This window comes from Onishia niordana, assembly GCF_004798965.1.
GTDB lineage: Bacteria > Pseudomonadota > Gammaproteobacteria > Pseudomonadales > Halomonadaceae > Onishia > Onishia niordana.
Map to the genome: position 1 here is coordinate 170326 of NZ_SDSD01000005.1, position 55539 is coordinate 225864.

60 protein-coding genes, 1 tRNA gene and 1 pseudogene (2 of these 62 cut by a window edge) are annotated in these 55539 nt (G+C 60.1%); 35 read left to right on the plus strand and 27 right to left on the minus strand.

The features are described 5' to 3' along the window. From ETC27_RS11175 to ETC27_RS11185, 4 genes and pseudogenes are all read left to right on the plus strand, one after another. Positions 1-747: the 3' portion of an AI-2E family transporter gene (locus tag ETC27_RS11175; RefSeq protein ID WP_136255075.1), read on the plus strand. 330 nt of this gene lie to the left of the window's left edge; the window shows 747 of its 1077 coding nt (coding positions 331-1077); its start codon lies beyond the left edge, outside the window; it ends in the stop codon at positions 745-747. Beyond that, positions 744-1445, plus strand: coding sequence for a DnaA regulatory inactivator Hda (gene hda, locus ETC27_RS11180; protein WP_136255076.1), 702 nt, complete (start codon positions 744-746; stop codon positions 1443-1445). Before ETC27_RS11175 ends, hda begins: the two co-directional genes overlap by 4 nt. 152 nt (positions 1446-1597) lie before the next feature. Continuing rightward, positions 1598-1705: pseudogene (locus ETC27_RS17715) on the plus strand (SEC-C metal-binding domain-containing protein); the annotation flags it as partial. 39 nt (positions 1706-1744) lie between these two features. After that, positions 1745-2113, plus strand: a complete 369-nt coding sequence (locus tag ETC27_RS11185) for a YchJ family protein (RefSeq protein ID WP_306462167.1) — start codon at positions 1745-1747, stop codon at positions 2111-2113. A 14-nt stretch (positions 2114-2127) separates the two neighbouring features. On the opposite strand, the gene ETC27_RS11190 is transcribed toward ETC27_RS11185, so the two are convergent. Together ETC27_RS11190 and ETC27_RS11195 are read right to left on the minus strand one after the other, a co-directional pair. Beyond that, entirely contained in the window at positions 2128-2628 is a 501-nt protein-coding gene (locus ETC27_RS11190) for a hypothetical protein (RefSeq protein ID WP_136255078.1), read from the minus strand. A gap of 343 nt (positions 2629-2971) precedes the next feature. Next, positions 2972-3340: a phasin family protein gene (locus tag ETC27_RS11195; protein WP_240724890.1), complete on the minus strand. Its 369-nt coding sequence runs from the start codon at positions 3338-3340 to the stop codon at positions 2972-2974. Between the two features lie 306 nt (positions 3341-3646). Here ETC27_RS11195 and ETC27_RS11200 point away from each other — a divergent pair, with 306 nt between their 5' ends. Then, a complete protein-coding gene (locus ETC27_RS11200; protein WP_136255079.1) occupies positions 3647-5026 on the plus strand; it encodes a class II fumarate hydratase in 1380 nt (459 codons plus the stop codon). A 217-nt stretch (positions 5027-5243) separates the two neighbouring features. Here the strand turns inward: ETC27_RS11200 and phnE (ETC27_RS11205) are convergent, their stop codons facing one another. From phnE (ETC27_RS11205) to phnD, 4 genes are all read right to left on the minus strand, one after another. Continuing rightward, the gene (phnE, locus tag ETC27_RS11205; protein WP_136255080.1) at positions 5244-6053 is read right to left on the minus strand and encodes a phosphonate ABC transporter, permease protein PhnE; all 810 of its coding nucleotides are present in this window, start codon (positions 6051-6053) and stop codon (positions 5244-5246) included. Next, positions 6047-6862, minus strand: a complete 816-nt coding sequence (phnE, locus tag ETC27_RS11210; RefSeq protein WP_136255081.1) for a phosphonate ABC transporter, permease protein PhnE — start codon at positions 6860-6862, stop codon at positions 6047-6049. Before phnE (ETC27_RS11210) ends, phnE (ETC27_RS11205) begins: the two co-directional genes overlap by 7 nt. After that, complete coding sequence (gene phnC / locus ETC27_RS11215; RefSeq protein WP_136255082.1) at positions 6849-7643, minus strand: phosphonate ABC transporter ATP-binding protein; 795 nt, start codon at positions 7641-7643, stop codon at positions 6849-6851. Before phnC ends, phnE (ETC27_RS11210) begins: the two co-directional genes overlap by 14 nt. Before the next feature lie 79 nt (positions 7644-7722). Continuing rightward, complete coding sequence (phnD, locus tag ETC27_RS11220; RefSeq protein ID WP_136255083.1) at positions 7723-8718, minus strand: phosphate/phosphite/phosphonate ABC transporter substrate-binding protein; 996 nt, start codon at positions 8716-8718, stop codon at positions 7723-7725. 121 nt (positions 8719-8839) lie between these two features. On the opposite strand from phnD, the gene ETC27_RS11225 reads away from it, so the two are divergent. Next, positions 8840-9427: a histidine phosphatase family protein gene (locus tag ETC27_RS11225; protein ID WP_136255084.1), complete on the plus strand. Its 588-nt coding sequence runs from the start codon at positions 8840-8842 to the stop codon at positions 9425-9427. A 55-nt stretch (positions 9428-9482) separates the two neighbouring features. On the opposite strand, the gene glpD is transcribed toward ETC27_RS11225, so the two are convergent. Both glpD and ETC27_RS11235 read right to left on the minus strand, forming a co-directional pair. Further along, positions 9483-10988 (minus strand): glycerol-3-phosphate dehydrogenase, encoded by a 1506-nt coding sequence (glpD, locus tag ETC27_RS11230; RefSeq protein WP_136255085.1) that lies wholly within the window; start codon positions 10986-10988, stop codon positions 9483-9485. A gap of 436 nt (positions 10989-11424) precedes the next feature. Next, positions 11425-12201: a DeoR/GlpR family transcriptional regulator gene (locus ETC27_RS11235; RefSeq protein WP_136255086.1), complete on the minus strand. Its 777-nt coding sequence runs from the start codon at positions 12199-12201 to the stop codon at positions 11425-11427. Between the two features lie 254 nt (positions 12202-12455). On the opposite strand from ETC27_RS11235, the gene glpK reads away from it, so the two are divergent. Continuing rightward, on the plus strand, positions 12456-13973 hold the full coding sequence (gene glpK / locus ETC27_RS11240; protein ID WP_136255087.1) for a glycerol kinase GlpK: 1518 nt from the start codon (positions 12456-12458) through the stop codon (positions 13971-13973). Between the two features lie 133 nt (positions 13974-14106). Further along, positions 14107-14183: transfer RNA gene (locus ETC27_RS11245), tRNA-Val, on the plus strand. Positions 14184-14265: 82 nt separating this feature from the next. Here the strand turns inward: ETC27_RS11245 and ETC27_RS11250 are convergent. The 4 genes from ETC27_RS11250 to ETC27_RS11265 all read right to left on the minus strand — a co-directional run bounded on the left by ETC27_RS11250 (position 14266) and on the right by ETC27_RS11265 (position 17518). After that, the gene (locus ETC27_RS11250) at positions 14266-14754 is read right to left on the minus strand and encodes a free L-methionine (R)-S-oxide reductase MsrC (RefSeq protein ID WP_136255088.1); all 489 of its coding nucleotides are present in this window, start codon (positions 14752-14754) and stop codon (positions 14266-14268) included. 133 nt (positions 14755-14887) lie between these two features. Beyond that, complete coding sequence (locus ETC27_RS11255; RefSeq protein ID WP_136255089.1) at positions 14888-15709, minus strand: MetQ/NlpA family ABC transporter substrate-binding protein; 822 nt, start codon at positions 15707-15709, stop codon at positions 14888-14890. Positions 15710-15840: 131 nt separating this feature from the next. Beyond that, complete coding sequence (locus ETC27_RS11260) at positions 15841-16494, minus strand: methionine ABC transporter permease (protein WP_136255090.1); 654 nt, start codon at positions 16492-16494, stop codon at positions 15841-15843. Then, positions 16475-17518 carry a methionine ABC transporter ATP-binding protein gene (locus ETC27_RS11265; RefSeq protein ID WP_136255091.1) on the minus strand — a complete coding sequence of 348 codons (1044 nt, stop codon included), beginning with the start codon at positions 17516-17518 and terminating at the stop codon, positions 16475-16477. Before ETC27_RS11265 ends, ETC27_RS11260 begins: the two co-directional genes overlap by 20 nt. Before the next feature lie 503 nt (positions 17519-18021). On the opposite strand from ETC27_RS11265, the gene ETC27_RS11270 reads away from it, so the two are divergent. The 7 genes from ETC27_RS11270 (at position 18022) to ETC27_RS11300 (ending at position 24191) form a co-directional block, all read left to right on the plus strand. After that, the gene (locus ETC27_RS11270; protein WP_136255092.1) at positions 18022-18648 is read left to right on the plus strand and encodes a riboflavin synthase subunit alpha; all 627 of its coding nucleotides are present in this window, start codon (positions 18022-18024) and stop codon (positions 18646-18648) included. A gap of 277 nt (positions 18649-18925) precedes the next feature. Beyond that, a complete protein-coding gene (locus tag ETC27_RS11275) occupies positions 18926-20230 on the plus strand; it encodes an NCS2 family permease (protein WP_136255201.1) in 1305 nt (434 codons plus the stop codon). Positions 20231-20249: 19 nt separating this feature from the next. After that, on the plus strand, positions 20250-20795 hold the full coding sequence (locus tag ETC27_RS11280) for an adenine phosphoribosyltransferase (protein ID WP_136255093.1): 546 nt from the start codon (positions 20250-20252) through the stop codon (positions 20793-20795). A gap of 36 nt (positions 20796-20831) precedes the next feature. Next, positions 20832-21335, plus strand: coding sequence for a xanthine phosphoribosyltransferase (gene gpt, locus ETC27_RS11285; RefSeq protein ID WP_136255094.1), 504 nt, complete (start codon positions 20832-20834; stop codon positions 21333-21335). Positions 21336-21375: 40 nt separating this feature from the next. After that, positions 21376-22059 (plus strand): uracil-DNA glycosylase, encoded by a 684-nt coding sequence (ung, locus tag ETC27_RS11290; RefSeq protein WP_136255095.1) that lies wholly within the window; start codon positions 21376-21378, stop codon positions 22057-22059. Between the two features lie 102 nt (positions 22060-22161). Continuing rightward, complete coding sequence (gene upp, locus ETC27_RS11295) at positions 22162-22791, plus strand: uracil phosphoribosyltransferase (protein WP_136255096.1); 630 nt, start codon at positions 22162-22164, stop codon at positions 22789-22791. A 158-nt stretch (positions 22792-22949) separates the two neighbouring features. Next, positions 22950-24191, plus strand: coding sequence for a uracil-xanthine permease family protein (locus ETC27_RS11300; protein WP_136255097.1), 1242 nt, complete (start codon positions 22950-22952; stop codon positions 24189-24191). A 17-nt stretch (positions 24192-24208) separates the two neighbouring features. Here the strand turns inward: ETC27_RS11300 and ETC27_RS11305 are convergent, their stop codons facing one another. Then, positions 24209-24790, minus strand: coding sequence for a cupin domain-containing protein (locus ETC27_RS11305; protein WP_136255098.1), 582 nt, complete (start codon positions 24788-24790; stop codon positions 24209-24211). Between the two features lie 188 nt (positions 24791-24978). Between ETC27_RS11305 and mobA the strand changes: the two genes are divergently transcribed. From mobA to ETC27_RS11340, 7 genes are all read left to right on the plus strand, one after another. Continuing rightward, positions 24979-25575: a molybdenum cofactor guanylyltransferase MobA gene (gene mobA / locus ETC27_RS11310; protein WP_136255099.1), complete on the plus strand. Its 597-nt coding sequence runs from the start codon at positions 24979-24981 to the stop codon at positions 25573-25575. 38 nt (positions 25576-25613) lie between these two features. After that, entirely contained in the window at positions 25614-26222 is a 609-nt protein-coding gene (mobB, locus tag ETC27_RS11315) for a molybdopterin-guanine dinucleotide biosynthesis protein B (protein ID WP_136255100.1), read from the plus strand. Beyond that, positions 26219-27514 (plus strand): molybdopterin molybdotransferase MoeA, encoded by a 1296-nt coding sequence (gene moeA / locus ETC27_RS11320; protein WP_136255101.1) that lies wholly within the window; start codon positions 26219-26221, stop codon positions 27512-27514. The genes mobB and moeA overlap by 4 nt, the downstream gene beginning before the upstream one ends. A gap of 50 nt (positions 27515-27564) precedes the next feature. Next, positions 27565-28362 carry a cyclic pyranopterin monophosphate synthase MoaC gene (gene moaC / locus ETC27_RS11325; RefSeq protein ID WP_136255102.1) on the plus strand — a complete coding sequence of 266 codons (798 nt, stop codon included), beginning with the start codon at positions 27565-27567 and terminating at the stop codon, positions 28360-28362. A 2-nt stretch (positions 28363-28364) separates the two neighbouring features. Continuing rightward, complete coding sequence (gene moaE, locus ETC27_RS11330) at positions 28365-28826, plus strand: molybdopterin synthase catalytic subunit MoaE (RefSeq protein WP_136255202.1); 462 nt, start codon at positions 28365-28367, stop codon at positions 28824-28826. Then, positions 28814-29803 (plus strand): GTP 3',8-cyclase MoaA, encoded by a 990-nt coding sequence (gene moaA, locus ETC27_RS11335; protein WP_136255103.1) that lies wholly within the window; start codon positions 28814-28816, stop codon positions 29801-29803. The genes moaE and moaA overlap by 13 nt, the downstream gene beginning before the upstream one ends. A 178-nt stretch (positions 29804-29981) precedes the next feature. Continuing rightward, on the plus strand, positions 29982-30266 hold the full coding sequence (locus tag ETC27_RS11340) for an H-NS family histone-like protein (protein WP_136255104.1): 285 nt from the start codon (positions 29982-29984) through the stop codon (positions 30264-30266). Between the two features lie 125 nt (positions 30267-30391). Here the strand turns inward: ETC27_RS11340 and ETC27_RS11345 are convergent, their stop codons facing one another. Beyond that, the gene (locus tag ETC27_RS11345; protein WP_136255203.1) at positions 30392-31999 is read right to left on the minus strand and encodes a ribonuclease J; all 1608 of its coding nucleotides are present in this window, start codon (positions 31997-31999) and stop codon (positions 30392-30394) included. 272 nt (positions 32000-32271) lie between these two features. On the opposite strand from ETC27_RS11345, the gene purU reads away from it, so the two are divergent. From purU to ETC27_RS11360, 3 genes are all read left to right on the plus strand, one after another. After that, entirely contained in the window at positions 32272-33126 is an 855-nt protein-coding gene (purU, locus tag ETC27_RS11350; RefSeq protein ID WP_136255105.1) for a formyltetrahydrofolate deformylase, read from the plus strand. A 62-nt stretch (positions 33127-33188) separates the two neighbouring features. Next, positions 33189-33860 (plus strand): energy-coupling factor ABC transporter permease, encoded by a 672-nt coding sequence (locus ETC27_RS11355; RefSeq protein WP_136255106.1) that lies wholly within the window; start codon positions 33189-33191, stop codon positions 33858-33860. A 420-nt stretch (positions 33861-34280) separates the two neighbouring features. Beyond that, on the plus strand, positions 34281-34865 hold the full coding sequence (locus tag ETC27_RS11360; RefSeq protein WP_136255107.1) for a TMEM165/GDT1 family protein: 585 nt from the start codon (positions 34281-34283) through the stop codon (positions 34863-34865). Here the strand turns inward: ETC27_RS11360 and dinB are convergent. Together dinB and lexA are read right to left on the minus strand one after the other, a co-directional pair. Further along, positions 34862-35995 carry a DNA polymerase IV gene (gene dinB, locus ETC27_RS11365; RefSeq protein WP_136255108.1) on the minus strand — a complete coding sequence of 378 codons (1134 nt, stop codon included), beginning with the start codon at positions 35993-35995 and terminating at the stop codon, positions 34862-34864. The genes ETC27_RS11360 and dinB overlap by 4 nt on opposite strands. Before the next feature lie 47 nt (positions 35996-36042). Next, a complete protein-coding gene (gene lexA / locus ETC27_RS11370) occupies positions 36043-36714 on the minus strand; it encodes a transcriptional repressor LexA (RefSeq protein WP_136255109.1) in 672 nt (223 codons plus the stop codon). 285 nt (positions 36715-36999) lie between these two features. Between lexA and ETC27_RS11375 the strand changes: the two genes are divergently transcribed. The 5 genes from ETC27_RS11375 to ETC27_RS11395 all read left to right on the plus strand — a co-directional run bounded on the left by ETC27_RS11375 (position 37000) and on the right by ETC27_RS11395 (position 40685). Further along, positions 37000-37668 carry a TetR/AcrR family transcriptional regulator gene (locus tag ETC27_RS11375; RefSeq protein ID WP_136255204.1) on the plus strand — a complete coding sequence of 223 codons (669 nt, stop codon included), beginning with the start codon at positions 37000-37002 and terminating at the stop codon, positions 37666-37668. 3 nt (positions 37669-37671) lie between these two features. Continuing rightward, positions 37672-38190: a L,D-transpeptidase gene (locus ETC27_RS11380; RefSeq protein WP_136255110.1), complete on the plus strand. Its 519-nt coding sequence runs from the start codon at positions 37672-37674 to the stop codon at positions 38188-38190. 64 nt (positions 38191-38254) lie between these two features. Further along, positions 38255-39298 carry a beta-N-acetylhexosaminidase gene (gene nagZ, locus ETC27_RS11385; RefSeq protein WP_136255111.1) on the plus strand — a complete coding sequence of 348 codons (1044 nt, stop codon included), beginning with the start codon at positions 38255-38257 and terminating at the stop codon, positions 39296-39298. A 4-nt stretch (positions 39299-39302) separates the two neighbouring features. Continuing rightward, positions 39303-39881 (plus strand): hypoxanthine-guanine phosphoribosyltransferase, encoded by a 579-nt coding sequence (locus ETC27_RS11390; RefSeq protein WP_136255112.1) that lies wholly within the window; start codon positions 39303-39305, stop codon positions 39879-39881. Between the two features lie 69 nt (positions 39882-39950). Continuing rightward, positions 39951-40685 carry an S-methyl-5'-thioinosine phosphorylase gene (locus ETC27_RS11395; RefSeq protein ID WP_136255113.1) on the plus strand — a complete coding sequence of 245 codons (735 nt, stop codon included), beginning with the start codon at positions 39951-39953 and terminating at the stop codon, positions 40683-40685. Positions 40686-40752: 67 nt separating this feature from the next. Here the strand turns inward: ETC27_RS11395 and ETC27_RS11400 are convergent, their stop codons facing one another. Next, entirely contained in the window at positions 40753-41610 is an 858-nt protein-coding gene (locus tag ETC27_RS11400; protein ID WP_136255114.1) for a PhzF family phenazine biosynthesis protein, read from the minus strand. 100 nt (positions 41611-41710) lie between these two features. Here ETC27_RS11400 and ETC27_RS11405 point away from each other — a divergent pair, with 100 nt between their 5' ends. Then, entirely contained in the window at positions 41711-42637 is a 927-nt protein-coding gene (locus tag ETC27_RS11405; protein WP_136255115.1) for a LysR substrate-binding domain-containing protein, read from the plus strand. Here ETC27_RS11405 and ETC27_RS11410 read toward each other — a convergent pair. Beyond that, on the minus strand, positions 42634-43569 hold the full coding sequence (locus ETC27_RS11410; protein WP_136255116.1) for a cupin domain-containing protein: 936 nt from the start codon (positions 43567-43569) through the stop codon (positions 42634-42636). The genes ETC27_RS11405 and ETC27_RS11410 overlap by 4 nt on opposite strands. A 122-nt stretch (positions 43570-43691) precedes the next feature. On the opposite strand from ETC27_RS11410, the gene ETC27_RS11415 reads away from it, so the two are divergent. Continuing rightward, entirely contained in the window at positions 43692-44576 is an 885-nt protein-coding gene (locus ETC27_RS11415) for an NmrA family NAD(P)-binding protein (RefSeq protein WP_136255117.1), read from the plus strand. A gap of 259 nt (positions 44577-44835) precedes the next feature. On the opposite strand, the gene ETC27_RS11420 is transcribed toward ETC27_RS11415, so the two are convergent. The 9 genes from ETC27_RS11420 to ETC27_RS11460 form a co-directional block, all read right to left on the minus strand. Continuing rightward, positions 44836-45222, minus strand: a complete 387-nt coding sequence (locus tag ETC27_RS11420; RefSeq protein ID WP_136255118.1) for a tautomerase family protein — start codon at positions 45220-45222, stop codon at positions 44836-44838. A 69-nt stretch (positions 45223-45291) separates the two neighbouring features. After that, entirely contained in the window at positions 45292-45996 is a 705-nt protein-coding gene (locus ETC27_RS11425; RefSeq protein WP_136255119.1) for a DUF4336 domain-containing protein, read from the minus strand. A 31-nt stretch (positions 45997-46027) separates the two neighbouring features. Further along, positions 46028-46525 carry a DUF3291 domain-containing protein gene (locus ETC27_RS11430; RefSeq protein ID WP_136255120.1) on the minus strand — a complete coding sequence of 166 codons (498 nt, stop codon included), beginning with the start codon at positions 46523-46525 and terminating at the stop codon, positions 46028-46030. A 28-nt stretch (positions 46526-46553) separates the two neighbouring features. Further along, entirely contained in the window at positions 46554-47507 is a 954-nt protein-coding gene (locus tag ETC27_RS11435; protein ID WP_136255121.1) for an FRG domain-containing protein, read from the minus strand. An 87-nt stretch (positions 47508-47594) separates the two neighbouring features. Then, entirely contained in the window at positions 47595-48230 is a 636-nt protein-coding gene (locus ETC27_RS11440) for a hypothetical protein (protein ID WP_136255122.1), read from the minus strand. Positions 48231-48348: 118 nt separating this feature from the next. After that, positions 48349-48657, minus strand: a complete 309-nt coding sequence (locus tag ETC27_RS11445) for a hypothetical protein (RefSeq protein WP_136255123.1) — start codon at positions 48655-48657, stop codon at positions 48349-48351. 578 nt (positions 48658-49235) lie between these two features. After that, positions 49236-49814, minus strand: coding sequence for a hypothetical protein (locus ETC27_RS11450; protein WP_136255124.1), 579 nt, complete (start codon positions 49812-49814; stop codon positions 49236-49238). Between the two features lie 612 nt (positions 49815-50426). Continuing rightward, positions 50427-52148, minus strand: a complete 1722-nt coding sequence (locus tag ETC27_RS11455) for an AMP-binding protein (protein ID WP_136255125.1) — start codon at positions 52146-52148, stop codon at positions 50427-50429. Positions 52149-52227: 79 nt separating this feature from the next. Then, positions 52228-52677 carry a MerR family transcriptional regulator gene (locus ETC27_RS11460; protein ID WP_136255126.1) on the minus strand — a complete coding sequence of 150 codons (450 nt, stop codon included), beginning with the start codon at positions 52675-52677 and terminating at the stop codon, positions 52228-52230. A 336-nt stretch (positions 52678-53013) separates the two neighbouring features. Between ETC27_RS11460 and ETC27_RS11465 the strand changes: the two genes are divergently transcribed. The 3 genes from ETC27_RS11465 to mmsB form a co-directional block, all read left to right on the plus strand. Continuing rightward, positions 53014-54180, plus strand: a complete 1167-nt coding sequence (locus ETC27_RS11465) for an acyl-CoA dehydrogenase family protein (RefSeq protein ID WP_136255127.1) — start codon at positions 53014-53016, stop codon at positions 54178-54180. 87 nt (positions 54181-54267) lie between these two features. Further along, positions 54268-55383, plus strand: coding sequence for an enoyl-CoA hydratase/isomerase family protein (locus ETC27_RS11470; protein WP_136255128.1), 1116 nt, complete (start codon positions 54268-54270; stop codon positions 55381-55383). 27 nt (positions 55384-55410) lie between these two features. Further along, positions 55411-55539, plus strand: partial view of a 3-hydroxyisobutyrate dehydrogenase gene (gene mmsB / locus ETC27_RS11475; RefSeq protein WP_340162681.1) — the start only. It continues 861 nt past the right edge of the window; only the first 129 of its 990 coding nucleotides appear in the window; the start codon lies at positions 55411-55413; its stop codon lies beyond the right edge, outside the window.

A 55539-nucleotide genomic window follows, 5' to 3' on the forward strand; every position in this document is an offset into this window, starting at 1 on the left:
GACCTGTCCACGGATATCGATGCCTTGCGCAAGGCCGTGGTAGATAACTGGAAAGAGACCGGCACCTTCGCCGCTACGCTGCTGGCACAAGTCTCGCGCTCGGGACTGGCGCTAGTTGCCTGGGTCGGGAATCTCGCCCTGATTCCGGTGGTGACCTTCTACCTGCTACTCGACTGGGATCGGCTTACCGCCAAGCTGCATGGCGCCTTGCCACGCCAATGGGAGCCGGCGGTGGTGCGCCTGGCAGGGGAATGCGACGAAGTGTTGTCGTCTTTTCTGCGGGGCCAGCTGATCGTGATGCTGTGCCTGGGTGTCATCTATGCGTTGGGCCTGACCTTTCTGGGCCTACGCTTTGCGTTGCTGATCGGCCTGCTGTCGGGTCTGGTCAGCATTGTGCCGTATCTGGGTGTCATCGTGGGTATCTCGGTGGCCGGTATAGTGGCTATCTTTCAGTTTGATAGCTGGCTTCCCCTGTTGGGGGTTGGCGCGGTGTTTGCCACCGGTCAACTGGTCGAAACCCTGGTGCTGCAGCCCAAGCTTCTTGGCGACAAGATTGGCCTGCACCCGGTAGCGGTCATCTTTGCCGTGTTGGCCGGGGGGCAGCTGTTCGGTTTTACCGGCGTGCTTTTAGCCCTGCCGGTGGCCGCGGTAATAATGGTACTGTTGCGCTATCTTAACGAACACTATAAAAACAGCACCTTATATGATGCTCATGGCATCAAACGCCAGGATGAGGAGGCTTCATGAAGCCCGGTGCAGCGCAGCTTCCGCTCGGCGTGGGTATGCGCGACGATGCAACGTTTGCCAACTTCCAGCAAAGCGGCAATGAGACGCTTGTGGGCACACTGCGCGCACAGCTCGATGATGCGGGCGAGCCTTTCCTTTTTCTATGGGGTGGAGAGGGGGTGGGCTGCAGTCACCTGCTGCAGGCGGCCTGCCACGAAGCCAGTGATCGCGACAAGCGTGCGCTGTATCTGCCCTTAGATGAGATTGGTCACTTTCCGCCGCATATGCTTGAAGACAGCGAGCGCCTGGACCTGGTGGCCATTGACGACCTACATCGGGTGCTTGGTCGCAAGCGTTGGGAGGAGGCGCTGTTTCATTGCTTCAATCGCCTTCGTGATGCGGGCAAGCGGCTGGTCATTGCCGCTCCCGCCGCGCCTCGACAGCTCGACATCGCCTTGCCGGATCTGGCGTCGAGGCTCACCTGGGGCATGACCTTTCATGTCAAGCCACTGGATGATGCCGGTCGCTTCGAGGCGCTGAAGCTACGTGCACGAGTTCGTGGCATGCAGCTACCTGATGAGGTCGCGCGCTATATCCTGCACCGGGGGCCGCGTCGCCTGGGGGATCTGTTGGGCGTGTTGGAGACTCTCGATCAGGCGTCACTTTCGGCCCAACGCAAATTGACTATCCCCTTCGTCAAACAGGCGTTGGACTGGTAGACACTGTCCATAGCCTCCATTGGCAAACGGTGGCTGGCAAAGGGGTGACTGGCAAAGGACTGCTAGCAAGGACTACCAGCAAAGCGCTACCGGTTTGGCGCTAGTCACCGACCCTTCATATTGACTTCCCCGAAGACGAGCCCTCTAGTCCCATGAGCACGATCTCGAAAGACCTTTCACCCGATTCGTCACCAGGCTATAGGCCTGGCGCCGCTTGTCCCTGTGGCCGCGGCGTCTCTTACGCTGAGTGTTGTGCGCCACTCCATCGAGGCGCGCCCGCCGAGAGTGTCGAAGCGCTGATGCGCTCACGCTTCACGGCCTTTGTGTTGCATCAGGAAGATTATCTGCGCTGGACCTGGCATCCCGACACCTGCCCGGTAGAGATGGGGCTTGCCGATGCGACTGACTGGAAGCGACTTGAGGTGTTGGATGACGGCCAACAGCAAGGCGAAGGGGAAAGGCCGTTGAGTGGCTGGGTGCACTTTCGCGCGACCTTCAAGGAGCGTGGGCGCTGGCAGTGTCTCGAAGAGGTGTCAAACTTCACGCTTCTGAATGGCCGGTGGGTATACGTGGACGGTGATGCACAGGTGATGTCATTGAAGCCCGGTCGTAATGATGCCTGCCCCTGCGGTAGCGGACGCAAGCTTAAGAAGTGTTGCGCCCAGTAAGGGAGTGTTGAGGGCTATTTGTCCGCAGACGAAGGCCTGGATGCAGGAAGCGGTAGCATTTCCAGGTGTTCTAGCAAGAGTTGATGCTCAGCCCGCTTCTGAGTGCAGCCTTCATTGAGAAATGTCTGAAGCGATAGCGTGACGCTGGATTCGCACATGGACTCGTAGACGTATAGCGCACGTTTTGCCGCGGCAATCGCTTGGCTAAATTGTCGGCGGGCAACGGTGGCAGGCTCATCGTCGTGGGCGAGCGACACCAGGCTGAAATGGCCTTGCTCATGAGCGATGTCGGTCATGTCCATGTCATGCGTAAAGGGGGCTAGTCTGGCTAATCGTGCCTCGCACTCCGTCCCTAGCAGAGCCAGCAGTCGACTGGTGGTCGGGTCGAGCATCAGGAAATGAAAGGCGGCGCTCCGGTAGCGCTGCTTTTCCGCTTGTTCATGTGCCCAGAGCTGCTGAATCTGTAGCTCTGGACGTGGACTGAGGGCTAGGCGCGGCTTGACCTTGTCGATCATGATGGCCTCCTTGTCGCGTTGACGGCGAATAAGCGGATGATACCCAGCGCACATCATAAGGCCCTTAGTAAAGCTTCATATTGATGCGCGTCAGCCATGCGAATGATCAGTGCTCGGTAATAACCTCCGACGAATCGCTAGGCTGGCTTAGCGACTTGCCGATGAGGTTATCCATTAGTTTAGACGACTGGCAAGAGGACAGCGCTAACGGATTGGGGCTCCGCCTGGTGTTATTCTCGTGTCAGGCATCGCCTGGGCCAGACATGCAAAAGGCCGCCGATCAATGATCGGCGGCCTTTTTGTAGGCGTCATCGTGGTGTTGGTAACACCCGACGCTCTAGCCTTACTTGGCGGCTTGAGATGCGCTTTTCACGCTGCTCTCGACCAGCTTCTGGCTCTGCTGAGCGAAGTCTTGGTTGAGGGCAACCACCTTCTCGGCATCGTTCTTAACGCGCTCGCCCAGGTCCTTGGCAGTATTCTGCTGGCCTTCGATGTAGCTGCGCAGACCTTCGGCATCCTTGATGTCCATAGCGGCACGCGCCTGACTCAGGCTAGCGTCGCTGTAGGCCTTGAAGGCATCCAGCTGAGCGCCGACGAGCTTCTCGCTATAGTCCAGGCTCATCGCCGCGTAAGCGCGGGCCGGGCCGAAGAAGAATGTCTCGAGCTGTTCAGTGGTCTTGCCAAAATTGATGTTGTTCATGAAATCGTTCATTGCACACCTCCGTAGACTGACTGGATACGAAGGATGTTGACCTTCGTTGCAGTGCACAATAGCAGGCCGCTTGTTGCAGTGCAACATGCCTGTGTCGCCACCGCGAGTATTAGACGCTTGCCACGGGCATTCGCTATCCCACGGCGAGCTTGGCATGATGAGGAAAACAACCGCAGGCGCTGCATTGCTCGAACATGCCGACCAGGTCATGTATAGGAACAAGGCTGCGGGGGTATCATGTTCTCCTGTGCAGTGTGTATGCGAAGGTAGCCAGCTGATTTTTTCCTAAGGAAGAAGGACAGCCAGATGAACGATACTCGCATTGAGCGTGACAGCATGGGGGAGCTGGAAGTGCCTGCTGGCGCCCTCTACGGTGCCCAGACCCAGCGTGCCGTCAATAATTTCCCCGTCAGCGGCCAGCCGATGCCAGTGGCCTTCATTCATGCCATCGCGCGCATCAAGGCAGCGGCGGCGAAGGTCAATGCCGATCTGGGCCTGCTGGATAAACCGCGGGCTGAGGCAATTGACCAGGCGGCAAGGGCGATCATCGAAGGCGAGCATGACGATCAATTCCCCATTGATGTTTACCAGACCGGGTCGGGGACCTCGAGCAACATGAACGTCAATGAGGTGATTGCTCACCTGGCTTCCCGTGATGAGTTGCCGGTAGGGCCAAACGATCACGTCAACATGGGGCAATCCAGCAACGACGTCATTCCTACGGCGATTCATGTGTCGGCGGCTCTGGCGGTGAAGGACGCGCTTCTGCCGGCACTGTCGCACCTGCAATCTCGTATCGATGCCAAGGCCAATGAACTCGATGGCGTGATCAAGACCGGGCGTACACATCTGATGGACGCCATGCCGATACGCATGAGTCAGGAGTTGAGGGGCTGGTCGAGCCAGGTATCCCAGGCCATCGAGCGTTTCGAGGACGGTCAGGTGCGGCTGGGGCGTCTGGCACAGGGCGGTACCGCCGTCGGCACTGGCGTCAATGCTCACCCTGAGTTCGCCGAGCGCATGGCCATGGTCTTGAGTGATCAGACGGGCCTGGCGCTGATGCCCAACGACAGTGCCTTCGCCAGCCTTGCCGGCCAGGATGCGGCCGTTGAGCTCTCGGGGCACCTCAAGACCTATGCCTGTGCGGTGATGAAGATCGCCAACGATCTGCGCTGGATGAATTCCGGTCCATTGGCCGGTCTTGGGGAGATCGAGCTGCAAGCTCTGCAGCCCGGTAGCTCCATCATGCCGGGCAAGGTCAATCCGGTGATTCCGGAATCCGCGGCCCAGACGGCGGCTCAGGTCATCGGGTTGGATGCTGCTGTAGCGGTGGCCGGGCAGAGCGGCAACTTTCAGCTCAACGTCATGCTGCCGCTGATCGCGCACAACCTGCATAGCGCGCTTACCTTGATGACCAACGCAAGCATGTTGCTGGCCGATCGCGCCATCGCGACCTTTACCGTGCGTGAGGACAACATCCAGGCGCCCCTGTCGCGCAATCCGATTCTGGTGACCGCCCTGAATTCCGTGATCGGCTATAACGCCGCGGCCGCCATCGCCAAGAAGGCATACCAGGCGGGTCGGCCGATTCTCGATGTCGCTGAGGAAGAGACCGACCTTGGTCGTGACGAGCTGGAAAAGCTGCTGGATCCCGAGGCGTTGACCCGCGGGGGCATCCCGAAATAACGCCTGCGTCCAGCACCTGGCAGAAGCCCGCCGGGCCATCGCCAGGTGCTGGACGACGAGGTGCTGCTCTCCATGCCGCATGAGAGCGTCGGGCCGTTCTGGAGCATTCCCGGGAGCGGCCCTCAAGATCCCTAGGATAGCCGCCGGATGAGGAAAGACGCCTGAAGCCCGCAGGCCCAGACGTGTTCCCCCTCGCGGCTTGCATCTTTAGTGCGCGTCACAGCACCTTGCGGCGTAAAAGGCCAGTAATGGCTTCGCCGACCAGCACCAGCGCGATGATGGCGATCAGGATCGTCGCCACGGTTGGCCAGGCGAAGGTATCGATGGAGCCCTGCAGGATCACCCCGATGCCGCCGGCGCCCACCAGTCCCAGCACGGTGGACTCGCGGATGTTGATGTCCCAGCGTAGGATGACGATGGCGAAGAACGCCGGCATCACCTGTGGCACCACCGCGTAGGCGATCACCTTGGCCTTGGAGGCGCCGGTGGCCTCCATGGCCTCCACCGGGCGGCGGTCGATCTCCTCGATGGCCTCGCCCATCAACTTGCCGATGAAGCCCACCGAGCGGAACATGATGGCGAGTATCCCCGCCAGCACGCCGGGGCCGAAGATCGCCACGAACAGCAGCGCCCAGATGATGGTGTTCACCGAGCGGCTGGAGACCAGGATGAAGCGCCCCAGCCACAGGCAGGCGCGGTTGGGGGTGGTGTTCTGGGCGGCGATGTAGGAGACCGGCAGGGCGATGAAGATGGTCAGCATCGTCGCCAGGGTGGCGATGTGCACCGTCTCGATCATGGCATCGACGATCTCGCCGAGCCGGCTCGGATCCGGCGGCCACATGCGTGCCCCCAGGCTCGAGATCTGGTTGGGTGCGTCCCACACCCAGGGCCAGAAGATGTCGATGTCGCGCACCGCCCAGACGACCACCATCAGGGTCAGCAGCATCACGCCATAGCGGATCAGCTGCTGCTTGGGGTTGTGCCGTCGCCAGACGCGATCGGCCAACAGGTCGGCATCATCTACCATATCTTCTTCCTCACCCAGCCGCTTACGCCTTCACTGGCCAGGATCACTGCGATGATCACCAGTAGGATGGCGAAGGCAAAGTCATAGTCGTAGCGCCCGAAGGCGTTCATCAGCGTGCTGCCGATGCCGCCGGCGCCCACGATGCCCACCACCGCGGATGCTCGCAGGTTGCTGTCGAGCTGATACATGGAGAGCCCCACCTGGCGTGGCAGGATCTGCGGAAAGACGGCGTAGTACAGCGTCGCCAGGTAGCCGGCGCCGGTGGAGCGCATGGCCTCCACCTGCCCCCAGTCGATCTCCTCGATCTCCTCGGCGAGCAGCTTGCCGACGAAGCCGATGGAGTAGAGGGTCAGCGTCAGGATCCCCGCCAGCGGGCCGAAGCCTACCGCTGCCACGAACAGGATGGCGACGATCACCGGGTGGAAGCTGCGCGAGATGATGATCACCGCGCGCCCCAGCAGATAGATCGGCAGCGGCGCGATGTTGCGCGCCGCCATTACCGCGAAGGGCACCGACAGCAGTACGCCGAGCAGGGTGGCCATGATGGCGATCTGCAGGCTCTCGGTGAAGCCGGTGAGCAGTAGGTCGAAGCGCGACAGGGTGGGGGGGAAGCCGCCACCGAAGATGCGCGCTGCCCGCGGCAACCCCTCGCTGATCCGCTCCCAGTTGAACGGCAGGCTGCCGAACGCCCAGATCAGGTAGGCCACCAGCACTACCAGCAGGCCGTAGCGCACCAGTGGGTTGGCGATGAAAGGTGGCTTGCGCCAGGTGCGCGGAATAGCGGACTCCTCGTGCTCAGGCGTGGCCATCGTGCACCTCCTCGGCCGGTGGAGCCGGTTCGTCCTCTGGTGCCTCGATGCCGCCATAGATGGCGTCCAAGGCGTCCTTGTCGAAGTCCGAAGGGATGCCATCGAAGATCATCGTGCCGTGGCGGAGCCCGACGATGCGGTCGGTGTAGGTCCTTGCCTGAGCCACGTTGTGGATATTGATGAGCACTGGCAGCGATAACTCGCTCGCCAGGCTCTGCAGCAGCACCATGATCTGCTCGGAGGTGCGCGGGTCCAGCGAGGCCGTGGGCTCATCGGCGAGCAGTACCTCGGGCTCCTGCATCAGTGCCCGCACCACGCCGACACGCTGGCGCTCGCCGCCGGAAAGTTCGTCGGCGCGCTTGTTGGCATAGTGGGCGATGCCTACGCGCTCCATCAGCACGAAGGCTCGTTCGATGTCCGCGGCCGGATAGCGGCGAGTGATGGCCTGAAACAGGTTGACGTAGCCGAGTCGTCCGGCCAGCACGTTCTCCATCACGGTGAGACGATCGATCAGGTTGAAGCCCTGGAAGACCATTCCGATCTTGCGTCGGGCACGGCGCAACTCGGCATGGCGCAGCGTGACTAGTTCGGTGCCGTTGAGCTTGATCGAGCCGGAGGTGGGCTCCACCAGGCGGTTTATGCAGCGCAGCATCGTGCTCTTGCCGGCGCCGGAGGCGCCCACGATCGAGACGACGCTGTTGCCTTCCACGGTCAGGTCGAGCCCCTTGAGTACCGGCTCATCTCGGCCGTAGCGCTTGATCAGGTTGGATATCTCTAGCATGGAGGGGTCCGTCGAGAAAGGATCGCCAAGACGACGGCGCCGGCCTTCCGGGAAGGCCGGCGCTGCTGACTCGCGAAGGTTACTGGAGGTTGTCGGGCGTGTACTCGACGCCGTTGGCATTCTGGATGGTGCGGATGACCTTCCAGTTGTCCTGGTAGTTGATGGGGATGAACTTCTCGACGCCCTCGAACTCCTCGCCGAGCTCGGTGCCGGCGAAATCAAAGCTGAAGAAGGCCTCCTCGATCTTTTCCACCAGATCCGGATGCAGGTTGTGGGCGTAGTTGTAGGAGGTGGTCGGGAAGCTGTCGGACTCGTAGATGATCTTGACGTCCTCCGGATCATAGAGCCCCCTGGCGGCCATGCGATCGACCACCTCCGAGGCCACCGGGGCGGCGTCGTAGTCCTGGGCCACCACGCCGAGCATGGACTGGTCGTGGCTGCCGGAGTAGACGACCTCGTAGTCCTCGTCGGGCACGATGCCCATCTCGGGGAACAGCGCCCTGGGCGCCTGGTTGCCGGAGTTGGAGGTCGGCGAGGTGTGGGCGACCCGCTTGCCCTTGAGGTCCTCCATCTCGTCGATACCGGAATCGACGTGGGTGTAGAGCTGCAGGGTGTAGCCGAAGCGGCCGTCGTCCGAGCCCATCAGGGCGAAGGGCACTGCGCCCGCCAGGTTGACGGCGAAGGGCGTCGGGCCGGTGGAGAAGCCGGCGATGTGCAGGCGGCCGCTGCGCATGGCCTCGACCTGGGCCGAGTTGGACTGCACGGCGAAGAAGCGGACGTCGCGATCGGTGACCTCCTCGAGGTGCTCGATGAACGGCTGCCAGATGTCGGAGTAGATGGCCGGATCCTCGACCGGGGTGTAGGCGAAGATCAGCGTGTCGGGATTGGCCCATTCGGACTCGTCTGTCGGCCGGTCGGCGACCATGTCGCCATTCTCGTCGCAATAAATGTCGGCCAGGGCGCCTCTCTCGCAGTCTTGTTGAGCCTGTGCTTGTCCGACGGCCAGCGGCAGCAGTGAAAAGAAGGCAAGAGTGGCGAGCGGGAGTCTTCCTGATCGGGCTAGAGGGTGGATCATGGCGTGCCTCATGATTATTGTTCGATTATTGTTGTATCAAGCTTTCGGAAACCTATATGTCAATTGTTATTGATGATTGATTCCGAATAACCACCTTCAATCTAGGGTTTGTCTCGAAACCATGTCAAACACTTTCCCCCCCGCCAAGGGTGCCTGGCGCAATCACTACCTGCTGATGCGCCACGGCCACAGCCAGGCTAACCAGGAGGGGCGCATCATCAGCTCGCCGTCGCTTGGCCTGACGGAGTTCGGCCTGTCGCCCCACGGTCGCTCGCAGCTCGACACCCTGCTGGCCGAGTGGCGCTGGGCGAGGCCAACAAGGATTCTGCACTCGGATTTTCGTCGTACCACTGAGACCGCCGAATGCGTCGCGCGACATGTCGGCCTGGCGCTCACCGCCGAGCCGCGCCTGCGTGAGCGCCATTTTGGAAGCCTCGAAGGGGAGAGCGATGACCGCTATGCACAGGTGTGGGCACGTGATGCCCGGGACCCGGCGCATCGCCATGGGGGTGTCGAGGCCGTGGTCGATGTGGCGGCGCGGATGCGTGCGGTAATCGACGAGGTTGAGTGTCGCCACCGTGAAGAGACGATCCTGCTGGTCAGTCACGGCGACCCGCTGCAGATCCTGCTGACCGCCCTGGAGGGGCGCCCACTTAGCCGCCACCGAGAGCGCGAGCCCCTGGCGCCGGCCAGCATTACCGTCTTGTAACCTGGCCTGTCAGGCGCTGCGGCGGATAGCTTCAGCGTCCGTTCATGCCTTGATGTCAGGCGGCCTGAGCCCCGTTGCGAGTACGGATGTAGTGCCCCAAGTGGCTCACTTCTTCCGTGGAGAGTCTCAGCCCCAGTTTGGTGCGTCGCCAGAGAATATCCTCGACGTTACGTGCCCATTCATGCTCGATAAGGTAGTTGACCTCTGCCGCGGTGAGTCCTGCGCCGAATCTCTCGCCAAGGTCTTCTTCACCACGGGCATCGGCCAGAAAGCCAAGGCACAAACTGCCGTAACTCGACGCCAGGCGTCGAGCCCGGGATTCGCCGAGGAAGGGGTATTCGCGCACCAAGCGGGCGACGAAGCTTTCCTGACTGCCGATATCGCCACCCGGCAGCGGCTTCTCGGCGGTCCAGCTGGGACCCATGTCTGGCAGCAACGGCGACAGCTTGTCCATGGCGGCCTCCGCCAGTCGGCGGTAAGTGGTGATCTTGCCCCCAAATATCGATAGCAGCGGCGCGCCTGAGTCATCCAGGTCAAGGGTGTAATCACGGGTCATGGCCGAAGGATCGGCGGACTCGTCATCGCACAGCGGGCGCACGCCGGAGAACGTGGTGACGATATCGTCTCGGCTAAGCGTCTGACGGAAGTGGGCGTTGATGACATCGAGGATGTAGTCGGTCTCCTCGTCGCTGGCAGAAACCTTGGCCGGGTCGCCCTCATAGCGCCGGTCAGTGGTCCCCAGCAGGCTATAGTCCTGCTGGTAGGGCAGCACGAAAACGATACGCCCGTCGTTGTTTTGCAAGATGTAGGCGCGCTCGTCGGCATTGATGCGGGGCACCACCAAATGGCTGCCCTGGATCATGCGAATACCGTAGCGCGATCGGCGGGTGGTCTTTCCGCTGATGAACGATTCCACCCAGGGGCCGGCTGCATTCACCAATGTCTTGGCGCGCCGGGTCATCTGGTGTCCCGTATCGCGCGCTTCGAGGGTGATATGCCATTCGCCGTTTTCTTCGCGCGCGTCGATGCAACGGGTGCGGGTCAGAATTTCGGCGCCCAGATCCTTTGCCTGAAGGGCGTTGAGTACGACGAGACGTGCATCATCGACCCAGCAGTCGGAGTATTCGAAACCGCGGGTGATGCCAGGCTTCAAGGGGCTCGCTGCATCGAAGCGCAAGCTCTTGGACGCCGGCAGGCTGTCGCGCTGGCTTAAGTGGTCATACAGGAATAAGCCGGCACGAATCATCCAGGCCGGCCGCAGGTGCGGCTGGTGGGGAAGAATGAACCGCAGTGGCCAGACGATATGCGGGGCTTTACTGAGCAGTACCTCGCGCTCGTGGAGGGCCTCGCGCACCAGGCGGAACTCACGGTGCTCAAGGTAGCGCAACCCGCCGTGAATCAGCTTACTACTCGCCGAAGACGTGGCGCTTGCCAGGTCGGCCTGCTCGCATAGCCCGACCTTCAAACCGCGCCCCGACGCATCATTGGCGATGCCGACACCATTGATGCCGCCACCGACGATAAATATATCGAGAAGCTCATTCTGCTGGGGATCACGCATGGCTTGCTCCGCGAGATATAGGGCCCAGAGGGACAAATGCCGATGCGCCCAAGGTGTGTTCGTTTTAGAAAATGTAGTATAGAAAAGCGAACACCAAAGATGCAAATCGAAAGCGGCTATGTTTCATGGCGGCTGCCAGGCGCGACGTGGTAGGAATAGGCTGGCGGTAGTGGCTTGAAGCGTGGCCACGGGGCGAGAGCAGGAAGAGGCCCGCTTATGAAGCACGGGGCAACATGTTTGACGATGGTGGGGTAGAGGTCTGGCGCCGGGGCCTTAGGCTAGGTCTGAAAAGTGTCTACGCTCGGCTATACGGCGTTAAAAATCTGCTCGTGCGCGGGCCAGGTCCTTTTTTCGCTGATTTTTGCCTTGTCTATCCTTCGCTCGTCGAATTTTCGGACAAGGCCTAGCTGTCAGGTCCTGATGTTAGATTTTATCGTCAGGTCTTGGAATTCGTTGGTGCGATATGAACGGCCACGTCGTTGCTGTCCAGCAGTCGGCGGATCGCCTCGGGTGGCTCTCGATCCGTGAACAGGGCGTCGATCTGGGTGATTCGGCCCTGGCGGACGACCGCATTACGGTGAAACTTCGAGTGATCGGCAATCAGGAAAACCTGGCGAGAGTTCTGGATGATAGCCTGAGCGACTCGCACTTCCTGGTAATCGAACTCGAGTAATGAGCCGTCCTCGTCGATACCGCTGATGCCGATGATACCCACGTCAACCTTGAACTGATTGATGAAGTCGATGGCCGCTTCACCGATGATGCCGCCATCCCGTGAGCGTACCTGGCCGCCAGCCACGATAACGTTGAAATCCTCCTTGTGCTGCAGGATCGCCGCCACGTTGAGGTTGTTGGTTATGACTTCCAGGCCCTGGTGATGCTGCAGCGCCTCAGCCACCAGTTCGTTGCTGGTCCCGATGTTGATGAACAGCGAGGCGTGATCGGGAATCTGCGAAGCAAGATAGTCGGCAATGCGACGCTTGGCTTCGACATTCAGTGTCTTGCGCGTGTGGTAGGCAGTGTTGACGGTGCTCGACTCAAGGCCTGCGCCGCCGTGAACGCGACGAATCAGCCCCTCGTTGGATAGCGCATTGAGGTCGCGGCGGATCGTCTGAGGCGTGACGCCGAAGTCGCGGGTCAACTGCTCGATAGAGGCATAGCCCTGATGTTTGACCAGAGCAATGATGGCATCGTGGCGTTTCTGCTGAATCATGACGGGCCCGGTCTGGCTAAAGGTAAATATGGATCGCGGCTGGCCGCGTTGGCGTTAATGTTAGCAAGAAACGGCCGGGCGTTGGTGCCGTGGTCATCGCATTGGTGAGGTGTTAGACGATGGTGTAATGTGTCCCGCCCGCCCTGGCAGTTGTTGTAAAGTGAACATTGCTTTGCCTTTTCATGATGCAAAAGCGAAACCTCATGCCGCCCCAGCAAGGGCGATATAGTCGTCTAGTCAAAGGAATCTGTTTCATGGCCTCCTGCATCCTCTCCATCGACCAGGGAACGACCAGTTCTCGTGCCATCCTGTTTAGCCGGGAAGGGGAAGTGTTGGCCTCGGCTCAGGAGGAGTTCGAGCAACACTTTCCTGCAGATGGCTGGGTGGAGCATGATCCGGAGGATCTCTGGGCGACTGTCGAGCGCACCTGTCGCGCCGTGCTTGAGAAGGCCGGTCTCGCGGCCGATCAAGTGGCGGCCATCGGCATTACCAACCAGCGGGAAACCACCCTGGTCTGGGATCGCGTGACCGGCAAGCCGGTCTATTCGGCCATCGTCTGGCAAGATCGACGCACACATGACGTATGTCGGCGCCTTGGCGATCAGGGTCATGGCGAACTGATTCGTGAGCGCACTGGCCTCCTGATTGATCCCTACTTCTCAGCGACCAAGCTCAAGTGGCTTCTCGATGAGGTGCCCGGCGTGCGTGAGCGTGCCGAGGCCGGCGAGTTGGCTTTTGGGACTGTCGATACCTTCCTGCTCTGGCGTCTGACCAGCGGGCGCATACATGCCACCGACGCGACCAACGCATCGCGTACCGCGCTGTTCAACATCCATACCCAGTGCTGGGATTCAGACCTGCTCGAACTGTTCGGGATTCCGGAGAGCCTGTTGCCGGAGGTGAAGGATTCGAGTGATGACTTTGGTAGCGTCGATGCGCATCTGTTCGGAGCGCCGATCACGGTAGCCGGCATTGCCGGCGATCAGCAGGCGGCACTGGTCGGTCAGGCCTGCTTCGAGCCCGGGATGGGCAAGAGCACCTATGGCACTGGCTGCTTCATGATTCTCAATACCGGCGACAAGGCCGAGACATCTCGAAACCGCTTGCTGACCACCGTGGGGTATCGACTCAATGGCAAGGTCACGTACGCCATGGAGGGCAGTATCTTCGTTGCCGGTGCTGCCATACAGTGGCTACGCGATGGCCTCAAGCTGTTCGCCGATGCGGCCGAAACCGAGCAGTTGGCAAGCACCACGCGCAGTGGTCATGGTGTCTACCTGGTTCCGGCCTTTACTGGTCTTGGTGCCCCGCACTGGGACCCTCAGGCGCGTGGCGCCATTTTCGGGCTGACACGTAGCACCGGCATCGCCGAGCTGGTCGCCGCCGGCCTGCAGTCGGTGTGCTTTCAGACCCGTGACCTGCAGGCCTGCATGGATGACGATATCGCTGCGTCCACCGGCACCCTGAGGGTGGATGGAGGCATGGTCGCCAACAACTGGGTCATGCAGTTTCTGGCCGATATGCTGGGCGTGCCCGTCGATCGTCCTCAAGTGCTCGAGACCACGGCTCTGGGCGTGGCCTATCTTGCCGGGCTGCATATCGGGTGGTATCGCGACCTGGATGAGGTCGCCGCGCTCTGGAATGGCGAGCGTACCTTTACCCCGGAGATGCCTGAAGCGGAGCGTGAAAAACTCTATCAGGGCTGGTGCGAGGCCGTGCGGCGGGTGAAGAGTGAAGCCCAGGCAGGTGATGATCAGGTGGTCGTGCTCTGAGGATCACACTGCTCGCCAAGCGATTGAGTTGCCATCAGTTTTTTTAGGCAAGAGACTTGCAATCTGCGCTGCGATGGGTAGAATACGTCTCCGTTGCCGAGGCAAGCATCGCTTGTCATGCAGCAGTTGATGCAGGACCGTAGCTCAGTTGGTTAGAGCGCCACGTTGACATCGTGGAGGTCAGCGGTTCAAATCCGCTCGGTCCTACCAAATTCTAAAATCCCGCAGCCCATGGCTGCGGGGTTTTTTCGTTCTGGACGTTTCTTTCTCGGCGATCTCTGGGGGTATGCCGTCAGAGCGTCGCCAGATCGGTGCGCTCAATGAAGATCTTCATCAGTGCCTCGATGCCGGCCTGGTCCTGGTCGTTGAAACGCGCGGGCAGTGGGCTGTCGAGGTCGAGAAGGCCCCATAACTGATCACCGCTCGAGAGGGGAATGACCAGTTCAGAGCGTGAATCCGCGTCGCAGGCGATGTGATCTTCAACGGCGTGCACGTCATCGACCCGCTGAGTGACACGGCTGCGGGCCGCGGCACCACAGACGCCTTTGGTAAAGGGGATGGGATTGCAGGCAGGCTTGCCCTGGAAGGGGCCCAGTATCAGTGTCTCTGGCTTGCGATGCAGGTAGAAGCCCGCCCAGTTAAGGCCCGGTACGCTCTGCGTGATAAAGGCGCAGGTCTGGGCCGTGTTGGTCAGGGCGTCGCGCGTGTCGAGCAGAGCCTCGAGCTGGCGGGCAAGCAGGCCATAGTCGGTCTCGGGCAGTTCAGCGCGATTCTGGGTCATGATCGGTCCTTGTGTCTTTGCAGGTTAAGACGGCATGGCAGTAGGCAGTAAAAGCGAGGCCGGCATCAGACGGTAAAACGCCAGCGCTCGAGGCGCTGGCGTTAACAGGTGGCTTGGGAGCTAAGCGTAGGAATTACTTCCAGCCGGGAACCGCTGCGCCTTTGAACAGTTCTTCAGCCTTTTCGATGACGGCCTCGCTCTGATAGGCATCGACCAGCTGCTTGATCGCTTCGCGGTCTTCGTCGCCACCACGTACCACGATCAGGTTGACGTAGGGAGACTCGGGGCCTTCCTTGATCAGGGCGTCGTCCAGGCTCAGGCCGGCCGGCTGAGCGAAGGTGTTATTGATGAAGGCCAAGTCGACGTCGGGCAGCACGCGCGGCAGCTGAGCAGCCTCGATCTCGCGAAACTCGAAGTCGTTCGGGTTATCGATGATGTCGATCGGCGTCGCTTCAAGGTTCTGCGGATCTTCAAGCTCGATCAAGCCCTGGTTGTGCATCAGGATCAGGGCGCGTCCTTCGTTGGACGGATCGTTCGGCAGCGCGATAACGGCACCTTCCGGCAGCTCTTCGATGCTATCGAATTTCTCGGAGTAGGCGCCGATCGGATAGACGAAGGTGCGCCCGGCGATGGCGAAGTCATAGTCACGGTCTTCGACCATGCTCTGCATGTACGGCTCATGCTGGAAAGCGTTGGCATCCAGGCTACCGTCGGCCAGCGCGGCGTTGGGCGAGACGTAATCGGTGAACTCGACGATCTCGGCATCCAGGTCATATTCTTCCTTGGCGATGCCAAGCGCCACCTGCATGACGTCGGTCTCGGGCCCGGCCACCGTGCCGATCTTGAGCGTCTGGTCTTCATCGCTGCCGCAACCGGCAAGCAGAGTCGTGCCGACAAGGGCAGCAGCCCCCAGCAGGCGGCTGGGGCGAAGCAGAGTTGCCAGGGTGTTGGTCATCGTGATGCTCTCCCATGAGGCTAAAAAGCCGCGAATGTTATCTCGCCGGATAGGCGAGTGGTGTAGTGGCAAACCGAATGGGTAGCATCCGGCGCCGTCTGTCGCTCTGCCATCCCGGCAGAACGCGATCGTTACTTGTGGTCTGCCTTGCGCACCAGGTGGTCGCCGATGCTCTGAAAGCCCTGCACCATGACCACCAGAATGGCCACGGTAATCAGCATGACGACCGGGTCAAAGCGGTTGTAGCCGTAGCGAATGCCCAGGTCACCAAGACCGCCGCCGCCGACAGCGCCGGCCATGGCCGAGTAGCTGATCAGTGTCACCACGGTGATGGTCATGCCGTTGATGATGCCGCCCTTGGCCTCCGGCAATAGCACCTTGGTAATGATCTGATAGGGGGTAGCGCCCATCGATTGTGCGGCCTCGATCAGCCCCGGCGGCACTTCGTTGAGTGCACCTTCCACCAGGCGAGCGACAAAGGGAATCGCCGCAATGGTCAGCGGCACGATGGCGGCGTTGGTGCCGATCGAGCTGCCAGCAATCAGTCGCGTGAAGGGAATGATCGCCACCATCAGAATAATGAAGGGGATAGAGCGGCCCACGTTGGTGACGATGGCCAGCACCTTCTGAGTCACCGGATTGGCGAGGATCTGCCCCGGGCGAGTGACGTAGAGCAGCACGCCCAGCGGAATGCCTGCCGCCGCCGCGATAAGCCCGGCGACGCCGACCATGTAAAGGGTATCGAGGGTCGCCTCGAGAATCAGTTCAAGCATTGCGCTGGACATGACCAAGCACCTCCACTTTTAGATCGTGGTTTTCCAGGTATTCAAGGGCCTTGCGCGTGTCGTTGGTGTCGCCGATCAGCTCGGCGATCATCAGCCCCAGGGTGCGTCCCTGAATCGACTCCACCTTGGCCTGCAGGATGCTGACATCCACGCCACACTCCCGCGCCAGTCGCGATACCAGTGGGGTGGCTACGGCAGCCCCGCCGAAGGCCAGGCGCACCACAGGGTGGCTGTGCTCATTGGGTGTGGCTTCGAGTCGCTCGACCAGCGCCTGGGGCGGCTCGAGCTCCAGAAAGTTATTGAGAAACTCACGGCCCAGCTGCGTCTTGGGCGCGGTGAAGAAATCGCCGACGTCGGCTTCTTCGACCAGTTCGCCGTCGGAAATCAGACCCACTCGATGGCAGATGGTCTTGACCACTTCCATCTCATGGGTGATCAGCAGAATGGTCAGGCCCAGCTGCTGGTTGATGTCCTTGAGCAGCTCGAGGATCGAGCCGGTCGTCTGTGGGTCCAGCGCCGAGGTCGCCTCATCGCACAACAGCACCTTGGGGCGACTGGCCAGCGCCCGGGCAATGGCCACGCGCTGCTTCTGTCCACCGGAAAGCTCGGCCGGATACTTGTCGGCCTTGTCGGCAAGCCCCGTCAGGTCAAGCAGCGGCATGACGCGCTCCTGGATGGCGGCCTTGCTCATGCCCACCAGTTCCAGCGGCAGGGCGATGTTGTCATAGACACTGCGCGAGGCCAGCAAGTTGAAATGCTGGAAGATCATGCCGATCTGATGGCGAGCATGGTTGAGGCTCTGACCATTCAGCTGGGTGAGCTCTTCGCCATCCACCTGGACGCTGCCGGTGGACGGGCGTTCGAGAAGGTTGACGCAGCGAATCAGCGTTGACTTGCCTGCACCGGACAGGCCGATGACGCCGTGGATGCTGCCCTTGGGGACATGCAGGTCGACGTGCTTCAAGGCCTGAATGGCATGAGCACCGCTGCCGTATGTCTTGGAGACGTTTTCGAGTCTGATCATGGGTCCGTCGAGTCGCTGGCCGATCGATGGGAATGCGGGCTTTCGAAGCAGGGAAGGGGCAGTCCAGTGCGAAAAAAAAGGCCACCCTGACGGGTGGCCATCAACGCTGGACACACCCTTTTAGCTGCACTTCCCGCTTGGCTCGACGAATCCGAGCCGGACGAGGGCGCCCGCAAGCCGGGTACAAATCGGCGCCAAAAAAGTGGGGTGAATCTTAGGGTGACGACCCTGGGGTGTCAACAAACTTGGTACAAGTTTCGGTCTATCGCCTCAATACCCAGCATATATCGCTGCCTTTGTAGCGATAGGTACCAAAAGGTGCGGTCGTTGCGCCGCATCTACTCGTGCAGGGGCATTCATACGGGTTGCCAGAGCGCCTTAAACAGGGCCCTTTTAATAGAACTCTCTCGACAAGATCCTGCTTGGTGGCCTTTCTGGCTGGTAGACTCGATATCCTGGTGGGCGTTGAGTCGCCCGGATGATGTCGCACGCAGAGGATCACCATGTTTACGGGTATTGTACAAGGCACCGCTACCCTGGTGTCAGTGACCGACAAAGCGGACTTCAAGACATTCGAGATGGCCCTGCCGTCCGAGCTTTGCGATGGGCTTCAGACCGGTGCCTCGGTGTCACACAACGGCGCCTGCCTGACGGTAACGGCTATCGATGGCAGCCATGTCTGGGTGGATCTGATGCGCGAGACGCTGCGCCTGACCAACCTTGGTGCAGTCAACGTCGGTGATCGCATCAATATCGAGCGGGCGGCGCGTTTCGGTGACGAGATCGGCGGACATGCCATGTCGGGTCATGTGGTTTGCATGGCCGAATTGGTCGAACTCGAAGAGGCGCCCAATAATCGTCGTCTGTGGTTCTCGGTACCTGCCGCCTATGGACGTTTCCTCTTTGACAAAGGCTATGTCGGTGTCGATGGCATTAGCCTGACCATCGGCGAGGTGCGACCCGATGAGGTGGGCAGTAGCCCTCGCTTCTGTGTGAACCTGATCCCAGAAACCCTGGCGCGTACCACGCTTGGTGATCGCAAGCCTGGCGATTACGTCAACATCGAGATCGACCCGCAGACCCAGGCGATTGTCGAGACGGTCGAGCGGGTGATGGCCCGTCGTGGCTAACTGGCGAGACCTTGGTGAAGAGGGATCGAATTGACCATTCCGTCAAGTTTTCGTTGATGATCATGCGTGACACTGGCTTGGCGCTTGCTTGTAAATAGCCAAGCGAAGGCCTCTGCATGACGCCTCGCTGCGGCCGGTGATCCCACAAGGTTCGCCGGCCGCGCCGTATCAGGATGCCGCCTAACGTATCGCTTCGGCCTTGGCCGATAGGGTAAGATGTGCGGCTTTTCTCGCACCCGGACCATCCAGGTCCACGCGCCAGGGTAGGGTAATGCCGATGTTGAAACGATTGCTCGACAACCACTTTAAGCTCAGCGAGCACAAGACCAATGTTCGCACCGAGATCATCGCCGGGGTCACGACCTTCCTGACCATGGCCTACATTATCTTCGTTAACCCGAGCATTCTCTCGGAAGCGGGGATGGATTACGGGGCGGTATTCGTGGCGACCTGTGTGGCCGCTGCCATTGGCTGTCTGATCATGGGGTTGTGGGCCAATTACCCGATCGCCATGGCGCCGGGCATGGGGCTCAATGCCTTCTTCACCTATGGGGTGGTGCTGGGCATGGGCTATACGTGGGAGACCGCCCTGGGCGCCGTTTTCCTCTCTGGTTTCACCTTCTTCCTGCTCAGTGTATTTCGCATCCGTGAGTGGATCATCAACTCCATTCCCATGTCCCTGCGACTGGGCATTGCGGCGGGTATCGGCCTCTTCCTTGCCATGATCGCACTCAAGAACGCCGGCATCGTGGTCGATAATCCGGCGACACTGGTATCGCTTGGCGATCTGACTCAGCCGTCGGCGCTTTATGCTCTGGGTGGCTTCTTCGTGATCACCGCGCTTTCACACCTGCGCATCACAGGTGCCGTGATGATCGGCATCCTGGGTGTTACCGTGCTGTCGATGCTGCTTGGGCACAATGAGTATGCGGGCGTGATGTCGATGCCGCCCTCCGTGGCGCCGACCTTCATGGCCATGGATATCGCCGGCGCCTTCGATGTGGCGATGTTCAGCGTGATCTTTGCCTTCCTGTTCGTCGATCTGTTTGATACCTCGGGGACCCTGATCGGTGTCGCCCAGCGCGGCGGGCTGCTCGACAAGGACGGTAAGCTGCCGCGTGTGGGTCGCGCCATGATGGCCGACTCCACCGCCTCGATGGCGGGTGCCGCGCTTGGCACCTCGACCACGACCAGTTACATCGAGAGCGCGTCGGGCATTGCCGCGGGCGGTCGTACCGGTCTTGCCGCGGTGGTGGTGGGGGCGCTGTTCCTGATCAGTTTGTTCTTTGCCCCGCTGGCCGGCTCGATTCCTGCCTATGCCACGGCAGGGGCGCTGCTCTATGTAGCCTCACTGATGGCGGGCAGTCTTGCCCATGCCGACTGGGACGACGCGACCGAAGCCGCGCCGGTACTGATCGCCGCCCTGGCGATGCCGCTGACCTTTTCGATTGCCGAGGGCATCGCACTTGGGTTCATCAGCTACGCTGCCATCAAGGCATTGTCGGGTCGCTTCAGTGACCTGAGCCCGGCGGTAATCGTGCTGGCGATCGTCTTCGTCCTCAAATTCTTCTTCCTCGACTGACCACTGGATTCGATCTTCGATGAGCATCTACGGCGACTATATTAAATCCGTGATTCGCACCGTTCCCGACTGGCCGCAGTCGGGGGTCAACTTCCGTGATATCACGCCGCTTCTGCAGAACAGTGCTGCCTTCCGCAAGCTGATCGACAGCTTCGTACACCGCTATCAGGAAATGGATATTGATGCCGTGGCAGCCATTGATGCGCGCGGTTTCATTATCGGCGCGCCGCTAGCCTATGAGCTTGGTTGTAGCTTTGTGCCGGTGCGCAAGAAGGGCAAGCTGCCGTTTCGCACCATCACCGAAACCTACACCTTGGAATACGGCAAGTCAGAGGTCGAGCTGCACGCCGATGCCTTCCAGCATGGCGACCGCATCCTGATCGTTGATGACCTGATTGCAACCGGCGGCACCATGTGCGCCGCGGCTAACCTGATCACCCGCTCCGGTGGCCGTGTGGTCGAGACGGCAACCATCATCGACCTTCCTGAGCTCGGTGGTTCCGACAAGATTCGCGAGGCCGGCTACAGCGTCTTCGCGGTCTGCTCCTTCACTGAGGACGAGTGATTCCCGTCCTTTCCGTTCCGTTTTTGGTATTCCGTCATGAGCGCCAATCGCTATCAGCAACACTTCATTGTTTCCTGGGACCAGCTGCATCGTGATGTTCGCGAGCTTTGCCATCAGCTGGTCGAGCGCGACTTCAAGGGCATCATCGCCATTACCCGTGGTGGGCTGATCCCGGCAGCCCTGATCGCGCGCGAGCTCAACCTGCGTTTGATCGATACGGTATGTATCAAGAGCTACGACCACATGGATCAGGGCGGTCTTGAGGTCATGAAAGGCATTGATCATGACGGAGATGGCTGGCTGTTGGTGGATGACCTGGTCGATACCGGCAAGACCGCACGCAAGGTGCGCGAAATGCTGCCCAAGGCCCACTTCGCCACGGTGTATGCCAAGCCGGAAGGGCGGCCGCTGGTCGATCAGTTCCTGACCGAGGTGGGCCAGGAGTGCTGGATCCAGTTCCCCTGGGACATGGGCGTTGCCTATGTCGAGCCGCTGGCGGATCGGATGCGCAGCGAGGCGTCTGGCCAGGGCGATGCCTGAGGTCGAAACAGCGCAGCGTTCGTTGAAGGGAGCCGATCTTATGGAAAGCCCGCTGCCACAGAGTTGGGATCGTTATCTGGGCGCTGAATTCGGCGCCCCCTACATGCAAGAATTGCGTGACACCCTGGCCAAGGACAAGCGCGAGCATCGGGTCATCTATCCGCACTCCGCGAACTGGTTTCGCGCTTTCGAGCTGACCCCGCTCGATCAGGTCAAGGTGGTGATCCTCGGTCAGGACCCTTATCACGGCCCGGATCAGGCGCATGGGCTGTGCTTCTCGGTACAGCCTGGGGTCAAGGTGCCACCGTCGCTCAAGAACATCTACAAGGAGCTTTCAAGCGACCTTGGATGCACGCCCGTCGAGCATGGCCATCTCGAGCGCTGGGCGCGCCAGGGCGTGCTGTTGCTCAATACGGTGTTGACCGTCGAGGCGGGTCAGGCGGCGTCACATCGTGGCCGGGGCTGGGAAACGTTCACGGATAGGGCCATTGCTACCGTCAGTGAGGCCTGTGCGCCCTGTGTCTTTCTGCTGTGGGGAAGTCATGCCCGCCAGAAGAAGGCATTGATCGATACAAGGCGCCATCTGGTGCTTGAATCGCCGCATCCCTCGCCACTTTCGGCGCACCGAGGCTTCTTTGGTAACCACCATTTCTCGCAGGCAAATGCCTTCCTCGCCGAGCATGGCCGCCCCCCTGTTGACTGGCAACTGCCTGATCAGCCTTAACCTCTTCGATCGATCCGGGTAGAATGGCGCGCAATTTGTGCATGGTCTTCATGCGACAAAGCCGCCATTCGTCCCATCCCGTGCCCGAAGAGGTCCGCCGCCATGAGCGTTCATGCCATCAACCACCCCTTGGTCAAGCACAAGCTCGGCCTGATGCGTGCCAATGACATCAGCACCAAAAGCTTTCGTGAGCTGGCAGGGGAAGTGGCCAAGCTGCTGACCTACGAAGCCACTCAGGATCTCGAGGTCGAGCCGACCACCATCGAGAGCTGGAGCGGCGAACCGATCCAGATCGACCAGATCAAGGGCAAGAAGGTCACCATCGTGCCGATCCTGCGTGCGGGCCTTGGCATGCTCGATGGCGTCACCGACCTGATCCCCAGCGCTCGCATCAGCGTGGTGGGGCTCTATCGCAATGAGGAGACGCTCGAGCCGGTGCCGTACTTCGCCAAGTTCGCCAACGACATCGAAGAGCGTCAGGCGATCGTCATCGACCCGATGCTTGCCACCGGCGGCTCGATGGTGGCAACGCTTGATATGCTACGGGAACGGGGCTGTCAGCAGATGAAAGTCATCGTGCTGGTCGCTGCGCCAGAGGGCATCAAGCGTGTCCAGGCGTCCTACCCGGATATCGAGATCTACACCGCGGCGGTGGATGAGCGTCTCGACGAGAATGGCTACATCGTGCCGGGCCTCGGTGATGCCGGCGACAAGATATTCGGCACTCGCTGATGTTGACGTGATAGACCCTGACGCCCCTGACGTTTTCACGCAGGGGCGTTTTGCTGTGTCCTGAATGTACATGTCCAGAAAACACATGCTCTGACAATAACGAGACCCTTGAGCATATGGGGGTCGATGCCTTTGTTCCTGAATGCGGAGAACCTGACATGACCGATACGGTCGCCGGCGCCGAGCCGACACAATCCTTGCTTCGCACCCTGCTGACCGGGGTGCAGATGCTGTTCGTGGCCTTTGGTGCCTTGGTGCTGGTGCCATTGCTGACAGGGCTCGACCCTAATGTGGCGTTGTTCACGGCGGGTATCGGCACGCTGGTATTCCACAGCGTGACGCGTCAAAGCGTGCCGGTCTTTCTGGCGTCGTCGTTTGCGTTTATCGCGCCCATTCAGGGCTCGGTTCAGAACTTCGGCATTCCCGCGACCATGGGGGGCTTGATGGCGGCGGGCCTTGTCTATGTGGTGATCTCGCAGATCGTGCGCCTCAAGGGCACCGCCTGGTTGCACCATCTGCTGCCCGCGGTGGTGGTGGGGCCGGTGATCATGGTGATCGGGCTGGCACTGGCGCCGGTGGCGGTCGATATGGCTACCGGCGAAACCAGCGATAGCATTGGCTCTGGTCAGGCGCTGGTGTTGTCGATGTCGAGCCTTCTGGTGACGTTGGTACTGGCAGTCTTTGGCCGTGGCCTGATCCGGCTGGTGCCGATCATGGGCGGCATCATCACTGGTTACGTACTGGCGCTGCTGATGGGGCTTGTCGACTTCACACCCGTGAACAATGCGGCCTGGCTGGCGCTGCCGTCATTCACGGCCCCGACATTCCACTGGGCGGCGATACTCTTCATGATCCCGGTGGCCATTGCCCCGGCGGTAGAGCATATAGGCGACATGGTGGCCATCGGTTCGGTGACCAGGAAGAACTACCTCGAGAAGCCAGGCCTGCATCGCACGCTGCTGGGAGATGGTCTGGCCACCAGCGTCGCCGCGCTGCTCGGTGGCCCGCCCAATACCACCTATTCCGAAGTCACGGGGGCGGTGACGCTGACCCGCGCCTTCAACCCGCGAATCATGATCATCGCCGCCGTGACCGCCATCGTGCTGGCCTTCCTTGGCAAGCTCGGCTCATTGCTACAGACGATCCCATCACCGGTGATGGGTGGCATTATGACGCTGCTGTTCGGCTCGATCGCAGTGGTGGGCATGAACACCCTAGTACGGGCCGGCCACTCGCTGACCGCGCCGCGTAATCTGGTGGTCGTGTCGCTGATTCTGGTCTTCGGCATTGGCGGCATGCAGGTGGGCGGTGGACAATTCACGCTGCAAGGCGTGAGTCTTGCTGCACTGGTGGGCATCGTGCTCAACGCCGTGTTGCCGCCGGCCAAGGAAGGTGAGTAAACGAGTAAGCCAATGATTCAGGCGTGATGCTGCTCATCTCCGCCGTCCGAGAAGGACGGCGGGGTATTGGCACTGACGATCACGCATTCGCTGGTCCCCATGTTGCGAAAGCGGTGGGGCAGGCGTGAGTCGAAGTAGTAAGCATCGCCTGCCTCCAGCTGCTGAATGTCGTCGCCGACCTGTATCTCGATGGTGCCGGCGATGATCACCCCGCCTTCTTCCCCTTCGTGCTCCAGCATCTCCTGGCCGGTATCGGCACCGGGCGGGTAGTGCTCATGGATGATCGACATGCTGCGATTGGGTCGGCGCGCCCCCACCAGTTTCCAGGACAGGGTGTTGTCGCCGATCTCGGTGAGCTCGCTGGATCGGTAGAAGACCTGTTTCTGGGAAATGCTCTCGCCAGCGAAGAACTCACTGATGGAAACTGGCATGGCATCGAGAATCTTCTTAAGCGAACTCACCGACGGGCTGACACTGTTCTGCTCGATCAGTGAAATGGTGCTATTGGTGACGCCAGCCCGTTTGGCCAGTTCGCGCTGCGACAGATCTCGCGACAAGCGCATCTGCTTGAGGCGGTTGCCAACATCAAATCCACTCATGGGCGGCCCTTGTTGAAGATCTTTTACGTCATGATACCCACTCATGAGCGGGAACTTAAGAGCATGACGTTTTCTAGACTGCGACCTTGGTGGTCAACTGTCATGATAAGGGTTCGTGCCAGGTGGCTTTGCGTTAGGCTGTCATTAGTCAGAATCCTTGTGAATCAGGGGCCAAACGGGAGCGTTAGATGACGCATGATGATGTAACGGGTGTAATCCTGGCTGGCGGCCAGGGGCGTCGCATGGGCGGTCGCGACAAGGGGCTGGAGCCCTTTGGTTCAGCGCGGTTGATCGAGTATGCCAAACGCAGCCTCGACGGCCGGGTAGCCGAGGTGCTGATCAATGCCAATCGGCATCTCGACGATTACCGGGCGTTGGGGTGTCGCGTGATCAGCGACCGGGAGAGCGGCTATCAGGGGCCCCTTATGGGGATCTGGAGTGGGCTTGAGGCGGCTCAAACGCCTTGGGTGGTCATCGTGCCCTGTGATAGCCCGGCACTGCCCGACGACCTGGTGGCGCGGTTGATTGCGGCTATCGGAGAGGCTGATATCGCCGTTGCCCATGATGGCGAGCGGGATCATCCGGTTGTGGCACTGATTCGCCGAGATCTGACCGCCGATCTTGGTGAGGCACTTAAAGAAGGCGAGCGCAAGATCGATCGATGGTACGCCCGCCATGTCTGGACGCGGGCAGACTTCAGTGATTGCCCCGCGGCCTTTGCCAATCTCAATACCGAAGACGACAAGGCTCGGCTGGCACAGCAGTTGCGAGCCGGCGACGCATAAGGAGCCAGATACGTGCCGCACGAAAAGGGTCGCAACCCATGAGTGAGCAGACTCGACACAGTCTCCAGCTGGCCGATGAGCCATTGCCGCTTTTGTGCATCGCCGCCTGGAGCGGAACCGGCAAAACGACCCTGCTTGAGGCGCTGCTGCCGCGTCTGGCGGAGCGGGGCATCCGTGCCGCGGTGATCAAGCATGCGCATCACCAGTTCGATATCGATCAGCCGGGCAAGGATAGCCATCGCCTGCGTGAGGCCGGTGCCACGCCGATGCTGATTGCCTCACGTTCCCGCATCGCGCTGATGATGAATACCCCGGGGCAGAATGAAGAGCCCGATCTGGCGGCGTTGATCGAGCAGGTGCGACCGCTGGCCCCGGACCTGGTGCTGATCGAGGGGTTCAAGGCCTGGCCGCTGCCTAAGCTTGAGCTTCACCGCTCCTCGCTTGGCAAGCCGCTGCGAGCCACCGATGATCCCTGGGTGCGGGCGGTGGCCAGCAGCACGCCGATCACCTTGCCGACAGGAGTCGAAGCGCTATCGCTCGATGATCTTGATGCGCTTACCGACTGGGTGGCCGGCTGGCCCAGCCGCTGGCCAGAGCAGCGCGGCCTGCCGGCGCGTCGGATGACGGATCAGGAGGTGGAGAAGTGAGCCTATCCTGTTTTGATCTCGGCGAGCGCATGTTGTCGGTGGACGAGGCGCTGGACGCCATTCTGGGGTTTGCCGCGGGTTCGTCTCCCGTGCAGCAGACGCTGCCCTTGGCCGACCTGCGTGGTTGTGTGCTGACCGAAGATGTCACCTCGCCGATTGATGTGCCGCAGAACACCAATGCCGCCATGGACGGCATCGCCGTGGCATGGCCGACCGATGCTGTGACGTCTGTGAAGGAAGATGACGCCGAGTACGCCTTTCTTGAAGTGGTGGGCGAATCCCTGGCCGGCCACGGCTATCATGAGACAGTGCCTGCGAATGCGGCGGTGCGCATCACCACCGGTGCCCCGATGCCGGCGGGTACCGATACGGTGATCATGAGCGAGCAGCTCGAGGCGTCATCTTCCGATGACGAGCGACCGAGCGTAAGGGTCACACGCCCCGAGACGGTGAAGACAGGTCAGAATGTACGCCAGGCAGGCGAAGATGTGCGTCGCGGAGCCGTGGCGCTGACCGCGGGCACTCGGCTGGCCGCCGAGCACCTTGGCCTGCTGGCTTCCTTGGGTATCGACAGGGTCCGGGTCTCTCGGCGCTTGAGAGTGGCCATCTTCTCGACCGGCGACGAGGTGACCGCGCCCGGTGAGGCACTGCCGGCGGATGGCATCTATGATGCCAACCGCTTCTCATTACATGGGCTGCTCGCCGCCATCGGAGTCGAGGTCATCGATCTGGGGATCCTTGCAGATTCCGAGCAGGGGATGGTCACGGCCCTGCGTGAAGCGGCTGAGTCGGCGGATATGGTTATCACCAGCGGTGGTGTCTCGGTGGGCCAGGCGGACTGGATCAAGCCTGCGCTTGCCGAGACCGGGGCGCTTGGTTTCTGGCGTATCGCCATGCGCCCGGGTCGGCCGCTGGCCTTTGGGCGCCTGGGTGCCGAGCGCGTACCGTTTTTCGGCCTGCCGGGAAATCCCGTGGCCGTGATGGTGACCTTCCTGCAGTTTGTTCAGCCACTGATACGTCGCCTTCAGGGCGAGCATGACTGGCAGCCACTGAGGCTCAGGGCGCGTGCCGAAGATGCACTAAAGAGTCGTAACGGACGCGTGGACTTTCTGCGTGGTGTCTATCACTCTGATGAGAGTGGGCAGCTCTGGGTGCGCAGCACCGGCCACCAGGGATCCGGTATCCTCTCCTCAATGGTCGCCGCCAATTGCCTGATCGAAATCCCGGCATCTGACGCGAGTGTCGAGGCGGGTGATGCGGTGTTGCTTCAACCATTTATGCATCGCGGTTAATGGTGCGACAATATGGTATGTACGATTCAATTACGAGCGGGTGATCCTGTATGAGCCTGACCCATCTTAATGCCCGCGGCGAGGCCCACATGGTCGATGTGGCCGACAAGGTCGAAAGTCAGCGAGAAGCCGTCGCCAGTGGACGCATTCGCATGCACCCAGAGACGCTCGCCCTGCTGGCCGACGGCGAATTGCCCAAGGGCGATGTGCTCGCCACGGCCCGTATCGCCGGCATTCAGGCAGCCAAACGCACCCCCGAGCTGATTCCGCTCTGTCACGCGTTGCCGCTATCCAAGGTAGCCATCGAGTTTCGTCTTGATGAACCGAGTTCAAGCGTCGAGGTCAGTGCCACCTGCCGTCTCAATGGCCGTACCGGTGTTGAAATGGAGGCGCTGACGGCCGTGTCGGTGGCCTGCCTGACGCTTTACGACATGTGCAAGGCCGTCGACAAGGACATGGAAATTGGCGAGATCCGCCTGGAAAGCAAGACCGGCGGCAAGTCCGGTGATTATCGTCGCCAGGCGGTGAGTTCACCCATCGTTACCGGTGCTTCGCGCCATGCCGATCCGGGACTGGCGCTGGCGACGGCGGAGCCCACTGTCCATATCAAGTGTCTGGCCGAGCTGCGTGAGCGACTCGGTGTCAGTGATCTGGACATACCCTTCGATACATTGGAAAGCGCTGATATCGCCGGCCTCAAGGCGGCGCTTATCGCAACGGATGCCCGCTTTGCCGGTCTCAATGAAGGGCGGGTACTGTGCGCGGTCAATCAAGTGATGGGTGGCGATCAGACGCCGCTGACCGACGGCGATGAAGTCGCCTTCTTTCCGCCGGTAACCGGAGGGTGATGATGATCCGCGTGCAGCAGAAGGCCTTTGATGCCGGTGCCGAGCAGCAGGCGCTGTTGCAGGGCCGCAGTGATATCGGCGCCGTCGTCAGCTTTACCGGTCTGGTACGAGACTTCAATGAGCGCCCGGACGTAAGGGCGCTGACGCTTGAACATTATGCCGGCATGACGGAAAGGGCACTCGAAGCTATCGTCGAAGACGCAGAGAGTCGCTGGTCCCTCCAAGGGGTGCGGCTTATCCATCGGGTGGGGTGCCTGGAACCGGGAGATCCCATCGTGCTGGTGGTGGTCGCTAGCGCTCATCGTCGCTCGGCGTTCGAGGCCTGCGATTTCATCATGGATTATCTCAAAACGCGCGCTCCCTTCTGGAAGAAGGAGCACACTGCGAGCGGTAACTATTGGGTCGCCGAACGCTCGAGCGATCATCAGGACGCCGCGCGTTGGGAGGAAGAATGCAACAATTGATCGACAACTTCGATCGCCGCATTACCTATGTGCGGATCTCGGTCACAGATCGCTGTGATTTTCGCTGTGTCTATTGCATGAGCGAAGAAATGACCTTCCTGCCACGCAACCAGGTCCTGTCCCTGGAAGAGCTGGAAATGGTTGCCCAGGCGTTTGTCGAGTTAGGGGTCGAGAAGATTCGTCTAACCGGGGGAGAGCCTTTGGTCAGGCGTGGCATCGGCGAGCTTGTCGGTAAAATCGGGGCGCTGCCTGGCCTCAAGGATTTCGCCATGACCACCAATGGCGCGAGTCTCGACAAACACGCTGAGGTGTTGAAGGAAGGCGGCCTCGAGCGGCTTAATATCAGTATTGATTCCCTCGATCCAGAGCGGTTCCGGCAGCTCACCAGAACCGGTGAGCTGGATAAGGTGATCGGTGGTATTCGTGCCGCCAAGGACGCCGGTTTCTCGCGCATCAAGCTCAATGCGGTGATCCTCAAGGGCCGCAATGACGATGAAGTGCTCGACCTGGTCGAGTTCGCCCGTAATGAAGGTCTCGACATCAGCTTCATCGAGGAAATGCCGCTCGGGGATGTATCTGACCACTCGCGGGCCGAAACCTTCTGCTCAAGTGATGAGGTGAGGGAGCGTATCGAATCGCGCTATCCGCTGATGGCTTCTGCGGAATCAACCGCAGGTCCCTCACGTTATTTCCGCATGGCCGACAGCGATACGCGCATCGGCTTCATATCGCCTCACAGCCACAACTTTTGCTCCTCCTGCAATCGCGTCAGGGTGACGGTGGAAGGACGCTTGCTACTGTGCCTGGGTAACGAGCATTCGGTCGATCTTCGTGAAGTATTGCGTGAATATCCCGGCGACATGGACGCACTCAAGACACGCATCATCGACGCCATGCCCCTCAAACCCGAGAAGCATCACTTCACTACCGACGGTGACGTGCAAGTGGTTCGCTTCATGAACATGACGGGTGGCTGAGCCTTTTCTGGCCAGATCGCGATATAAGGTGTCGATATAAATAGTGACAAGAACCGGCCCAATAGGCCGGTTTTTTTATGGGTAAATTGTGCCTATTTCTTGCCAAATAATGGACTGTGCATATACTTTATTCTCCTGTAGTTATCGGTTTTTTAGCACTCGACAAGTGGAGAAGCCAATGTCATCGGAAACGCTCGAGCGCATTGCTCGCAATAAGAATGTCGCACGCGCAGCGGCACGGCAGCTGAGCATGGAACAGTTGCACAAACTGGCTGAGGTCATTGGCGAAGTCATCGAACAAAAGCAGGAAGAAGAACGCGATCGCCAGCAGGAAGAGCGGATGAAAGAGCAAAAGCTCGCGGAGATTCGCGAAGCGATCAATGATGCGGGGCTTTCCGTGGATGATCTGGTGCCGGAGCAACCCAAGCGCCGTCGCGGACGTCCGCCCAAGGATGCCAAGTGATCTGCATGCCAAGTAATCTGCATTATCGGCCACCCGCTGCCTCGCCGCATGATGTGTCGCACACCGCATGAACTGACGGTCAAACTATCGGTGAGCGAGTGGCCAAAGCATGCGGCTTAATCTGATTAAGACGCCCCGACGGGTGCCTCTTCGACAGGTGGTTCTGCGGCCAATAGTTGCAGATGCACTGCAGGCAGATGGCGCAGGCGCTCGCCTAGGTAGTGCATCAGGCTTGGTTGAAGCTGCTGGCGCAGTTCGGCGAGATTATCGGCCGATAATTCGCCAAGCCGCTCATCCAGCCAGTCCGCGAACGCCTCTTCATCAAGCGGCGTGGACGTTGAAATGTCGATCAGAAGGCGACCGATGCGTGTCCAACCTTCATCAAGGGGCGTAACCGGCAACGCAAGGAAGAGACTGCCGTTGCGTTCATGTCGGCCAGACTGGGGATCATTGAGATCCGGCACCGGGGTCACCGCTTCCTGGCTGATGATGCAGGGGGGCTGGGGATGGCGCGACTCTCGGGTCAGCCCTTCACCGTCGAGACGAATTAGATCACCATTGACCGGCACCAGCGGCGCTACAATGCCTCGGGCTTCGGCCAGTTCCCGGTGCGCCTGCTGGTGGCGGTGCTCACCATGAACGGGCAGTAGATGGCGCGGCTTCACCCAGTCATAGAGCGTGTTCAGCTCATCCTGATACGGATGGCCCGAGGCATGAATTTCCGGGTGATCACGTTCGTCGAACAGCGTCACCCCGAGCTGGCGAAGGCCGTGTTGCAAGCGCTCGATGAGTCGCTCATTGCCCGGGATCGCCTTGGCGGAAAAGATCACGCTGTCGCCAGCGGTGAGCTCGAAATCCCCATGGCGGCCTCGTGCCAGACGTGACAGGGCGGCTCTTGGCTCGCCCTGGCTGCCGGTAGCAATCACCAGTACCTCTTCTGGCGGCAGGTAGCCGAGGTCACGCACGGGCACTAGCGGCGGGAAATCATCGAGATAACCAAGACCCCGGGCGACACCCACCATGCGCTCCATGGAACGCCCCATCAGGCTGACGCGGCGCCCACAGCGCTGAGCGGCAAGGCCGATGGCCAGCACCCGGTCCAGGTTGCTGGCAAAGCACGACACGATCACGCGGCCACTGCAGCTTGCTATGGTGCTTTCCAGCGCCTCGGCAACGTCACGCTCGCTACGCGAGTGTCCGGGCAGCGGCGCATTGGTGGAATCACCCACTACTAGGTCGACCGGCGCGATGCCACGATACAGTTGCTCATCGACCGGCTTGCCGATCATGGGCGCCGGGTCCAGCTTCCAGTCCCCGGTATGCAGCACCCTCTGCTCGGGGGTGGTGATCAACAGCGAGCAGCTCTCGGGGATGGAGTGCGTCAGCGGCAGGAAGCGCAGACCGAAGGGGCCGGATTCCATGGCCTCGCCAGGATCGATGATGTGGATGTCGTTGGTGGCAAGGCCACGCTCGGCGAACTTAGCGCGAAGCAGGCCCGCAGCCAGCGGTGTGGCATGGATCGGACATCCCCACTGGGGCCAAAGCCAGGCGGCTGCGCCGATGTGATCTTCGTGACCGTGGGTGATGATCAACGCCTGCGGCTTGATATCGAGGGTCGCAAGCGTCGTCAGATTCGGCACCTGAAGGGGGCTGTCAGGCAAGTCCTGGCGGATCATCATGCCGCAGTCCACGGCAATCCAGTGTCCGTTGTAGCCGTAGAGATTGAGGTTCATGCCGATCTCTCCGCACCCACCGAGCGGCAGGAAATGCAGAGGCGGGCGGCGGCGAGGGCGAATCTGGACACGAGGTCGGGACATGACGAACACGATGTAGCGAAGAGTCGTTTCATCATACGCATCTGGTGAGGGCTGCGACAACGCGATGCGCGATGCATGGAGTGTTTCGGCGCGGGTGAATTGGTTACACTTGTTTTCCTGGCGGCTCGCCAGTAGCCATCACTGTTTTCTGTTGTTTTCTCTTCTGGTTATTAACTGACGGTCAATCCATGTCTCATTACTATCGCTTGGTGGTCTCCTGCCCCGACCGCGTCGGCATTGTGGCGCGTGTCTCGAACTTCCTCGCAGGTCATGGTGGCTCAATTACCGAAGCCAACCAGCATTCCGATCTGACGAGCGGGCGTTTTTTCATGCGTTATGAGGTGGTCGCGGAATCGCTACCCCTCGACGCGGACGGCTTTCGTGACAACTTTGCGCCGATTGCCGATGAATTCGAGATGGACTGGAAGCTGACCGATACTCGTCGTCCGCAGCGGGTCGCTGTGCTGGTCTCTCGCGAGTCTCACTGCCTGGTTGATCTTCTCTATCGCTATACGGCGGGCGAGCTCGATTGCGAGATTCCCTGCGTGATCTCCAATCACGACGATCTGCGTTCATTGGTCGAATGGCACGGTATTTCTTTCCATCACGTCCCCGTCGACCCCAGTGACAAGGCCCCGGCCTTCGCCGAAGTCGAGCGTCTGGTCGAGGCGGCTCGGGCCGATACGCTGGTGCTGGCGCGTTACATGCAGATTCTTCCGCCTGCGCTATGTGAGCGTTATGTCGGTCGCGTCATCAATATTCATCACAGCTTCCTGCCGTCCTTCGCCGGCGCGCGGCCTTACCATCAGGCCCATGAGCGCGGGGTCAAGCTGATTGGCGCGACCTGTCACTACGTGACCGAGGAACTGGATGCCGGGCCGATCATTGAGCAGGACATCCAGCGGATCAGCCACTGCCATACGGCCACGGACCTGGTGCGTTTCGGCCGTGACGTGGAAAAAGCCGTGCTGTCGCGAGGGCTTCGCTGGCACCTGCAGGATCGCGTACTGATTTACGGCAACAAGACCATCGTCTTCGCCTGAGGCCGAAGAGCGCGGCAATACCCGGTTAGTCACACCCGCAAAGAGGGGAGGGACGCCAACTCATGACCTTCGCCGAGAGCATTCTCGCCCCCTGGATGCTGGTGCTGTGTGGCGTACTGAGTCTGCTGGTGCTTATCTATAGCGCGCTTGGCTACCCCTGGCGCAGCCTGCTTGCCGATAGCGGCCAGCAGCATCGGCTGATGGCCGCGGCCGTCGCGATCGTGCTGCTATGGCAGTTGCGCGCTCAGGCGGTCGACTGGCTGTCGTTGCATCTGGTCTTCACCGCGCTGCTGACGCTTGTGTTTCGTGCGCCACCGGCGCTTGCGGTCAACTTGGTGGTCAATGTGGCGATGGTTGCCATCGGCAAGGTCGCCTGGCCACTGCTCGGTGTCAATGTCCTGATCAGCGGCGTCATTCCGGCATGGGTGACCGGGTGGGTCTGGCGATGCGTCGATCGCTCACTGCCAGATAGCCTGCCGGTCTTTCTGTTCGTGTGCGGCTTCTTCGGCGTGGCGTTGGCCACTCTGGTCGCGGGGCTTGCCACGGTGGGTATCGTCTTTCTCGGCAACAGTGATCCCCAGGCCTGGTTCCTGGTGCGCGAGTATGCGCTCTTCCTGCCCCTTTTGATGCCAGCCGAGGCCTTTATCAGCGGCATGCTGCTCAGCCTGCTGCTGGTCTACCACCCCCACTGGGTGGCGACCTTCAATGCCCACCGTTATATCGATACCAAATAAAGCCTCGTGACGATGGTCCATAACGCCTACTGACTCGGCATGTGAGAGAACGTGTGAGAGAACGTTTGAGAGGACGCGTGAGAAGGGCCAGGAGGCCTTGATAGGGTTGTGAGGCGTGGGATAAATCGCTATTATCTTCGGCGTTTTGGGGGAGTAGTTACTTTCCAACCGCCTTCCTTGGGTGTGTCCGAGAGCCTGTCAGCAACATCGACAGCCAGCCGCGACACCCCTGCAAGAAGCGACCGAGAATGGTCGATGTCAACAAATTTGGTCGCGACGACCATGGCATCGACGACCCGGGCCTGGCCTTTATCACCAGCCTGCCCAAGGTCAAACGAGACTCAGAACATGATGTGCTTCCGGGGCCGGCGGCACGTCATGTTCTGTATCGTCTAGTGGCCGGCCCGGGGGAATGTTTCATTGGACGCGCTAATCACTTCTGGTCTGGCCATCGGATTGGCTGAAATCGGTGACAAGACGCAGTTGCTCACCTTGCTGCTGATTGCCCGCTTTGCCCGACCCTGGCCAATCTTCTGGGCCATTGTGGTCGCCACCCTGATCAATCACGGCGTATCGGCCTGGTTGGGTGCCACCCTTGTCGATCTGATCGATCCCCGCCTGATGACCGCCCTGGTGGGTATGGCCTTCATTGGCATGGGTCTTTGGCTGCTCAAGCCTGACGATGAAGATGGCCTGGAAGCCGGTGCCCCCGGCCATGGCGTCTTTTTGACCAGCTTCGTGCTGTTTTTCCTTGCCGAGATCGGCGACAAGACCCAGATCGCGACCGTGTTGCTGGCCGCTCGCTTCGAAGACGTGCTGATGGTGACGCTGGGCACCACCCTCGGCATGCTTGCCGCCAATGCGCCGGTGCTGTGGCTGGGGGCGCGTTTCTGCGAACGCCTGCCGATGCGTGCCATCCACCTATTGGCGTGCCTGGTGTTTATCCTGCTCGGGATTTGGGTGGTGATTGTCGAGGCGAAAGCCTGGCAATGGCTAACGGGCTAGGCGCCCTGAGATGAACCGGATGAGCCAGTGGAGAGGAAAGGGGCGGGCGTTTCTGTCGTGTCGTCGAGTTCGCCCTCGAACAGCGAGAGCTGGCGGCGGGCGTCGGCCGATACCAGGCGGCCCCCCACGCCCAGCAGGCGCACCGGCTGTGCCGCTCTCGACCAGGCTTGCTCGAGCAGGCGGTTAAAGAGCTCGGTACTGACCGAGGTGCCCTGGCATTCGAGGCTGGTAAGGGTGAAGTCGCTGAAGCGCACCTTGATGAACAGCTTGTCCAGCGGCGGCTGGCCGTGGCGTTCGACGCGGCTGGCGAGCCGCTCGATCAGCGGCAGAAGCGCTTCCTGGCAGGCGGCGAGGTCCGGTAGATCGTGGTGGAAGGTGGTCTCGACGCTGATCGACTTGCGCTCCCGGTGCGTGCGCACCTCGCGCTCGTCAATGCCGCGAGCCAGCTCGAAGAGGCGTTTGCCGAACTTGCCGAAGCGATCCAGCAGGGTCTCGATGGGCCAGGTACGCAGGTCCTCGCAGGTGGCAATACCCATGGTCTCGAGCTTGGCCGCGGTGGCGGGGCCGACGCCATGCAGGCAGGTCACCGGCAGGGTGGTGATGAAGCCATCGACGTCATCCGGCGTGATCACGGTCAAACCGTCCGGCTTTTCCCAGTCGCTTGCGATCTTTGCCAGAAACTTCGAGGGTGCCACGCCCACCGAGATGGTGATGCCGGTGCGCTTGAAGGCCTCGGCCTTGAGCCATTGCGCCATCCAGGTGGCGCTGCCCTTGAAGAGATCCACGTCGCTGACGTCGAGGAAGGCCTCATCGAGGGAGAGGGGCTCTACCAGCGAGGTCAGCTCGTAGAAAATGGCCTGAATGTCCCGGGAGACTTCCCGGTAGCGCTCATGATTGCCACGCACCAGCACCAGGTCGGGACATAGGCGCAGGGCACGTGCGGTGGGCATGGCCGAGCGAACGCCGAAAGCGCGGGCGGGATAATTGCAGGTGGCAATCACCCCGCGTTGATCCACCCCGCCCCCGACGGCTATGGGCACGTCTCTCAGGGCAGGGTTGTCGCGCATTTCGACTGCGGCAAAGAAACAGTCGCAGTCGGCATGCATGATCTTGCGTGGCGTGCCGGCCATGTCTGTCGGTCCGTTTATCTCGTTGGGTAGGTCGTAGAAGCGTTCAATCAGTGCAGCGCCTGACCGTTGCCACCGCGAATTACCCCCACACCGACACCCTCGATTTCCAGCTCCTGATGGCGCAGGTCGATCTCGATGGGAGCGAATTCCTCGTTCTCGGCCAGCAGCCAGACCGTATGGCCCTGGCGTTTGAAACGCTTCACCGTGACTTCCTCTTCGATACGTGCAACGACGATCTGACCGTCGCGGATACGCTCGGTGCGGTGCACGGCCAGCAGGTCGCCTTCGAGAATGCCGATGTCCTTCATCGACAGCCCGCGAACCCGCAGCAGGTAATCGGCACGCGGCGTGAAGTAGTCGGCCGGCAGTGGGCAATAGCGGTCGATATGGGCCGTTGCAAGGATCGGGCTACCCGCCGCGACTTCACCGATGATCGGTAGACCCTGTGCGCTTGACTCAGGCGCGCTGGCGGCCTTGGGTTCGCTCTCGGCGGTTTCGGCTTCCATTGCCGGCAGCCGAATGCCGCGCGAGGTGCCGGGCACCATACGAATCGCGCCTTTCTTGTCCAGGGCCCGTAGGTGTTCCTCGGCGGCGTTAGGCGAGCGGAAGCCCAGAGCGCGGGCAATTTCGGCGCGAGTCGGGGGATAGCCCAGTTCGCTCATGGTCTTGACGATGAAGTCATAGACGTTCTGCTGGCGCGGTGTCAGGGGGCGTGTCATACGGCCTCCGCCGGTGGTCACTAAGGATGTTTGGTCAAGTATACAGTATGTGATTGCATCCAGTAATCCGGTGAGCGTTTTTCATCAACACCTTCCGCAGCGCTCAGTACGTCATACAGAAAGCTCAGCAACGTCTTGCAGTAATAAGCCCAGCAACATCCCTTTTATGCCCTTGAGCGGGATCGAACTGGATTTTCTGTACCGTTGTGACATTCTGATACCCAACATAGAATTGGAATATGTTTTAAACATTCGTTTATTGGTGACAGGTGACGAGGCATGAGCATGGCCCAGACCGATACTGTGACGCGGATTCTTGATACCGCAGAGGTCCTGTTCGCGGAGCGCGGCTTTGCCGAAACCTCCCTGCGGACGATTACCAGCAAGGCCAAGGTCAATCTGGCGGCCGTGAACTACCATTTTGGCTCCAAGAAGTCGCTGATCCAGGCGGTCTTCGCGCGCTACCTCGACCCCTTCACCGTGCGCTTCCACGAAGCGCTCGATGGGCTGGAACGGGACTATAAAGGCCAGACCATCCCTCTTGAGGTGCTGCTTGAAACCATGGCCCGCTCGGTGCTCGAGGTGCCTGCCGAGCGCAACAGCCTTAAGGTGTTCATGAAGCTGTTGGGGCTCGCCTACAGCCAGGCGCAGGGTCATCTGCGCCGCTACATTCAAGAGCACTATGGCAGCGTCTTCACCCGCTTCACGGACCTTGTCCGACAGGCAACGCCCGAGCTACCGGACGCCGAGCGTTTCTGGCGCCTGCACTTCGTGCTCGGCACGGTGATTTTCACTCTTTCAGGCCTGGATGCCCTGCGCGATATCGCCGAGAAGGATTATCACGAGCATGTGACCGTGCGTGACCTGGTGCGTCGTCTGCGCCCGGTCGTGGTAGCCGCGCTTCAGGCGCCTTTGCCTGAGGAGCCGAACGACTCCGTCCAGGTAGCGGGGTAGGGCATGCGCACGCCACGACTCGACGCATTACCGCCCGCCAATGGCCCCTGGCTTGAAATCGATGTAACGGCTCAGCGCCTTGTCGTATGGCAGGGTCGCGAGCGCCAGGCCGAGCATGCGATCTCAAGCGGTGAAGCCGGTCACGGCCAGCATGATGGCAGCGGCCAGACACCGCTGGGTTGGCACTATGTGCGTGCCGCGATCGGCGACGGCCAGCCAGCGGGCTGTGTCTTTCGGGGCCGCCGACCGACCGGCGAAGTCTATTCATCGGCACTTGCCGCCGCCCACCCCAAGCGCGACTGGATTCTGACCCGTATTCTCTGGCTGTGCGGTCTCGAGCCCGGCTATAACCGCGGTGGAGGCGTCGACTCCCAACGACGTTACATCTACCTGCACGGCACGCCGCCCACCGAACCCATGGGCGTGGCCGCCTCTCATGGCTGTATTCGCCTTCGTGATGAGACTTTGCTCGAGGTGTTCGCCGTTGCCGCCCCGGGCACGCCGGTCTGGCTGCATGACTGAGCGTCTGTTGTCAGACGAGACATTGCTCTAGAATTCTCCTCCTTCAACGCCAAGGAAGATCAAGATGACGCAACCGCTGGGTTCAGTGATGCTGGATCTCGAGGGTCCCCATCTGACGCCTGAAGAGGCTGAGATGCTCATTCGCCCCGAAGTCGGGGGCGTGATTCTGTTTGGGCGCAATGTCGAAGACGCGACCCAGGTTCAGGCTCTGTGCGCCGCGATTCGCGCCGTACGGCCGGACCTGCTGCTTGCCATCGATCAGGAAGGCGGGCGAGTACAGCGCCTTCGTCGTGGTGTGACCCGGCTGCCGGCCATGTCTCGCCTGGCCGAAGGTTTCGACGCTGATTCCCAGGCCGCACTGCAACACTGCCAGGACGCCGGCTGGCTGCTGGGCATGGAGATGGCCGCCTGCGGGCTGGACATCACCTTTGCCCCGGTGCTCGACGTCGATGGCGGCGAGTCTACGGTGATTGGCGATCGCAGCTTTTCCCATGAGCCGGAACAGGTCAGCCGGCTGGGTGGTGCTTTCATTGCCGGTCTCAACGAGGCCGGCATGGCCGCGGTGGGCAAGCATTTCCCCGGGCACGGTAGCGTGGCCGCCGACTCGCATCACGAATTACCCGTCGATCCTCGGCCACTTGCCGACCTGCGGGCGCATGATCTGGTGCCCTTTGCCGCCCAGGCATCGCGACTCGGCGGCGTAATGCCCGCGCATGTGGTCTATTCCGCCTTCGATTCCCGGCCGGCGTGCTTCTCGCGCAACTGGCTGGGCCTTTTACGTGAAGAGCTCGGCTTCAAGGGCGCGATCTTCTCGGATGATCTGTCGATGGCCGGCGCCCATGTTGCCGGCGGCCCCGGTGAGCGCACCTTGGCCGCGCTGGATGCCGGCTGCGACATGGTGCTGATGTGCAACGACCGCGCCGCGGCACTTGAAGCGCTGGACGCTTGCGTGGGTCGTGCCAGCAAGCGCCAGGCCAAGCTGCGCTATGGCCGCGCCCGCCCGAGCCTCGAGAACCTGCCGGCCTTGGGGCGCTGGCGCCGCGTGCATGCCCGGCTCGAAGCCCTGGCCAATGGCGAACCCCCTTCTACACTCCCAACCGATTCGTGACCCCATGACTCCAAAAGCTTCTGCCTCCGATGCGTCTCTGGCCGCCATGCGCGACATCATGGACAACGCCGATTGCCTGATTTCCCAACAGGAAGTCGAGCGGGCGCTGGACCAGATGGCCGATCGCATCACCGCCGATCTCGGCGACAAGCTGCCGGTCTTCTACTGCGTGATGAACGGCGGGCTGATCACCACCGGCCACCTGCTGACCCGGCTCGGCTTTCCGCTTGAGGTCGATTACCTGCACGCGACCCGCTATCGCGGTGGCACCCGCGGCGGCGAGCTCTTCTGGCGTGTCTCGCCCGAGGTGCCGATGGCCGGCCGCCACGTGGTGATCGTCGATGACATCCTCGACGAGGGCTCGACCCTGGCCGCCATCCTGGCCTACTGTCGGGAAGCTGGCGCCGCCAGCATCTCCACCGCCGTGCTGGTCGACAAGCACCACGACCGCAAGGCGGTACCGGGACTCAAGGCCGACTACTGCAGCCTCGATGTCGAGGACCGCTACGTGTTCGGTTTCGGCATGGACTACAAGGGCTACTGGCGCAACGCGCCGGGGATCTTCGCGCCCCAGGGGATGTGAGCACTTAACATGCTCAGCTCGTCACAGTGCTCCGTGAATCTCTGCCATCGCTAACAAGGAACATTGCGCATGCTGGCTATTATCGGCGGGACCGGCCTCACCCAAATGGAAGGGCTGGAAGTCACCAAACGGCACAGCGCCGAGACCCCTATCGGTACGGCATCCGGTGCCGTGCTGGAAGGGCGGCTCGGTGAGCATGATGTACTGTTCCTGGCCCGCCATGGCCACCCGCACAAGCTGCCGCCGCATCGCATCAACTACCGTGCCAACCTCTGGGCGCTCAAGCAGGCCGGGGCCAGCCGCATCGTCGGCGTCAATGCCGTGGGTGGCATCGACCCCGTCCATGCGCCCGAGGCTCTGGTGGTGCCCGATCAACTGATCGACTACACCAGCGGGCGCGAATCGACCTACTTCGATGGCCGCTTCAAGACCTTGAAGCACATCGACTTCTCTTGGCCCTACGACCAAGCGCTGCGCCAGGCGGTGCTGGAAGCGGGCAGGGCAGCTGGTGAGGCCCTGCACGATGGTGGCATCTACGGCTGCACCCAGGGGCCACGGCTCGAGACCGCCGCCGAGATCGCCCGCATGGCGCGCGACGGCTGCAGCCTGGTCGGCATGACCGGCATGCCCGAAGCGACCCTGGCCCGGGAGCTTGAAATCCCCTATGCCTGCTTGGCGCTGGTGGTCAATCCCGCCCCCGGTGTGGTCGAACGTGAGATCACCATGGCCGAGATCGAGGCCGCACTGGAAGGTGGCATCGAGCGGGTCAAGCGTGTGTTGCGGACGTTGCTGGAGGCGGGGTAGACGAGAGCTGGCCGCCTAATAGTATGGCGGCCTTTCTTTCGATGGTGACTGGCTCAAGAGGTCGGACTCAAGAAAGATATTCGACAGGTCTCTGAAGCGAGACTGCCGTACCCGACACCACAATGCCCCCCGAGGCAGGAATTGCCACCTCGAGTTGACTTGGCCGTCCCATCACGTCGCCCTGAAGCAGCGTCAACTGCGCGGGGGCCTCGATCAACTCCGCGTCGCGCAAATAGCCCCCTAATGCCGCCGCCGCTGCTCCGGTAGCCGGATCCTCCACCACGCCACCGACCGGAAACGGATCGCGCACATGAAATCGTGTAGACGATTCCCGCCACACGAGTTGGAGAGTGGTGAGATGCTCACGCAGCATCAGAGCCTTGAGTGACGCGAAGTCGTAGGATAGGGCATCGAGTCGCGCCTTGGAGGCGGTGGCCAGCACCAGATGCCAGGCGCCGGCATAGGCCACTGCCGGCGGTAGGGTTGGGTCCAGCTCATCCGCCTGCCAGCCGAGGCTTGCCAGGGCTGCCTCGACCAGGGCGGGGGCGGCGGTCCGCTGTTCTGGCGCCACCGAGACCAGCGAGGCCTGCCAGTCGCCGTCGATCTGCTCCACGGCAACCGGCACTTCGCCGACTGCCGTGGAGAGCCTATAGGTGCCAGCGCCATCGAGCTGACCCAGCACCACGCCTGCGGCGATGGTGGCATGACCACAGAAGCTGACCTCGGCCTCGGGGCTGTAATAACGCACCGTGCGCACGCCGTCATGGTCAGGGCCGAGGAAGGCCGTTTCGGAATAGCCCACTTCGGCGGCAATGCCGCGCATGGTGGCCGCATCGGGCAGGGCGTCGCCGATCCAGACGCCGGCGGGGTTGCCGCCCTTGGGGTCACGGGTGAAAGCGGATAAACGGTAGAGAGTGGCAGTCATGTCAGTGGTCCTGATCGCGGGGTAATGACTGGCATTATCGGCCTAATAGGGGTAACAACAACGTATCGTTCCTCACCCATAGGCTTAACTGGAGTAAGCCATGTCGCCTTCCTCTCGGCTACCCTTGCCCACCCTGCGCGCCTTCGAGGCGGCAGCGCGCCATGGCAGCTTCAGCGCGGCCGCGGACGAGCTGCATGTCACCGCCGCTGCCGTCAGCCATCGTATCAAGGCTTTGGAAAAGAGCCTGGGACTTCGGCTGTTCGAGCGGAAGGTGCGTGGGGTGGTGCTCACCGAGGCCGGCGTGCGCTACCAGGCGCGCATCGCCGAGGCCTTCACCCTCATCGATCGCGCCACCCGTGAGCTGAGTCAGCCGAGTCTCGACGGCCCGCTGCGGGTGTCGGCGCCCCAGGCTTTTCTGCAACATAGCCTGATGCCGCGGGTGGGCGAACTGCTGCACCGCCACCCGGGGCTGGATCTTACGCTCATGGGCGACAACCGGCTCGCCGATCTGCGCGACGGCAAGGTCGACCTCGCGATCCGGTTCGGCACCGGCAATTATCTCGGCCTCCATGTCGCGCCCCTGCTTGACGATGCCATCACGGTACTGGCTCCCTCTCTTGGTGATGGGGTGCCCGATGATTGGCGGAAAGCCTGCTTCATCGAGGACGCAAGCGCCTTGCCCACCGAGCCCTGGAGCCACTGGCGCCCATGGTGGCGAGAGGCGGGGCTGCATGCGCCGCAGGAACTGCGTCGGCTTACGGTCTCGGACAGCGGGCTGGCGCTCGCCGCCTGCCGTAAAGGGCTGGGGCTGTGTCTGTCACGTCTGTCGGTGGCCCAGGAGGCAATCGATCACGGCGAGATCATGGCCCTGCGCCCCTGGCGGCGCACCGAGTTCAGCTACTACCTGGTCAGCCTGCCGGAGGCAGCGGATGCCCCTCGAGTCGCCGCCTTTCGCGACTGGCTTAACGAGACACTATGCGACCTGCGTCAGGCGATGAAGGCGGCAATCCGTCAGCCATCAGCCTAGCGGGCCGCTGCGCGATGCTGTGCTGGGCTCATCCCCCTGACACGCTTGAAGGCGGCGCTGAAGGCATAGGGGGTGGCATAACCGACCCGTTCCGCCACACCGCTCACCGTGGCACCGGGCTGGCACAGCAAGTCCGCCGCCAGGGCCATCCGCCAGTGCTTGAGGAAGGTCATGGGCGGCTCGCCGACCCGTTCGTGGAAGCGCCGTGCCAGGGCGGCTCTTGAGGCGCCGGCCTCTGCCGCCAGAGCATCCAGCGTCCAGGGGTGCGCCGGATGGTCGTGCATGATGCGCAGGGCATGCTCCACGATGCGGTCGCCCTGATAGCGCCACCAAGCCGGTCGGTCCGCTTCCTGCCGGGCGAACCAGGCCTTGAGCACGGCAGTGATCAGCAGGTCGAGCAGGCGGTCGAGCACCGCCGCCTGCCCCGGCTCGTCAATCACCATGGCGTCGCAGAGCAGCGCCACCAGCGGCGACTCCCAGTCGTCACGAGATAACTTCAGCACCGGGGGCAGAGCGCGCAGCAGGCGGTCGCTGATATCGCTCAGTTGCTCGTAGGCGCCGACGAGGAACGTCGTTTCGCCTGCGGGATCGTTGCCCCAGGTGCGTACTCCATGAGTCATGGCCTCATCGACGGACTGGCCCGTCAGGTCGCGGCAGAGCTGGCCCGGGTGGATGACCACCTGCGGTGGCGCGTCAGTCGCGTGGGCGACGGTGTAGTGGGCCGGCGCGCGGGTGACGGCAATATCGCCAGGGCCGATCCGCAGCGGCTCGCCGTCGTCGGGCATCAGCCAGGCCTCACCGGTCACGCCGGCGATTAGCGTAAGCGGCGATTCGGCGAGGATGCGCAACGACCATGGCGCGCTCATCACCGTGCGCAAGGCGAAGGCGCCTCGTGCCCGCGGTGCGTCTAACAGTCCACCTAGAGTATCCATCGCTCGATTATAGACGGATGCGTATGCATCCGAGCACCCTACGCATGGTGGCAAACCGGCGAGCTCCCTAATCTTGAGCGGTATGGCAACCGCCAATATCGCCCCATAAGAGGAGAGCCCTCATGAACGTCACATCCCCTTCGGATCAGATCCCCCGTCAGACCCACGACGATCTCGTGCTCGTCCTGGGCGGCACCGGCAAGACCGGGCGTCGCGTCGCCGAGCGACTCAAGGCGCGCGGCGTCACCACTCGCATCGCCTCACGTTCCACGCTGCCGGCCTTCGATTGGCAGGACCCAAGCGGCTGGGGCGCAGCCCTCGCGGGTGTCTCGGCGGTCTACATCTCCTACGCCCCGGATCTGGCGATCCCCGGCGCCACCGAGGCGATCCGCCTTTTCGTGGACGAGGCTGTGTCCAGCGGCGTCCAGCGCCTGGTGCTGTTGTCGGGACGTGGCGAGGAGGAGGCCCAAGCCTGCGAGCGGATCGTCCAGGCGGCAGGTGTTGAGTGGACGGTGGTGAGGGCGAGCTGGTTCCTGCAGAACTTCTCGGAAGGCGAGTTTCTCGGCATGGTACGAGAGGGCGCTATCACTCTGCCCGCCGCGGACATTCCCGAGCCATTCATAGACGTCAACGATATCGCCGACGTGGCGGTGGCGGCGCTGACCGAACCAGGCCACGCTTATGAGACCTACGAGGTCACCGGGCCGCGCAGCCTGACCTTCACCGAGTTGGCCGATGAGATCTCACGCGCCGCCGGGCGCGAGGTGCACTTCACGCCGATCCCCCGGAACGCCTTCGCCCAGGCGCTGACCGAGTCCGGCGCGCCGGATGAGATCGTTTGGCTGCTGAACTACCTGTTCGAGACCGTGCTCGACGGGCGCAACGCCCATGTTGGAGATGGGGTGCAGCGGGCGCTGGGACGAGCACCCGCCGATGTGACGACCTTCGCCTGCCGCATCGCCGCGCGTGGCATCTGGCAGGCAGCGGACGAAGCCGCGACCGCCTGAACTGCGAGGCCTGTAATCGGGTAGGGGCATGCACTGCATGCCCCAAGCGACTCTGGTCCATGAGCTTGAAATCCCCTATGCCTGCTTGGCGCTGCTTGTGAACCCTGCCCCGGCATGGTCGAGCGTGACATCACCATGGTCGGCATCAAGACCGCGTTGGTCAGCGGCATCAAGCGGGTCAAGCGTTTGCTGAGGACGTTGCTGGAGGCGGTGTAGCCGACGACTTCTCGTCCGAAAGTCGCGGGCCACATACGTCACGTCATACTTTGACGGAGTATTTCAGGTCTCGCGCCTCATCGCCTGTCATGCCCCGAAAGCCCCAGCAGTGAGCCGGTTGTTCCTTTATCGTGATCTCGATGTCCACGGGCGAAATGCCCACCTCGGACTCTATCTTGTGGAACAGCTCTTTGATCAGCGCCTTTTGCGTCTCAGGGTTACGCCCCTGCATCATGTTGATCTCTATGGCCGTGTAGGCGGGAGTCCTTCCACCCGGATAATAGAAATCCTCCGCATCCATGGGTATGAAGCGATGAGCTCGCTTGTCTTCGGGCATACCGAGAACCGACTGCATACAGCCGTGAATGACCTCAGAAAGCTGGGCCTTGATCGGATTAAGGTGCTCTTTGATTCCATAGATGACTATCACGATGCCTCCTGCAATGTGTAATGCTTCAAACTCAGGCGCAGCATTGCTACGCCCATGTGATCTGATGTGTCATGTGACTTTTTTTGGGAGTCTCAGCCAGTTGAAAGATCTTCTAAGAAATTCGTCGGCATTTTCTTTAATTATCATTCCGTGGGATATAACGATTATTTTAGGCTCCCAGCTAAGGATTCTTTCAAGATGTCGTCGTGCCTCTAGCTTGTTGAAATAAAAGCTGTAGCGCCAATCGATGGGCATTCTCCCATTGGGCGCCAGTATTCCAGCAAATCTGGCAATCTGTCGTTTGAAGAACGGGAAGGCATCGGGTGCGAAATTTTCGATGAGGTCCGTTACTATCAAAACGCCAGACGGCTTATGAAAGAAAACACATTCCTGCGTGGCGGGAGAACCGGTGACAAGCAATTGGTCTAGCTCCGCCTCCCAGGGTGGGGGATTGGTGTTATCAAGAGGGCCGTCGAACGAAATATCATTTCGTTTACTGATCACTTCCTGTGTGCCATACAGTAAGGCTTCTGGATAGGCGTGTTGCCATTCTTCAATGAATAGATGGTGGAGATGGTTGGGGGCAATGATGTACTTAACCCGCCCAAGTGCTTCGACCTCGGCTTGTACCGCTGGCTCCAGTTGTATGGGGCTATGTACCCATAGGTTACCGGTTGAGAGCCTGATAATCGTCATTCGCGTGGTGTATAGTAACGAATAGAAATTGACTGCTTTGCCATCAAATATCCAGATGTTTTCGGCAATGTTCTCCATTCCCCACTCTCCGAGTTACATAACGCTGAAATTAAGTGGAGGGGCATTCACCACCCAGAGTATCGGTCGGCAAGCTGGCCAATTCACCGGGAGCCGGGAAGGCTTTTTTGAACGTGAAAGCCTCGGCGGTTGGTCCGTGCTCTCTCAGGATATTCAGCTTTTGCGCTGCTTCTTCGACTGACGGAATGTGACCGGCCGGCACCCACCAAAGCACCATGTATGCCTCACCCATTTTATGGAACCACTCTTTCTTGCGACGCATGATCTCGACGTGGGCAGACCGATATACGTAATTATGCAAAGCCTCGACCGAATCCCAGAGAGAAAGATTCACGATCTTATCGGAGCCGAAATAATCAATGCCGGTGGCATCACCTTCTTCGGTTTGCAAGCGCCAGACGAAACCAGGGGAATCCTCAGCCAACGCGTTGACCCTGTCCAAATTCGCGACGAAATCTGAAAGCTGAGGCGAGTCGATTGGAGCCATCAGCGTGGCAATGTTTAGCTGAGCAATTTGATACTTACTCACAATTTTCTCCCTGAAAACATTTGGCGCATCAATCAGCCGACGAGTCAGTGGTCGGCTGCATTGATTTGTTATCTTCAAAGTTACGCTCTAAAACTTGTCTGGCAACACCGTCGTAACCTGGAAATATTCTTGATGTTCCATACCCCATTTTTTCTAGAATTCTCAGCCCTTCCTGAGCGTTATTAGCAGTCACAATGAATTTTTTCATGAGCGCTATATTTTCGTCCTCTTTTGCCGTACTTGAAATAAACTCATCCAAAGGTCGTCTATCAACTAATTGAACCTTGCTATCTTGCATTAGTTTAGCCTCTTCCATCATGCTCAGTCTTTTAACTGGACAGAGAGTGAACAAACCTTTTTGTGCGTTTAAATTGGGATTTGATGCGTAATGTGGTGTTATAAATTCAATATTTATTCGGTCTACCGTAGGCTGAAGAAATGAGATATGATCTTTATTCAGAGCCCAAACAACCAATTTTCCTGAAGTCTCAACTGCTCCCTTAAAAGCAAAATATAGCGCAACATACGGGTCATAGGTCCAGTCAAGTAATCTTGTAGGAATTCCATAATGTTGAGCTAGGGCAGTTGCCTCATGCAAATCTTCTGGGAGCCAAATAGACTGCTGATCAATGTGCCGGGCTCCAAAAGCATCAAATGTTTGTGCTAAATTCTTACGAAACGTGTTTGCTACTGGTACACCTAAGCCTTGCATATCAGCCAGTTTGTAAAATTCACGTAGCAACTGAAATTCTGCATCTATTTGTAAGCTCAAAAATTCAGTTTGATCTGTGTTAACGTTTCCGCCGTTAACATATTTCCATAGCTGTTCAACATTTTCGGGGCGAAGCGCATTAGGGATTAACTTGTAAGACTCTTTTGAATGCCCCCTGAATACAAAACCATCAAGGGCCTGCCCTCTATTCCATGGCGCCAAGTATTCAAAAAAATCAACAATTGAATCAAAGCTACTTTCTTCAATCATAAGCACATCCTTGAAAGCTGACGCCCGCGTTTTCGGCTGATTTTAAGCGCAGCGGAAACCAGTCCGACAACATGCGCTTGTTATGCATTACTTTAACTGAGGTACGCCATCGATATTCTCCAGCCACTTATTTATAGCAGCCTTTTGTTTCTCAGATATTTTTCCTTTTGAGACGATGGTGTTTCTTACTCCAGCTAAAAATTCCGTTTTATCTGCAGGTAGCTTTTCTATGCCTACGTCGATCCAGAACAAATAATTGTAGATTCTTTGTAGTACCGCTGGGTTTAGGTTTTCTGGCACTTTGGATGCAATATTATTTATATGTCTAACGTCGGAATTCGATAGCCCTTGAGAATTGTGCTTTTCATAGTACTCTTTTAGAATCGGATATGAACATTTAAGTTCATCCACAAGTTTATTTTCTCTTAGCGTTAAGTACTCGATTGCGCTCTTTGCTGGATTTTCGGTGGTAGCTCCACCTTGCCCGCCTGGGCCTCCATCTTCACGATTATTTGTAGATAAAGTGAATTTAGTCAAATCAGGAATTCCTGAAGTGGAGCCTTCCCCAGCATTATTTACTGCACAAGTAGGACCTGCATAAGATAACTCTCCAGTCTCTAAATCCTTTAAAACATATGCCTTTAGAGAGGTTAAATATTGAGGGCAGAAATCACATCTTCTAGTGGTTTCTGTTAGATCTCTTCTAATTACTTGATATGGCACAATACCTCCTTGTTTGCATAACGCTTGCAGCATGCGCGCCCGTGGAATGGAGCCGAAGGCGCAATGTAAGGGGCGTCGCCGTGCCTGCACTTGTTAGATATCGCCATTGGATAACACATTATTTGCAAAAGCCACTGCCCCCCGTTTCTTCTAAAGACAAAAGTTCCACTTGAGACAGCAGCGATTTACTTAAGTAACGGCATAGTAAACGTAAAACCAATGCCAAGTAGAAACTTTCAGCATCGTTCTCAAGCCCGCGGCCCCTGGCATTCGATTGCGAGGTTGTCGCCATAGGCGAGTCATGAGCCTGTATAGAGAGTAGCCGATAATAAAACCCAAAATGTTCGTCAATAAGACCCGTCAACTTCGCTACTTCAGCATCAGTGAGGTGCATGTCCGCATTCCCCGAACGAATCTTTTTCGCCATATTTTTATCAAGACCTTTATACACCGAGGACGCGGTGATATCTGCTTTGGCTTTAGGTAGATTTTCCTCGAAACTTTTCAGTATTACGTGATCGTGCTTTTCTGAGTAAAGTCGATACTTCTCACAGTTGATTCGGTAGAAATGGAACTTCCGTCTGAAATCACTTCCTCAGATGATAACCCAGGCTCAATTAGGTACAAGTATCGGTGCGTTGCCTCAATCAAAGATCTTGCTAACACAGCTACGGATGGAAAGTCCCATAGCTGTGAGTGGTTTACTTGGTTACCAGGAAGAATCGAACCGATCGTCATTGCACTAAGGACCAAACGCGTATAGATCTTGGTACCTTCAATACCAAGAGTACTGGTGTCAATGCCACCCGATCTATCAGACACGCGAACAAGATGCGGTATCAGCAGTTCGTACTGACGAAGTGCGTCTGGATACGAAAATATTTCTTCGTTCTGAGGAGATGTCATAGATAAATCTAACGCTGCCAGCTTGCGCGCCTACGAAATGAAGGCGAAGCCGCAATGTAGTAGGCGTCGCCGTGCCTGGCCTGGTTAAATTTCGGCCCCCTATTTAATGGCATACTTCTCGTATCTTGGTTGAGAAAACTCTTCCATTAATTCGTCCACGCCAATGATGCGGCTCTCCTTGTTGAGCTCTTTACCAATAAATTTAGAAACACACCACACTGTTCCGGCTGTCGAATTTATCCAAGTGTCACTGCCGATAGTGTTGTAATACTCTTGTTCCCGATTGCTGATGAAATCCATAACATCGAGCCGATAACGCAAACCAACCGGCAAGGACTGGAGTTGGTCACACACTGAAGAAACGCTCTCCACAATTTCTTCAGGAAGATGTGGCAATGCAGCCGGTTTCAATTTGTCCATGTGGTGTCGATAGTTCTCTACCTTCTTGACCAATTTCCTACCTTGAAGGTTGCTGTGGCAGTAGTAAGAAACAACTGACTTTAAAGCACTTTCCATTGCCATCCGCAGGTCAATAAAGCACTTCATTCGGCGAGACTTGAGAGACGAAAAGTCCGGAAATTCACTTTCAATGCAGTGCTCGTGCCGCTTAAGCAGATCAACCGAATCGTGATAGAAATGATCTGCCACCTCTATGTGTGTAGGGCGAGTTGTCTCCATACTTCTCCCGAAATTTAACAGTCAATAAACGAGCGCGCTATCTTCTATATAACTCATTGATAGCAAAGGGGTCCAAGAATAGCTCGGCTACCTAAGCAGAATTCGCGCGCGTACGCGCTTTTTTGTCGGACCCAATAATACTGTGCATTCATCCATGCTCCGAGATGGCCGCGCAATGCATACCACCGTAGCTGATAGATCGGGTGAGGGCGGTCATGCGAGTTAAGCTCTATAGGTTGGCGGCGAGGACTGAGTTCAGGGGGGGATGCCTCAAAAGGGGCTTGGTACGCTACCGCCCCTACCTGGGCATGTCGTGATGGCGTCCTGCCACCCATGCAGTAGTCCGTTCCCTGACGCGATGCTGTCGGTCATTCCGGCGTTGATACTGACCGTGAATGGTCAGCCTATTCATTAGTGGCTTTGGATGCAAAAGGCGGTGGGTGACAGGCCGCGCTCGATCCCGCGGTGCGTAGGGGCATGGCACTTTCTAGATGCACGAAGATAAACACCCCGAAGGTTGGAGGGAGCGTCCAGTCTTCGGGGTGTGGTTCAGGTCGTGCAGGTCTTGAAGTAAGGAGCAGGGCGCACGACGTTTCTGTCAGGCGGCGAGCGTCAAAGCCCCAGTTCGTGGGTCGCCGCTTCGCGCATCTTGTATTTCTGCACCTTGCCGGTGACGGTCATCGGGAAGGCGTCGACGAACTTCACGTAGCGGGGAATCTTGAAGTGGGCGATCTTGCCCTGGCAGAAATCCTTTAGCTCCTCCTCGTCCAGTTCCTCGCCGTCGCTGAGCTTGACCCAGGCCATCACTTCTTCGCCGTACTTGGCGTCCGGCACGCCGATCACCTGCACGTCCGAGATGGCAGGATGGGTATAGAGGAAGTCCTCGATCTCGCGGGGATAGATGTTCTCGCCGCCGCGGATGATCATGTCCTTGATGCGCCCGACGATCGCCACATAGCCGTCCTCGTCCATGGTGGCGAGGTCACCGGTGTGCATCCAGCGGCTGGCGTCGATGGCCTTGGCGGTGGCCTCTGCGTTGTCCCAGTAACCAAGCATCACGCTATAGCCCCGGGTGCACAGCTCGCCGCGCTCGCCTCTGGGCACCACGGCGCCGCTGGCCGGGTCGATGAGCTTCACCTCGAGGTGCGGGTGAATGGTGCCCACGGTGGTGACGCGCTTCTCGAGCGGGGCATCGGTGCCGGTCTGGAAGCTGACCGGGCTGGTTTCGGTCATGCCGTAGCAGATGGTCACGCCTTCCATGTGCATCTGATCGATCACCTGGCGCATCACTTCGATGGGGCAGATGGAGCCGGCCATGATGCCGGTGCGCAGGGTCGAGAGATCGAAGTCGGCGAAGCGCGGGTGCTCAAGCTCGGCGATGAACATGGTCGGCACCCCGAAGAGGGCGGTCGCCCGTTCGTTCTGTACTGCCTCGAGGGTCGCCTCGGCGTCGAAGCCATCGCCGGGATAGATCATCGCCGCGCCGTGAGTCATGCAGCCCAGGTTGCCCATCACCATGCCAAAGCAGTGATAGAGCGGCACTGGGATCACCAGCCGGTCGCGCTCCGAGAAGCCCATGGCGCGGGCCACGAAGAAGCCGTTGTTGAGGATGTTGTGGTGTGAAAGGGTCGCGCCCTTGGGCGAGCCGGTGGTGCCGGAGGTGTACTGGATGTTGATCGGCTGGTCGAACTGCAGCGCCCCCTGCACCTCGGCGAGTCGCGAAGGGCTGACCGCCTCGGCGCCCTCAAGCAGTGCCTGCCAGGTCAGCATGCCGGGCAGGGCCTCGCTGGCATCCAGGCATACCACCCGCTTCAGCGCCGGCAGGCGAGCGGCGTTGAGGTCGCCGTCTCGCGGCGCTTCGAGCTCCGGGGCCAGCTCAGCGATCATCTCGACATAGTGCGAGGCCTTGAAGCGCCCCTGCAGGATCAGGGTCGCGGTGCCGGACTGGCCTAGCGTGTACTCCAGCTCATGGGTGCGGTAACTGGGATTCAGGTTGACCAGGATGGCACCGATCTTGGCGGTGGCGAACTGGGTAATGGCCCACTCGGCCCGGTTGGGGGCCCAGATGCCGACGCGCTCGCCTTGCACAACACCAGCGGCCAGCAGGGCGCGGGCGGCCTCGTCGACGGCAATTTGCAGCTCTCGCCAGCTGTAGCGCAGGCCCTGGTGCAGGCTGAGCAGGGCATCACGCTCGGGCACGCGGGCGACGGTGGCATCGAAGCAGTCGCCGATGGTCTGGCCCTTGAGGGGCGTATCGCTGATGCCGCTGACATAGCTGGGGGTTGGCGAGAGTGAAGACGGCGTCGAATCCGGGGTGTGGCGTTGGCGAGTCATCCGGGCTCCTATGCTTATTGGGATTGTTAAAGCGAAGTGCCCGCCCCGCGCCACATAGGGCGCGTTTTTGCTCTTGTTGCTAGGGGGCCAGGCCTTCCAGTGCCGCCCGGCAGCGAGTCTCGACGTCGTCTAGCTCATTCTGCATCAGGCGGATGTCCTCTTTGCGTTGCTCCATATCGGCACGCTTCTCGGCGAGAATTTCGAGGATGCGGTGAAGCTGGCGGGCATTGCCGTCGGGCATGGTGTCGTAGAGCTCGACGACCTCGCGGATCTCGGCCAGCGTGAAACCAAGCCGCTTGCCGCGCAGGGTCAGTTTCAGCCGTACCCGGTCCTTGTCATGGTAGATACGCCGCTGACCGCGCCGCTCGGGTGCCAGCAAGCCTTCCTGTTCATAAAAGCGAATGGTGCGGGGCGTTACCTCGAACATCTCGGCCAGCTCACCGATCGCGTAGGTTGGCTTGTCTGACACGGTCTCCTCGGGATTGTCCGGTGGCGTGGCCTGAGGCGCGATATGGCTGGGCTTGGGCATGGTGGTGTTCCTTGGCGTATACGATGTTGTTGTGAGTTAAGGAATGATCGCATGAACGCCTGGGCGCTTCGACTCCAAGACTAGTTCTGCTTGACGTTAACGTAAAGTGAAGATATTGCTGTTGGCCTTAGACCAAGGGGTGGCTTGCGCCCGACCAAGCAAATGCTAGCTTGGTCACATTACCGGTGGGGGTGCTATACGCCTCTTGTGCTTGCCATTGTCATTCTTGTCATCGCCAGCACCGGGCCGACGCGACCTCTAACCGTCAGTGTGATGCCGGTCATGGCCTGACGGAGTCGAGACATCTGACGGCCTGTGGCGTTAAAGGAGAGCACCATGGATTTTGCACTGACCGAGGATCAACGTGCCTTGCAGCAGGCAGCAGCCGATTTTTGCCAAGCGGAGCTTGTCGCTCACGCTGCCGACTGGGATGCCCGTTCGCACTTTCCGGTGGAGGTGATCAAGCGCGCCGGTGAGGCCGGCTTCCTCGGCATCTATATCGATGAGGATCGCGGCGGGCTGGGTCTTTCTCGGCTCGAGGCCTCGCTGATCTTTGAGCAGCTCGCCCAGGGCTGCATCTCAACCACTGCCTACCTGACCATTCACAACATGGCGAGCTGGATGGTGGCCAACTGGGGCAGCGAGACGCTGCGCGAGACCTGGCTTGAGCGCTTGATCAGCGGTGAGCTGCTGGCCTCTTACTGCCTGACCGAGCCGGGTGCCGGTTCGGATGCGGCCAACCTGCGCACCAAGGCGGTACGCGAGGGCGACGAATACCGGATCACGGGCTCGAAGGTGTTTATCTCAGGTGCTGGCGAGACGGATGTGCTGGTCGTGATGGCCCGCACCGGCGCGCCGGATTCCGGCGCCAGTGGTATCTCTGCCTTCCTGGTGCCCGCTGACAGCGCCGGTATCGAGTACGGCAAGAACGAAGAGAAGATGGGCTGGAAGAGCCAGCCGACACGGATGGTCAGCTTCGATGATGTGCGGGTGCCTGCTGATTATCGTCTCGGTGAGGAAGGCGAGGGCTTTCGGCTGGCCATGAAGGGCCTGGATGGCGGTCGGCTGAACATTGCCAGCTGCTCGCTGGGCGCCGCTCAACAGGCGCTGACGCTTGCTCGCGATTATCTCGGTCAGCGTCAACAGTTCGGTCGAGAGCTTTCCAGTTTTCAGGCGCTGCAGTTCAAGCTGGCCGACATGGCAAGCGATCTGCTGGCATCACGACTGATGGTGCGCCACGCGGCCTGGTGTCTCGATCAGCAGGCCCCCGAAGCTACCGCGCATTGCGCGATGGCCAAGCGAGTCGCCACCGACATGGGCTTTAACGTCTGCAACGAGGCCCTCCAGCTTCACGGCGGCTACGGTTACATCAAGGAATACCCGCTTGAGCGGCTGGTCCGCGATACTCGCGTGCATCAGATTCTTGAGGGCACCAACGAGATCATGCGCGTGATCACGGCCCGGCGTTTGCTCGCCGATGGCGTGATCGAATCACTGCAATGAGGAAAGCCCGCCGAGGCGTCGCTATCGCGGTCATGGATCGACCATTAATTAACCTATTTCACTCAACCCGCTAAAGGAGCCCGAGCGATGACCGATGCACCCGTGCTGTTCGAGGAGCGCCCGACACGCGATGGATGCCTTATCGGCGTGGCGACCCTCAATGCACCTCGCTCTCTGAATGCCCTGTCGCTTGCGATGATTGAGCAGCTATCGGCCCGGCTGACCCGGTGGGCCGACGATGACCGGGTGGTGGCTGTCTGGCTGGAGGGCGCCGGGGAGAAATCGTTCTGCGCTGGCGGCGACGTGGTGGCGCTCTACAAGGCGATTCAGGCCGGCGAGGGCGGTGCCTTCGCCGAGACCTATTTCACCGGCGAATATGGCCTCGATCATCAGATTCACTGCTTCCCCAAGCCGCTGCTGGTGTGGGGTGATGGCATCGTGATGGGCGGTGGCATGGGGCTGATGGCCGGTGGTGGTTTCCGCCTGGTTACCGAGACCTCGTTGATGGCGATGCCTGAGATCACCATCGGCCTCTACCCGGATATCGGTGCCAGCTGGTTTCTCAACCGCATGCCGCCAGGCATCGGCGCCTATCTGGGGCTGACCGGTGCTCAGCTTAATGCACGCGACGCGCTAGACCTGGGCCTTGCCGATCGATTCGTACCTCGGGAACGTCGCGAGGCATTACTCGAGGCGCTGGCCGGGGCCAGCTTCGGCGAGGCTGATAGTAACCAGTTGGTGCATGCGGTGGTCAGTCAGGTACTTGACCAATTCGAGGATCGCGACCAGGCGCCGGCGGCTCAACTCTGGCCGCAGCGCGATCATATTCAGCGCCTGACCGCCTGCGCATCGGCCTCCGATGCAGCCGAGCGCATTCTTGACGATACCCACTCGGATGCATGGCTCGCCGCCAATCGAGCGCGCCTTGCGGCGGGCTGCCCGCTGAGCGCCCAGCTGGTCTGGCAGATGATCGAGCGGCATTCCCGGGCGAGCCTCGCCGACGCCTTCCGCGAGGAGCTCAATCTCTCGGTGCAGTGCTGCCTGAGGGGAGACCTCGCTGAGGGCGTGCGGGCGCTTTTGATCGACAAGGACAAGCAGCCTCGCTGGTCGCATACCAGCGTGGGCAAGGTGCCCAAGGCCGATATCGAGGCCATGCTGCGCCCGCTGTGGAATCCTGAGACGCACCCGTTGCGCAACCTGTAATCCGCGGCGCATGGCCCTCACCAGAGCATGACTGGGCGCCATCTCAACGGCCCAGCACAGCAACGAATACAACAACCGACACAACAACCAACACAACAACGAACAGGGAGCCTCACCATGCGTATCGCCTTTATCGGTCTTGGCAACATGGGGGCG

Coding starts and splice junctions, on each gene's coding strand:
- hda (WP_136255076.1), top strand. CDS start 744: ATGAAGCCCGGTGCAGCGCAGCTTCCGCTCGGCGTGGGTATGCGCGAC.
- ETC27_RS11185 (WP_306462167.1), top strand. CDS start 1,745: ATGCGCTCACGCTTCACGGCCTTTGTGTTGCATCAGGAAGATTATCTG.
- ETC27_RS11190 (WP_136255078.1), bottom strand. CDS start 2,628: ATGATCGACAAGGTCAAGCCGCGCCTAGCCCTCAGTCCACGTCCAGAG.
- ETC27_RS11195 (WP_240724890.1), bottom strand. CDS start 3,340: ATGAACGATTTCATGAACAACATCAATTTTGGCAAGACCACTGAACAG.
- ETC27_RS11200 (WP_136255079.1), top strand. CDS start 3,647: ATGAACGATACTCGCATTGAGCGTGACAGCATGGGGGAGCTGGAAGTG.
- phnE (WP_136255080.1), bottom strand. CDS start 6,053: ATGGTAGATGATGCCGACCTGTTGGCCGATCGCGTCTGGCGACGGCAC.
- phnE (WP_136255081.1), bottom strand. CDS start 6,862: ATGGCCACGCCTGAGCACGAGGAGTCCGCTATTCCGCGCACCTGGCGC.
- phnC (WP_136255082.1), bottom strand. CDS start 7,643: ATGCTAGAGATATCCAACCTGATCAAGCGCTACGGCCGAGATGAGCCG.
- phnD (WP_136255083.1), bottom strand. CDS start 8,718: ATGATCCACCCTCTAGCCCGATCAGGAAGACTCCCGCTCGCCACTCTT.
- ETC27_RS11225 (WP_136255084.1), top strand. CDS start 8,840: ATGTCAAACACTTTCCCCCCCGCCAAGGGTGCCTGGCGCAATCACTAC.
- glpD (WP_136255085.1), bottom strand. CDS start 10,988: ATGCGTGATCCCCAGCAGAATGAGCTTCTCGATATATTTATCGTCGGT.
- ETC27_RS11235 (WP_136255086.1), bottom strand. CDS start 12,201: ATGATTCAGCAGAAACGCCACGATGCCATCATTGCTCTGGTCAAACAT.
- glpK (WP_136255087.1), top strand. CDS start 12,456: ATGGCCTCCTGCATCCTCTCCATCGACCAGGGAACGACCAGTTCTCGT.
- ETC27_RS11250 (WP_136255088.1), bottom strand. CDS start 14,754: ATGACCCAGAATCGCGCTGAACTGCCCGAGACCGACTATGGCCTGCTT.
- ETC27_RS11255 (WP_136255089.1), bottom strand. CDS start 15,709: ATGACCAACACCCTGGCAACTCTGCTTCGCCCCAGCCGCCTGCTGGGG.
- ETC27_RS11260 (WP_136255090.1), bottom strand. CDS start 16,494: ATGTCCAGCGCAATGCTTGAACTGATTCTCGAGGCGACCCTCGATACC.
- ETC27_RS11265 (WP_136255091.1), bottom strand. CDS start 17,518: ATGATCAGACTCGAAAACGTCTCCAAGACATACGGCAGCGGTGCTCAT.
- ETC27_RS11270 (WP_136255092.1), top strand. CDS start 18,022: ATGTTTACGGGTATTGTACAAGGCACCGCTACCCTGGTGTCAGTGACC.
- ETC27_RS11275 (WP_136255201.1), top strand. CDS start 18,926: ATGTTGAAACGATTGCTCGACAACCACTTTAAGCTCAGCGAGCACAAG.
- ETC27_RS11280 (WP_136255093.1), top strand. CDS start 20,250: ATGAGCATCTACGGCGACTATATTAAATCCGTGATTCGCACCGTTCCC.
- gpt (WP_136255094.1), top strand. CDS start 20,832: ATGAGCGCCAATCGCTATCAGCAACACTTCATTGTTTCCTGGGACCAG.
- ung (WP_136255095.1), top strand. CDS start 21,376: ATGGAAAGCCCGCTGCCACAGAGTTGGGATCGTTATCTGGGCGCTGAA.
- upp (WP_136255096.1), top strand. CDS start 22,162: ATGAGCGTTCATGCCATCAACCACCCCTTGGTCAAGCACAAGCTCGGC.
- ETC27_RS11300 (WP_136255097.1), top strand. CDS start 22,950: ATGACCGATACGGTCGCCGGCGCCGAGCCGACACAATCCTTGCTTCGC.
- ETC27_RS11305 (WP_136255098.1), bottom strand. CDS start 24,790: ATGAGTGGATTTGATGTTGGCAACCGCCTCAAGCAGATGCGCTTGTCG.
- mobA (WP_136255099.1), top strand. CDS start 24,979: ATGACGCATGATGATGTAACGGGTGTAATCCTGGCTGGCGGCCAGGGG.
- mobB (WP_136255100.1), top strand. CDS start 25,614: ATGAGTGAGCAGACTCGACACAGTCTCCAGCTGGCCGATGAGCCATTG.
- moaC (WP_136255102.1), top strand. CDS start 27,565: ATGAGCCTGACCCATCTTAATGCCCGCGGCGAGGCCCACATGGTCGAT.
- moaE (WP_136255202.1), top strand. CDS start 28,365: ATGATCCGCGTGCAGCAGAAGGCCTTTGATGCCGGTGCCGAGCAGCAG.
- moaA (WP_136255103.1), top strand. CDS start 28,814: ATGCAACAATTGATCGACAACTTCGATCGCCGCATTACCTATGTGCGG.
- ETC27_RS11340 (WP_136255104.1), top strand. CDS start 29,982: ATGTCATCGGAAACGCTCGAGCGCATTGCTCGCAATAAGAATGTCGCA.
- ETC27_RS11345 (WP_136255203.1), bottom strand. CDS start 31,999: ATGAACCTCAATCTCTACGGCTACAACGGACACTGGATTGCCGTGGAC.
- purU (WP_136255105.1), top strand. CDS start 32,272: ATGTCTCATTACTATCGCTTGGTGGTCTCCTGCCCCGACCGCGTCGGC.
- ETC27_RS11355 (WP_136255106.1), top strand. CDS start 33,189: ATGACCTTCGCCGAGAGCATTCTCGCCCCCTGGATGCTGGTGCTGTGT.
- dinB (WP_136255108.1), bottom strand. CDS start 35,995: ATGGCCGGCACGCCACGCAAGATCATGCATGCCGACTGCGACTGTTTC.
- lexA (WP_136255109.1), bottom strand. CDS start 36,714: ATGACACGCCCCCTGACACCGCGCCAGCAGAACGTCTATGACTTCATC.
- ETC27_RS11375 (WP_136255204.1), top strand. CDS start 37,000: ATGGCCCAGACCGATACTGTGACGCGGATTCTTGATACCGCAGAGGTC.
- ETC27_RS11380 (WP_136255110.1), top strand. CDS start 37,672: ATGCGCACGCCACGACTCGACGCATTACCGCCCGCCAATGGCCCCTGG.
- nagZ (WP_136255111.1), top strand. CDS start 38,255: ATGACGCAACCGCTGGGTTCAGTGATGCTGGATCTCGAGGGTCCCCAT.
- ETC27_RS11390 (WP_136255112.1), top strand. CDS start 39,303: ATGACTCCAAAAGCTTCTGCCTCCGATGCGTCTCTGGCCGCCATGCGC.
- ETC27_RS11395 (WP_136255113.1), top strand. CDS start 39,951: ATGCTGGCTATTATCGGCGGGACCGGCCTCACCCAAATGGAAGGGCTG.
- ETC27_RS11400 (WP_136255114.1), bottom strand. CDS start 41,610: ATGACTGCCACTCTCTACCGTTTATCCGCTTTCACCCGTGACCCCAAG.
- ETC27_RS11405 (WP_136255115.1), top strand. CDS start 41,711: ATGTCGCCTTCCTCTCGGCTACCCTTGCCCACCCTGCGCGCCTTCGAG.
- ETC27_RS11410 (WP_136255116.1), bottom strand. CDS start 43,569: ATGGATACTCTAGGTGGACTGTTAGACGCACCGCGGGCACGAGGCGCC.
- ETC27_RS11415 (WP_136255117.1), top strand. CDS start 43,692: ATGAACGTCACATCCCCTTCGGATCAGATCCCCCGTCAGACCCACGAC.
- ETC27_RS11425 (WP_136255119.1), bottom strand. CDS start 45,996: ATGGAGAACATTGCCGAAAACATCTGGATATTTGATGGCAAAGCAGTC.
- ETC27_RS11435 (WP_136255121.1), bottom strand. CDS start 47,507: ATGATTGAAGAAAGTAGCTTTGATTCAATTGTTGATTTTTTTGAATAC.
- ETC27_RS11445 (WP_136255123.1), bottom strand. CDS start 48,657: ATGGCGAAAAAGATTCGTTCGGGGAATGCGGACATGCACCTCACTGAT.
- ETC27_RS11450 (WP_136255124.1), bottom strand. CDS start 49,814: ATGGAGACAACTCGCCCTACACACATAGAGGTGGCAGATCATTTCTAT.
- ETC27_RS11455 (WP_136255125.1), bottom strand. CDS start 52,148: ATGACTCGCCAACGCCACACCCCGGATTCGACGCCGTCTTCACTCTCG.
- ETC27_RS11460 (WP_136255126.1), bottom strand. CDS start 52,677: ATGCCCAAGCCCAGCCATATCGCGCCTCAGGCCACGCCACCGGACAAT.
- ETC27_RS11465 (WP_136255127.1), top strand. CDS start 53,014: ATGGATTTTGCACTGACCGAGGATCAACGTGCCTTGCAGCAGGCAGCA.
- ETC27_RS11470 (WP_136255128.1), top strand. CDS start 54,268: ATGACCGATGCACCCGTGCTGTTCGAGGAGCGCCCGACACGCGATGGA.